Raw genomic sequence first — 57,671 nt, 5'->3', positions numbered from 1 at the left:
GAAGCCCCACGCCGGTTGCCACAGCTATAATCATCATCATGACCCCAATGGCAATGGCAATGATTGCAATTTTTATTATCGGGGCAGATATACTACTTTTATGCTGTTTTGAACTAACCAGCCTTCGGGCTATAAAATATTCTAAATTCAACGGTATGGTGTTTTCTTTGTCCAAAAATACAGTTTTATTCTCATTTGTGCTGATTGCTGCGTGCGGAAAAACAGCTTCGGTCGAAAAGTCGAAAGTCGAAAGTCAAAAGACAAGCAGTGGGCAGATGGCAGATGGCAGGCAGCAGGTTGAGGAAATAAAAACCGGCGCAGAAAATTATGAGAAATACCTTCCCATGCTTAACGGGAAAGCCGTTGGCATTGTAACCAACCAGACCGGAATTGTTACTACTGATGGAAAAACCGAAAACCTGGTTGACTTTTTTATATCGAAAAAGGTTGGCCTTAAAAAAATCTTCGCCCCTGAGCACGGCTTCCGTGGTACAGCAGATGCGGGGGAACTTATTAAAGACGGTAAAGATACCAGAACCGGGCTGCCTATTATTTCCCTTTACGGGGATAATAAAAAGCCAAAGCCGGAACAGCTGGCGGGGATTGATGTTTTAGTATTTGACCTGCAGGATGTGGGTGCACGCTTTTATACCTATATATCATCACTACATTATATAATGGAGGCTTGCGCAGAGCAGAATATCCCACTCATTATATTAGACCGCCCCAACCCCAACGGCGGCATTGTGGACGGGCCTACGCTTGAAAAAGAAAACAGCAGCTTTGTGGGCATGCACCAAATACCCGTGCTGCACGGCATGACCATAGGCGAATACGGCCAGATGATTAATGGTGAAAAGTGGCTGAAAAACGGCGTGCAGTGTAAACTGACTGTTATACCCTGTTTGAATTACAAACGCGACATGCCTTACCACCTTCCGATTAAGCCCTCGCCCAACCTTCCGAACGACCAGGCCATAAACCTGTATGCCAGCCTGTGCTTTTTTGAAGGTACTAATGTGAGCCTGGGCCGCGGCACCAGCAAGCAGTTCCAGCTATACGGTTCGCCTGATTTGCCCAACACGGGTTTTAGCTTTACGCCAATGCCAAACGAGGGCGCCAAAGAACCACCGCTTAAGGACAAGGTGTGCTATGGCGAAGACCTGAGCGAAGCGCCTAAAGTAAAACAGCTGGAACTGAAATGGCTGATTAAAGCATATAGCGAAACAAAAGACAAATCGAAATTCTTTATTCCGTTTTTTACAAAGCTGGCGGGAACCAAAACACTACAGCAGCAAATTGAGGCCGGGAAGAGTGAGGCGGAGATTCGCGCATCATGGAAACCGGGGCTTGATAGTTTTAAGAAGATGCGGAAGAAGTATCTTATATATGAGTAGGAGCTGCTGAATTATTCGGCACTTTCTTCACGCGCAGTCATGCTGAGCCTGTCGAAGCATAATTCTAAATAAAAAAACAGTCGCCCTTCGACAAGCTCAGGGTGACTGTTTTTTTTATTGCTTTTTAACCCACCCCGCCTTCGGCACCCCTCCGGAGGAGGGGAATAGCTACACTCATACGCAGTCAGTCATGCTGAGCCTGTCGAAGCATAATTCTAAATAAAGAACTCAGCAGCTCTTTCGTTAACATTTGCACAAAGTGTTTGCCTTAGCCCCAGGGGTTTTGTAATTTGGATGTAATAATCTAAAAAATCACATTGCCATGAACATACAGGAAACCATAGAAAATGTATTTCAGTACATTTTAAAGCTTATAGAAAAAGCAAAAGGCTATATAGACGATATTATTGAATTTTTCAGTAACCTGCGCGACCGCATTGAGGGGTTCCTGGATTATATAGAAGATAAGCTACAAAGCATAGGCAGTGTAGTAGAAGAGCTTAAGCAACACGAAGCTGCCGCCTAAACCTAAACAATTACACTTTTGGGCTTCCGTTTTGCGGGGGCCTTTTTTTAGTTATGGCTGTTGTGGTTTTTACTACGGTTTTTGCAATAATATAAATTATAAGCAGCACTATAAATATAAAAATGGCAACGGTTGCAATTTCCATAAGCTTTGCCTGCCAGGTGGCTACCACAGTACCGGCGGTGAGGTAATAAAACAGGCCCGACAGTACAAACGCCAGGACTACAAACAATAATACGGTGCGGAGGGATTTCATATCAGTCTATTATGGGTTGGCCAAACTGTAAAATGTAGTTGTTGTTATCATAAATGGCAAACTCGCGCATGCCATAGTCAAAATTGTCTATCTCATAGCAAATGGTGCATTTGTCTTTGTAGAGTTCCCAAAGCACATCTACCTCAGTAGTATTAATGTAAAACGAACCGGTAAACGCAGGTTCGGTAAAAGGGATGTGGGCATTGGGGTATGCCAGCATAATTTCAATTTCGTCTTTAAGCAATACGGCCCAGCCTTCTTCGAGCACGCCACATTCAAAACCCAGAACTTCGGTATAGAACGCTACCGTTTCAGGAATTTGTGCTGTCCAGAGCATGGGGGTAAGGGCGTTAAAGTGTGGCATGGCTGAATATTTATGTAAAACTATAAAATTTTACAATTATTTGGCTGGCAGCTTCTGCCTAAACCGGGATTTTCTTTTTCATTTCCTCTACAATATTGTAGGCGGCGGGGCAAATGGCTACGTTTTTAAGCGTGAGGTTGCTTATCTGCTGGAACTTTTTACGGTCGGTATGCGGAAACTCGCGGCAGGCTTTGGGGCGCACATCGTAAATCATGCAATAGTTTTCATGATCCAAAAACGTACAGGGCACGCTTTTCAGCACATAGTCGTTATCTTCATCAATACGCAGGTATTGGTCTATAAACTGCTGTGGCTTTTGGCGGAAATGTTTGGCAATACGCTCTATGTCGGCCAGGGTAAACAGCGGGCCGGTGGTTTTGCAGCAGTTGGCACAGGTAAGGCAGTCGGTTTTTTTAAACTCCCGGTCGTGCAGGTCCTGCATTATGTAGTCCATATTTTTAGGCGCTTTCTTTTTAAGCTTATCAAAAAACTTTTTGTTTTCGTTATGCTTATCTTTGGCCAGCCGGGGCAGTTGTTTTAAAAAATCGTCCATCGCAGTATCATTTCCGGCACAAATGTATAAAAAATGGCACAAGCGAAACGACTGCACACCTTAAATGCGATAAATTACACCCATGAAAGACCTTTTCGGAAAAGCCATACTGGATTACCAAACGCGCAACAACCCGCAAAACCTCATGACCGAGACTTCCATTAGTGAAGAAGACGAAATGGAGGTGGCCTACCTGTTCCGTGATTTTAAGCACATGCCAAAGATTGAACAAAAAGCGCTGCAAATGGCCAAGGGCAACATACTTGATGTGGGGTGCGGCGCCGGAAGCCACAGCCTGTACCTTAAAAACGTGCGCAACAAACGCGTGCAGCCTATTGATATTTCGGCATCTGCCATAGAAGCGTGTAAACTCCGCGGGCTTGATAACGCACAGGTGGCTGACATACTTACCTACAATGGCGGCACGTTTGATACCATTTTACTACTGATGAACGGCACGGGGATTTTCGGGAAGCTGGAGAATGTTACGCAGTATCTTACAAAATTAAAATCGTTACTGGATGAGGGCGGACAGATACTGATTGACAGCAGCGACCTGATTTATATGTTTGATGAAGATGAAGACGGCGGCAAGTGGATTCCGGCAGAGGGGTATTATGGCGAAATTACTTTTACTGTAAGCTATAAAGGCGAAACCGAAGAGCCGTTTGACTGGCTGTACCTGGATTATAACACCCTGCAAAACGCCGCACATGCCAACGGGCTTAACTGCGAACTGGTTATGGAAGGTGAGCATTATGATTATTTGGCGAGGTTAACGCTTTAGTATTCAGTCGCAGTCGCAGTTTTCAGGTTGTAAACTGAGTTTGAAGGCTTATAAAACAAAATAGCCAGATTCGATGTGAATCTGGCTATTTTGTTATTTGTTAAGATTGCTTCGTCGTTCCTCCTCGCAATGACGAAGTCTGAAAAACGAAATTCAAATTAATTTACCTGGTGTTTTTTTACGATTTCTTTTAGCTCAAGGTTCCATTCCATGGCAAATTTTTGTGAGCGCTCGTAGATAAGGCCGCTTTTTTCGGCAAACTTTTTACCGGCGGGGCTTTGGTAGTAGGCTATTATGGCTTTTATCTCATCATGCGTAAATTCTTCCATGTACAGGGTAGCCAGCTTTTCCTGCATGTGCCTTATGGATTCCAGCAAATCTTTGCGGATTGCGGCATGCTTTTCTTCGGGCACATTTTTAAGCATCGATTCTATAGCCGCATTATACTGGCCTGGAGCACCGCCCAAATCCATCATTTTAAGGCAATCTGCTTTAAAGGCTTCTTTTTCGGTATCCTGGGCCAGGGCAAACTGCGCTGCGAGGGCAAAAGTAAAAATCAGGAATATCTTTTTCATGGCTACAATTTTTAAGCAATTTACGGAATATTTAAATACTTATGCGTTTGCAGCGAAACCCTCCACTTGGGGTTAGCCATAACATAATTAACAATAAGCGGGGTAACCTCTTCGCGCCTGCTCCACTCGGGCTGCAGGAACAATATGGCATTGCCGTTTACTTTGGCGGCCTGCTCTTCGGCAAAAATAAAGTCGTGCTTATTGTGTATAATACATTTCAGTTCGTGCGCATGGGCATATACATCGTCTACCGGAAGTTTTGTTTTCTTTGGCGAAAGGCAAATCCAGTCCCACGTGCCGCTTAATGGATAAGCGCCACTGGTTTCAATATGCACGCGCATGCCCTTATCTTTAAGCGCGCCGGTAAGCGGGCCCATATCCCAGGTTAGGGGTTCGCCGCCTGTAATAACTATGGTTTTAGCCTGCTGTGTAGCGTGTTGTACAATAGTATCAATATGCGTTGGCGGATGCAAATCGGCATTCCAGCTTTCTTTAACATCGCACCAGTGGCAGCCCACGTCGCAGCCGCCCACACGTATAAAATAGGCCGCGGTACCGGTATGGTAACCCTCACCCTGAATGGTGTAAAACTCCTCCATAAGGGGCAGCATTACCCCTTTTTCCACGTCAACCTGCACTTCTTTCCTAAGCATCTTATTCTTAATAGGCTGCAAAGATAAGCATTTAATTGCTTTGTGCCTAAAAACAACAAAGGCACACCGTGTGGTGTGCCTTTGCATTATAAATATTTCAAACTGTTATTTTAGTTTGTCAAGCTCCTGCTTGGCATATTCGTTAGCAGGGTCAAGCTCAAGCGATTTTGTAAAGTATTCTTTAGCCTTAACCTTGTCTTTGGCTACATAGTAAGCACCGGCATTGTCGTAAGCTTCAAGAAGGTTTTTCTTGTTCTTTTCAACATCAGCAGGGCCTTTAGCCACGATAAGTGCAATATAACTATCGTAAGCAGATGCCATTTTAGCATAAGCTTCATCTGTTTTTACAAGCTGGTTAACTTTAGCCTTGTAGATAAACGCCTCAGGGAACTCTGGGTTAAGCTCGTTTACTTTTGCAAAAGCAGAATCAGCCTTAACAAGAGACTCAGCATAAGTAGCTTTTTGGTCGTCCGGCTTGGTTACATAATCAGCATATAGTGCAAAACCATAGTAGAAGTTGTCTACAAACAGGTTCCTGCCTTCAGGGTTTTCGGTAGCGGCACCAAGCACTACAGCAGCAGGGCCGTATAGCTTTTGCTTGAACAGCTTCTGGCCGATAGCACCAAACTCATTCGTGATTTCAATATCTGTAGCAGCTGCTTTTTTGATATCGGCAATAGCCTCGTCAAATTTAGCCTGGTCTACCACGGTAGTGTTACCTTCTTCGTCAGTAGCTACGTTAAGTGCAAGCTGCGCAAGTCCACGGTACAGGTAGTCACGGGCAATGATACGCTTAGGCTCTACGCTGGCAATAAATTTGTTCATTGCATCTAAACTTTCCTGGTAGTTACCGTTTTCATAAGCTGAGTATGAAAGGTAACGCAGTATACGAGGGTTAACCTTGTCAAGTTTCTGCATTTCTTTAGCTTCAGCTTCAAGGGCTTTATAGTCACCAGCCAGTACAAGGAAGTCAGCATGCCTCATCCTTGAGTTTAGCGAGTAATCTGTATTTTGCATATACTTTTCGTAAAATGCAATAGCCTGCTTGGTGTTTTCGGCATATTTAGCCCTGTCCATGCTACCCCACAGGTAGTAGGTCTCGGCAAGTTCACGGTAAGCCGGGCCATAGTTAGGGTTTGTTGCAAGAAGTGCGTTAAAGTCGGCTACCGCTTCAGGGAAAGCCGCTTTAGTGTTCTTTTTAAGCACGCCCAGTTTTAGCTTGGCCTTAAGCAGGGTGTTGTCAAGGTTAAAGGCATTACGGTAGTCGCTAAAGGCAGCGTTACTGTCTTTGTTCCTGTAGTTAGCCTCGCCACGGTAAAAGAACGCCTCTGCCGACTTCTCATCTTTAGCAAGTGCCTTGTTTAGGTACTCAATAGCTTTTACATAGTTAGGGTTGTCTGAATAGATATAGGCCTTACCCATGTATATAAGCTGTTCTACATCCCTTTTTCTAAGGTCTTTTTCTACAGCGGCAAATTTAGCCTGTGCACCGGCAGCATCGCCTTTGTTAAGGGCAATGTGTGCAAGGCCTATCTGGTTGTACTCAGGGTTGTCTTTAACGGCAACACCTTTGTTAAAGTAGTATGCTGCAGAATCGGTTTCAGTTTGCGTAAGGTAAATATCGCCGATAAGGAAGTAGTTTTTACCTTCCTGCGGTTCTGAAGCAATAAGCGTTTTTAGCGTGTTCTTAGCTTTTTGGTATTGCTCAGCATCAATGGCCTTTTTAGCATCCTTGGCGTCCTGTGCATGTGCAGCTCCGACAAATACCAATGATAAACCGAGCAATTTAAATTCTTTCATGTTAATCATTTTAATTTCTCCTTTTATTTAGTGTTTATAAGTCATTCTTTAATAATCTGGATTTCCCTTGTGGGGATGTCCTGTGGCAGCAGTCCGCTTTTGAGAATTATCCTCTGGCCTACCTCTGCTCTTGTATAATTTGCAAAACCTATGCCTAACCCTTTATAGCCCTGGTAATTTAACACATATATCTTACGGGTAAATGGGTAGAAACCCGCGCCAATGTTGCTTTGGCTGGGTTTAAAGAAGGTTGCTCCCTCACTTTTGGCTTTAACATTATCAACTGCCAAAACTGTAAGATTTTCCACAACTTTCTGCAATTGGGGTGTGGGTTCGTTTACCCAGTCTACACCCACAATGCCTATACTACCGGGGTTGTTATTTACAAATGTAATAAGTTCAGCCGAATTTTTTTGGTATATTATGTTATTAACAGGTAATTTCTGCACACCGGCCTGCTCCATAAGGTAGCGCACCGTGCCCGAATTTGGGTTATCGAGCACCAGCTTGCTTATGCGCGCCGATGGCTCCCCCTTTAATACCTTAAAGATTTCTGCCGTGGTTATGGTAGTATCGGCAGGCTTGCCGGCAGTTATTACAGCAAGCGCATCGGTAGCTACAAATGTAACCTCGGGCGTCATGCCGTGTTTTGTAAAGTGGTTTTCTTCTTTTTTAGAAAGCGGGCGGGTCATGACTACGGTAGTAACCGAATCGCCCAGCATGGCATTTACAATTTCGTTCTCGGTAGTATTAACCTGGTTGATGTGGGCATTAGGGTATACGCTATGGAAAACATCAACCACGCTTTCTATAACCGGCTGTACCGATTCGTCTACCAATACCGTTATTTTACCAGCCGTCATGCTTTCGGGCACCACAACGTTGCCGTTAGCATCGGTTTTATGGCAGCTTAACAGCACCACGCCGCTAAGGGCCAGGGTTACAAAACCTGCCAAGAGGTATTTTTTATTTTTTGAAGCAAACATCATTGTTTATTCTTTTGGTGTTAACGGTTTAAACCTAACCTCGTCTACAGGCTTAGCCGGTAGGCTGTCTTTTTGGCCCGTACCCATACCTTCAACTTTAATGGAAATAGGCAACAGGTAAGACGCCCTTACAACGTTACCGTCTTTAATACCGGGAGTCCATTTCTTTGGGCAGGCTTTTACAACCCTTACCGCTTCCTGGGCAAAACCATAACCGGGGTCTTTAAGGGCCTCAACCATACTAACTGAACCGTCTTTTTCTATTACAAACTTTACAACTACCTTAAGCACAGTATCTTTTTCTACTTCAGGTGTTTTTATTGCCTCCGAAACATAGCTGTAAAAGGCTTTCATGCCGTCAATATATTCCGGTTTCTGGTCAAGTTCATTAAAATCAGATACACCTGTATCCTGCGCATTGACATTTATAAACGCAAGAAAAGCAAAAAGCATATAAACGTGTTTCATTTTATTGAGGAGTTTAGTTTTATTATTCCTGAACAAGTTATTGTTTTGATCGACTTTTCTTTTTCTTCGAAGCTTTTACGTTCATTTCAATAGGCAACACATAATCTGCCCTTATTGTTTCCCCGTTTTTTACGCCGGGTTTCCATTTTTCACTACCTTTTATAATCTTTACAATTTCTTCCGCAAGGCCATAGCCCGGATCTTTTACCACCTCTACCTGTTGAATACTACCATCAGTTTCTATAAAAATGCGAAAAGCACCGCTTATACGGGTATCTACATCTACAACCGGTTTTTTAATATTTTCACTAAGGTATTCATAAAAAACCTTAAGCCCTCCCGGATATTCCGGATAGCTATCCTGAACTGTAGATTTATCCTGCGCACTAACGGTTGCAACAACCATAAAAGCAAAAAGCATATAAACGTGTTTCATGTTATTGAGGAGTTTAGTCTTTTTTAGCGGGTACTTTTTCTTCGGGAAGGTTACTGCCCGGCAGGTTTACCATTACAGGCAATACATAGTTTGCCATAAGGGGCTTGCCGTTGCGGGTGGCAGGTTTCCATTTCACCTTGTTGTCTGTTAACACCTTAACCACTTCATAAGCCAGGCCATAACCGGGGTCTTTAAGCACCTTAAAACTATCCATGCGCCCAAGGGTATCTACCCAGAACGACACCGAACACCTTATAAGCGTATCGTGCTTTGGCACTTCAAGCTGCTCCATACGGATGTGGCTGGCTACATATTGCCGCAGTGCCTGGTTGCCGCCGGGATACTCCGGAGAGGTTTCTCCCTTTGCAGCCTGCGCCATTACCATAAGCGGCACCAATACCAGTAATGCTAAAAGAACTGACTTAATTTTCATCTTCGTCGTCAAATTCAAAACGTTTCTTTTCTTTTTTAGGCATGTTGATGAGCAGCCTGTATGCGGCATACACAATCATGAGCACACCCATTGCAATGCGGTAGTTGCGGGGCATATTAAGGTCGTAATGGCGGCTCATGGGTAGCTGGTACCAAAAGATAATACCGAGGCCAAAAACCACAAACGCCAGGAATATGAGCACCCTTAAAACGAACAGAAATCGCCAGTCCGGCGATTTCTGTGTCCTGTATCGGTTAGTCCTGTGTGAACCCATTCCGTACTGTATGTTAATTAGGTTGAATCTTCATGGTGATAGGAAGAATGTAGTTTGCCCTTACAGGCTTACCATTCTGTATACCCGGATTCCACTTGGTTTTAAGGCTTTTCAACACACGTTCTGCTTCTTTACCTGCGCCATAGCCCGGGTCTTTAAGCACTTTAATGTTAGAAAGCGAACCATCTCTTTCTACCACGAAAGAAACCGTGATTTTAAGGTTAGTTTCCCTGTCTACGTCAGGGTTCCTGAAGTTCTTCCTTACAAACTCATAAAACTTATCCATACCACCAGGGAACTCAGGCTTAACCTGTAGTGCCGCATAGTTGATAGGCTCATCGCTTGGGGTAGCCGGCTCTACACCTTTATCAAGGTCGCCCGCATACACATCGATGTTAATATCACCTGCACTAAGGTCTGCCGCTTTTGTCTGGTTAGACGGTGTAGCATCCTTAAGGTCTTCCTGGCTAATGATAGGCTCAACAATTTTCTTTTTGTCTTCAGCTTCAAGAGGCTTAAACTTAACCTCGTCTACCACTGATTTAGGAGCCTGTACAATTTTAACCTCTGGTGGTGGCGGTGGAAGCTCTTCAACTTCTACCGGTTCATCGGGTATTTCTACCAGCTCAATTTTTTCGTCTACAACCGGGCCGTCATTCTTGGCAAGGCTTTCCTTAAGCTCACTGTAAATAAGCGGGGCAGCCACCATAGCCGAGAACAGGAAAGCTCCGCAGGCAAGCGCTATAACTGTAGTTTTAGGATTTTCTGACCTAAGCTTGTAAGCACCGTAGCTTTTGTTACGGCCTTCAAACACAAGGTCTATCCATCCTTTATCAAATAAACTCATAATCTTATTGTTTTAAAGGTGAGGATTAATAAACGCCTGTTTGTTTCAATAGGTCAATCTCGCCCAGAGTTATATCGCCTATGGCATACAGCTGTGGGTGCGTTATAGCCATTTCATCCAGAATATCTACCACGTTTTTAAACGTAGCAGCATCGCTGGCCTTAATGTTTACTACAAGGCCCTGTTCAGGCTTACCTTCCCTTTTAGCATACTCTTTACCAAGGGCAACGTTTTTAAGAAGATCCTGCCTTATACCATCTTTACCAAATTTAGCTTCAGTAGGCGGTATAGTAGGAGCATCGAATTTACCCATGTACCAAAGGATACGGTTGTCTTTACCTATAAGGATGGTCATCATCCTTTCTTCAGGAATCTTAGTAGTACTGTCTGGCTGAGGATCTTTTTTATCCTTATCCGGCATAGCCAGCTCCATGGCCTGTTTTTTAGCAAGCGATGTGGTAAGCATGAAGAAGGTAATAAGAAGGAAAGCAAGGTCAACCATTGCAGTTAAGTCTACACCCGGGTTGCTTTTTTTACTTCTTACCTTTTTGCCTTTGCCACCGCCACCGTCGCCGGTATTTAATTCTGCCATTTTATATTATGTATTATAATATTAGAAATTTTCTCCGCGCAGGTTTGTTACCAGGTAGAACTTGTTCTTTTTCTGGTCCTGCAGTATGTCTATAACCTGTTGTACCGTAGTAAAGTTTTCTTTGGCATCGCCTTTAATGGCTATGTCAAGATCCCTGAACTTAACGTTCTCTTCGCCTGCGGCTATCCTTTCGTTAAGCCACTCCCTGTTAGCATACCTTGCCTGCTGAACCCAGTCACCAAGCTGGTTGCCTACTGAATCATACGGAATACCTTTTTGTAGGCCCGGTGTATTGCGCTCTGCGTTTTCAAGCTTAAGAAGTGCCTTAAGCTGGCTTAGCGGCACACCAAAGCCGTCCATACCTTCAAATTTCTTCTTTTCCTCAGCGGTAAAAGAAGTACCTTTTAGCGTAGCCATTTTTTCGAGTGTAAGTACCCTTATATCCCTTGGGATGGTGAAAAACACCTGTTTTTCTCCCACGGTAATAACGGCTACACCTTCTTCAGGCAGCTTTTCTATAACCGTAGAGGCAGGTACATCTACCGCCTTAGGTTCTGGCTGCTTGGCTGTGGCGCTCATGATAAAGAAAGACAGCAGAAGGAAGGCCACGTCGCACATGGCGGTCATGTCTATCCTGGTGCTTTTCTTTGATATTTTAACTTTAGCCATTTATTTCTTTATTTATAGCCGCAGTAAAGCGCTTTTATATATAAACGCACTTTACCGCCGCATTATTGTTAAAACCTACTACTGTACTTAATTAAGCGTTGTTGGCACGAGCCCTGAACCTCCTGTAGGTTTGGGTAATTGTAAAGCCAGCCTCGTCAATAGAGTAAGTAAGTTTGTCTATTTTAGAAGTAAATGAGTTGTAAGCAATAATTGCAAGAGTTGAAGTAGAGATACCTGTTGCAGTGTTGATAAGTGCTTCAGAGATACCGTTTGCAAGCTGTGCAGAGTCTGGAGTTGTACCGGCACCAAGAGCAGAGAACGCCTTGATCATACCTGTTACTGTACCCAGTAGACCCATTAGCGTACCAATTGATACAAGCGTAGAGATGATAACAAGGTTCTTTTCTAGCATTGGCATTTCAAGGGCAGTAGCCTCTTCAATTTCCTGCTGGATAGCAGCCTCAGCCCTTTCGCTGTCAAAGCCTTCGCGCTTAACTTCTTCATACTTAAGAAGACCGGCTTTAATTACGTTAGCTACAGTACCTTGTTGCTTGTCGCACTCAGCAAGAGCTTCGTTAATGTTACCGCCAGCTATTTGTTTTTGCACTTTAGCAACAAATTTCTCAACGCTACCTTTACCAGCAGCTTTACCTATAACAATAAAACGCTCTATAGAGAATACTACTGCCATAAGGAAAAGGCCCATAAGCACAGGTACCACGAAACCACCTTTGTATACCATTGCAAGGTAGTTACCTTCTTTTGGGTGACCGGCCTCAGCGCCGTCTCTAATCATTTCTGCCTCATTCTGGAAGTTTGCAGGAGCACCCATGATAAATTTCCATACAAGGAAACCTACAAAGATACATGCTACCATTGCTAATAGAGCGAATACGTTTGATCCTTTAGAAGCAGAAGCGTCTTTTTTCTCAACCTTTTGAACTGTTGCGTTTGCCATTTCGATTTAAAATTTAGTTTTTCTGATTTTTAATAATAGTTTCTTACTGTGTTGTTTTTTTAATAAGATGGGCAAATTTATATTATTAGGGGTTAAAAAAAACAAATTGGTTTTTTTTCTCAATTCTTAACAATAATTTATTCAACATTTAACCGAAAATACGTCCATTTATTGCAAAAAATATTTATGCATTTTTAATTTTTACAGAACCAAAACTACCTTTCATTATTAATTATTTCAATTTATTTTAAAATGCCTATAAATAACATAAAACGTTTTAGTTTATTGTGCACACCCTAAAAAAAGTTTAAAAACTACACTTTTACTTATGGTTTAGCGCACCATTATGGCTTTTACACCACCCAAACACCGTTTTACACCATTTACAGGCCGTAAATATAGGTAATTATAAAAGTTACATTTACTATCTAATTGTTAATTGTTTCTAACAGTAGTGTAAAAAACAAAGGGGCTTTTAGCCTGTTTTATGCTAAAAGCCCCTATATGAGTGCTATTATTGTATGTTTATGAAGCAATATCCTTCTAAACACTAATAACAATACCTATAGAACCACAATATTGTTGGAGAGCATTTAGATGCGGAAGATATCTAGGATTAGCCTCTTTAATTAATTCTTCAAATAATCTAGTAAAATTAAACTCACTAAAATTTGCATGGATCAATTCATCTTTCTTTTCAACTAATTCTTCAACATCTAACTCTTTTATAGTAGCAACTACAAATTCAATTCCATTTTCAGCCCTTGCGACGTTTCCAGCAGCATCATCAGCTAAAAATGTAGATATAGCATAAAAACAAGCATCAAATTTTCTACCTGCCTCTTCAGCTTTGACAGAAAGAATCGAATATAAATTGGCTTCTGCATTCCAATATGCACTTTCTGCCGTCTTTTTTAAATCTTCTATACCAGTTTCTAATTGTTGTTGAATATTTTTAGTTATATCTGAGAATGTATTATTTAACACCTGTAACTCCTCACTATTACTATTAGAAAGTTGATTAATTTGAGTTTCAAAACTATTGTTAAGTTCGTCAATTTTATTACTATGCTCCAGACCTAATTCTTGAACCCTTGTATTAAACTTTGCGGTAGCATTTCCAACAATTTCATCAGTCACTCTTTTAAAGCTACGTTGCTGCATCCACTGAATCACCAAGGGTAATGCAATCCCAACTAATGTGACAAATATACCCATAACCCAAAGCATTTTATTCCATGAAGAATCATAGAAAGCGTTAACTTTTTCTACGACATCCATTTTTTCTACAGCTTCATAATTAATTTTTTGAATAGTGTGAGAATTTTTCAAGCTATCAACCTGATGCTGTAATTGGTCAATGCGAATGAGAGCTTTTTGTAAAGTATCGTTCATCAGAATTAAAATTTCGATTGAATTTAACACTTTTAGCAATACGCATTTATACACTTTTAAAAAACAGGTAAAAATACCTAATGATAGGGATATGTTGGGATACAAAAAATCCCTCAAAGAGGGATTAGATATTTTTAAGTAGTAAGAGTATCCTGCTCCAGTAACCTTAATATATGTTGTTCTGTGACGGGCTTATCCCAGTTATCGGTTATGCCATCGAGCTTCATAACCTCGTCCATTATGGCTTTTTGCCTGTCGCCTATGGCAAGCGCCTCGGCATACGGGCGGTGGCTAAAGGTAACGCGGCTGTACAGCGGCAGCCACTTATCGGGGTGGCGCTCGCTAAACCATTTTTCTATCTTTTTGCGCAGGTGAAAATCAGGGTTTGCCGTATCTACGCTCATTTCCATAAAGTTGCGGTATGACAGCTCTGCAATGGCATCGGCATTTGGCTTGCGGCTCTTTTGGTATTCCGATAATATAGTAGCCCAGTCGTTGCCGTATTGCTCCATCATCTGGCTTAGTATGGTAATGTCTTCAAAACCGGCGTTCATGCCGTGGCCGTAAAACGGAACAATGGCGTGGCAGGCATCGCCTATAAGGGCTACCTTGTCTTCAAACACCCACGGGTAGCACTTCATGGTTACCAGCGAGCTGGTTGGGTTTTTAAAGAAGTCTTCTACTAAATTAGGTATAACATCCTGCGTTGAGGGGAAGTGCTGTGCAAAAAACGCTTCAAGCGTTTGCTTGTCTTTTAACGATTCGAAAGAGTTTTCGCCTTCAAAAGGCATAAACAGCGTGCAGGTAAAGCTGCCATCTACATTGGGCATGGCTATAAGCATAAATGCGCCGCGTGGCCAGATGTGGAAAGAGTTTGTATCGAGCTTGTGGGTACCATCGGCATTGGCCGGAATGTTAAGCTCTTTGTAGCCTGTATTGAGGAAGTTTTGCGAATAGTTAAACATATTCTGGCGTTGCATGCGGTGGCGTATGCGGCTAAATGCCCCATCGGCACCAAACACCATATCATATTGTAATTCGCTCCAGGCGCCGCGCTCGGTTTCTCCTGTATATAAGGTAGCGGTTTGCAGGTTTACATCCCAAATGCGGGTTTCAAAAAAGAACTCCACCCCTTCAGCTTCGGCCAGGCTTACCATTTTGCGGTTAAGCCCACCGCGCGACAGCGAATAAATACTCTCGCCATCTTTGCCATAATACTGGTAGTTAAGGCTGTTATCGGCCATGTGTATGGCACGCTTGTCCATGGGTATTGCAATGTTGCGGATTTCATCGCCCAGGCCTACCTCGTCAAGCGCACGCCAGCCACGCTGGCTAAGGGCAAGGTTTATAGAACGGCCTGAAAAATTTACGTTGCGGATATCTGGGCTGCGGTCAAACACATGAACGGTGTGGCCTGCGCGCTTTAGGTATATTGCCAGCAGGGAACCTACAAGTCCGGCGCCTGCCACTGCAATTTTTAGTGGTGCTTGCATAACAAATGAATTATACAAATGTAGTGAATTCTAAAAAGTATTGCTGATTTTTCAATGAATTTATTAAGAAAAGTTTGGCTATTAAAGGATTCTTAATATGTTAACACTCAGGCGCTGTTATGAGTAATTTTATACTACTAACTATTAAAAATATTACGTCATGAGAGATTTAATCTGGCTTATTGTTGTTATCCTCCTTATAGGATGGGCTGTAGGATATTTTGGTTTTGGTGAAGCAGTTGGCTCACTTATACACATTTTGCTTGTGCTTGCTATTATAGGTATTTTGTACAGGCTTGCAACGGGTAGAAGGCCGTAGGGGCGCTGCTTTTTCAATAACCGCCTTAACGTAAAAACATAAAAAGGGGCATTTCCGGTACACGGGAGTGCCCTTTTTTTATGAAGTATATTGCTGTTTTCTTGACACAATGGTCAGCAAGAGGTTGAGATTTTTTAAAACACAAAGACACCAAGGCCACAAAGGAAGAACACAAAGCATTGATTTTTAATAATTTAAAACCTCATATTTTTTTCTTTGTGTTCATTGTGTCTTTGTGCCCTTTGTGATAAAAAGTATTCGCAACACTATGATTATTTTTTAGACACAATGAACACAAAGGGTACAAAGGGAGAACACAAAACATTGATTTTTAGAATGCTGAAAACGCTGCACTGATTTTGTAAAAAGTGCACCTTAACATTAATTCTTTGTAATGTTAAGGTTATGGCAGCAAATACCTACACATGGGTATATAAAACCTGCAAAAAGTTTGGTAACATTGTACTGCAAAACCACACCATAACTTATTAGCTATTAACCACATGGAAAGCACAGCCGGTTTTATAAACAGCCTTAAAAATGAAGGCATTACCCATGAGCCCGATGAGCAGCTGGCCATGGCCAATACCGCAGCGCTGCTTAAAAAGGCCGATGAGGAATACACCAAAGCCATTGCGGGTGACCTGAAAGGCAAGCTGCTGCCCGGTGATACCATCATTGACCCTAAGTACATTAGCGAGGCGCGCCATACCGAAACCTTTAACGGTAAAGAATACAAGCGCCCTATTGTTGACCTGGTGCAACAGGGCGGCGGCATGTATGGCATTGCACTGGTGGGCTATACCTATATTATGGAAAAGGCCGGGGTGCGCTTTTACAGCCTGGGTGGTACCAGCGCCGGGGCTATTAACACCATACTACTGGGTGCAGTGCCCGATAAGGTATATAAAATGGAATCGGCTTTTGAGCCGGGCACGCAGGCTACCAAAAGCGAACTGCTGGCGCACATTATAGCCAACAGTCATTTTCATGAATTTATGGACAGGCCGGGTTTTGTAGGCCGCCTGCAGGAAACGCTTATCCGCAATTTTAAGGTGGTTAAATGGGGCTTCCTGCTTATATGGGCTGCAGTGTTTGTTACCTTATATATAGTATTGGGCAACATATTTAAAAACAACTGCTCTACCTGCGAGAGCCGTTTTTACGACTTTTTCGTGGGGCCTATGTCGCTTTTGGTGTTCCCGGTATTTGTGTACATACTGGCCATTGCCGTGCTGGGCAAAAATTTTGGCATTAACCCCGGCAAGGCGTTTTATGACTGGATTACCAAAATACTGCGCCACCCGTTTGTGGGCATACACACCACACACCAGCTGCAAAACCGCATGAAAACCGAAAACACGTTTGACGGCAGGGACAATACTAAAGAATCAGCAAGCATACTGTTTATTGCCAGCAACCTTACACACAACCGCATTGTGAAGTTTCCGCAGCGGGCAGTAGACTACTGGAACCCCAGCGAAAATGTAAACCCCGCGGCTTATGTAAGGGCCTCTATGTCTATACCGTTTGTGTTTGAAACCTTTATACCCGGAACAGGACACGTAGACAACTACCCGCAAAACCAGGCAAAAGTGGTTGATACCCGTTTTGTAGACGGCGGTATGCTGAGCAACTTCCCCATAAGGGAATTTCATAACCATACGGTAGAGCGCCCGCGTTTCCCCACGTTTGGGGTGCTGCTTAGCGAGCGCGATACGGTTTCTGACTTTAAGGGGGTTAACCTGTGGAACTACATTGTTTCGTTTCTTTCTACCTTCAGGAATTTTTATGATAACGACTTTTTAAACAGTACCGATGAGATAAAATCGCGCGTGGTGCTGGTTAACACAAAGGGTTTTAACTGGCTTGATTTCTGGATGGGGAAAGAAACCAAGGAGAAACTGTTTGTAAGCGGTGCCCTTGCCGCCATTGAGCAGCTTAAGAAGTTTAATTTTGAGGAATACCAAAAAATTCGCACCGATGAAATCCAGCAAAGTACTTAAACAGCTGTGGCTGGCCTGCTTTAGCGCAACGGCCCTAACGGCAACATGGTTTTTAGCCCCTTATTTTAAGGTAGAAAACATTTTGGCCCTACAGTTTAGCTGCACACCGGGCGACCTGTGCTTTATGATTAACGGCCAGGAAACAGCCCTGCGCCACAACCTGCTGCTTGATTTTGGGTTTATAGTGTGCTACACCCTGCTGTTTTACTATTCCATACAGCTTATGGGGCACCTGCTAAAGCTGAGCAAACTGCACTACACCTGGCTGTGCCTGCTGCCCGGCCTGCTTGATGTGGCCGAGAACATTATAACCCTAAACATAATTGACAGCAACAACTGCACCGCCATATTTACCCCCTTCTTTTATATTGTGAGGATAAAATGGCTAACGGTACTCCCTTTCGGGTTACTTGCACTAATGATGGGTGTATACCTTTTATTAGAATATTTAGATGAGCAAAGTTGCCGCAGGGAAAAACAAAAGTAGATCTTAGTTTCAGGTTTAAAGTTTAAAGTTTCAGGTTTTGGACCGGAGTGGTTCAACATACAATAACCTGAAACTTGAAACATGAAACGGCTTTAGCCAATATTGAACTCCAAAAGTGAAGAATTAGCGTTAAAATTATCTTAAATTGCAAGAATTTACTTTATCCAACAACTTCGTAGGCAACTACCGGTTTTGACTTGTTTTTGAGGTTGAATTCTCCTGCCGGAATGCATTGAAATGATTCCCTGGCTTTTTCGTAAACAGCCTCCGGTATAAGTATTTGCCCCGGCTTTGCGGCACTTTGCAGGCGCTGCGCCAGGTTTACGGCATCGCCAATTACCGTATAATCAAGCCTTTTGAGCGAAACCGAGCCTATATTGCCCGAAATCATCTCGCCACAGTTAACACCTATAGACACCTGGGGCTTGTAGTCTAACCCACCAAGGCTAAAAGACTCAACACCAGCAATATGCGACTTAACCGCAAGGGCTGCATCTATGGCACGGTCAAGGTTGTAATCGCCTCTAAATACGGCCATTACGGCATCGCCCATAAACTTATCTACGTGCCCACCCTGGGCTATAATTTCTTTTACTATGCTGTCAAACAGCGTATTAAGCAAGCTTACCACTTCATTAGCAGGTGCCTGTTCGGTTATAGAAGTAAAGCCGCAAACGTCAACAAAGAGCACTGACGCCTCAAGCAGCTCATTTCTCAATAAGCTGTTTTCCAGCTCCTTACCCGCCATAAAGTTGATAACATTCTCATCTACATACATTTTGAGGATGTTGTTTTCCTTGATTGCCTTAATGGTTTCCTGCAACTGGCGCACATGGTCTATGGTTTTTTGCATGGTAAGGTCAAGGTCGTCAAAATCAACGGGTTTCACCACAAAATCAAAGGCACCGCGGTTCATGGCAGCCCTAATGTTCTGTAAATCACCATATGCCGATACCACCACCGCCTTGAGGGTGGGGTTGGCTTCGGGCAGGTGCCCCAGCAGGGTAAGGCCGTCCATAACCGGCATGTTGATGTCACTCAGCACTATATCGAGGTCCGGGTGCTCTTTAACACGCTGTAGTGCCTCCTCGCCGTTTTGGGCAAACACAAACTCATAGATGTTCTCCCGTATCTTTTTACGGAACTTTTGCTTTACAAGTATCTCAAGATCAGCTTCATCGTCTACAACAAGTATCTTGGCCATTATTCTGTAATATGTTTTAGCTTGTCTTTAAGCACGTTAAAATCAAGTGGTTTGGTTAAAAAATCATCGGCTCCGCGCTCTATGGCCTGGCGGTGGTTTTCTTCATCGCCATATGCCGTAACCATCATAATTACAGGCGGTGGAACATCATATTCCTTCCTGATTTTGGTAAGCAGTTCCAGCCCGCTCATGCCGGGCATATTTATATCACTGAGTATCAGCACCACTTCGCTGGGATGGCCAAACAGGTACTCCAGCGCCTCTTCTCCCGAAAGGGCAAAACTAAAGTCAACTTCCTGATTTTTAATCTCTTTACGAAAGCGTTGCAGGAACAGCGGCTGTACATCAGCCTCATCATCTACTACCAGTATTTTCATGAGGATATGGCTTAAAAGTTGTTAAATATAGTAATTTCTGCTTATTAAAACGGGGTTAACCGTTTAAAGGCAGGTTAATTATAAAGGTTGCCCCCTGCCCTTCGGCACTTTCAATATCAATTGTACCGCCATGTGCCTTAACTACAATATCATAGCTCAGGCTAAGGCCCAGGCCGGTGCCCTCGCCAGTAGGCTTGGTGGTAAAGAACGGCTGTAATATCTTGTCCTGAATAGCATCAGGAATGCCGGTACCGTTATCTTTCACAATTATCTCAACCGAATCATCTTTAAGCGTGGTAGTTACCTCAACAGTAGGCTTGTAGGTTTCATCAGCCAGCTGCCTGCCCTTTTGCTGTGTGGCATAAAACGCATTGGTAAACAGGTTAAGCAGCACACGGCCTACATCTTGCGGAAGCACCTTAATCTTTGGCAAATCTTCAGCAAAATGCGTTACCAGGCTGGCATTAAAGCTTTTATCTTTGGCACGAAGTCCGTGGTAGGCCAGCCTTAAGTATTCATCTGCCAGGGCATTGATGTCTGTTGGCTCTTTTTGCCCGCTTGAAGCACGGCTGTGTTGCAGCATACCCTTAACAATACTATCGGCACGGCGGCCATGGTGGGCTATCTTTTCAAGGTTTTGCTTTATATCTCCTGCAATGGCTTTAACCTCTTCAGTATCACCGTTATCAAGCTCTTCCTGCATTTCATCGAGCAGTTCAATACTTACATCGCTAAAGTTATTTACAAAGTTAAGCGGGTTCTGAATTTCGTGGGCAATCCCTGCGGTGAGCTCACCCAGGCTTGCCATTTTCTCGCTCTGTATCAGCTGGTTCTGGGTTTGCTTAAGCTCCTCAAGCGAGTGCTCGAGTTCGGCAGTACGCTCAGCCACCTGGTGCTCAAGCAGTTCGTTTTGCTGGGCTATAAGGCGGTTGCGCTCTTCTTCTTTTTCAAGCGCCACACGGGCGTTTTCTATCTGCAGGTCTTTATAGCGGGCAAATAACCCCCATGAAAGTATAAGGATAGCCCATACTGTAGCGGCAGATGTTGTCCATTCCCAATCTACAAATATTGACACTATAAAACTTGCAAAAAATGGCACTACCGCTATGGTAAACAGGCGGGCTTCCTTGTCTTTTCGCCTTGCGAATATTATTAATACCCAGACTAATATAACTAAAAACCCTATAAAAAGCACACCTGCACTAAGGCCTGCAAATCCAAGCAATATAAGCAATGAAACGGTTAATACTTTTAAGTTTTCTACATCATTACACAGGTATAGCCCAAGCATTATCAGGAGGCAACCAAACAGAAAGTGCGGAAAATAAGTAAGTATCTTATCCAACCTGGGGAAGTAGTCTTTCATGTTAAAAAAGTACCTGAACGTGTAAATAAACATGATTACAAAGCCCAGGCCTTCAAACACTTCAAAAGGGCCGTACCATTGTGTGTGCTCTTTAAAATAGAGTTCCTGTATGGCACTGTCAGCAATGGTAAGGGCTGCAAAAAACAGCAGGAATGAGTAAACCAGGTAGAGCTTTTCCCTTGATACATAGTAAAATAACAGATTAAACACCATACCAAACAAGATAAAACCGGCAAGGCCAAACGACACTACGTGCTCTGAGGTAAATATAACCTTGTTTATATAAGTGTCCTGCACTATTTTAACAAAGTTGCCGATTTTTGGCGAAGAAAGGTATCCGCGTTCATTGATATATACCAGGATTTCATGCCCTGCCTCAATGGTATAGGGTATATAATTGTTATTCTTATCGCCGCTTTTCTCGCTCCACGGAATATTATCGCCTGTTTTATAATTATGCCACTTGCCATTATCAAGCACATATATATCGCTTGTGCCTGAATCTGAACACAATGCAGCGATGTAAGCATTTTTTGAGTCGTTTTTTAAACGGTACCACACCCAGTAGTTACGGTTGTTGGTAAGGTTCATTTCAAACAGCCTGGCATGTTGGCTGATTTCCTTATTACCGTTCTTAATTACCTGTTTAAGGGTAAACCGTTGCCTGTCCATTTCAAGATAATGGTAGCAGCTATCGGGCAGCCTAAGATACTTAGCCTCATCTTTACTTACTAAATAGGGTTTTAGCGGAGGATCGGCAGCAAAGGCTTTACCAAGAAATAAGAAAAACAGGATGATAGTAAATATTCTTTTCATGTGTTGAATGTATGCTGTTTAAACGGGCAGTGTAATAATAAATTCGGCGCCCAGGCCCTCTGAGCTAACAATAGTAATGGTTCCGCCATGTGCTTTCACTACAATATCATAGCTAAGGCTTAGCCCCAGGCCGGTACCCTCGCCGGTTGGTTTCGTGGTAAAGAATGGTTGCAATATCTTATCTTTAATGGCATCAGGAATGCCAATGCCGTTATCTTTTACAACAATCCGGGCGGTGTTACCCACAAGCTGTGTGCTTACCTCAACTGTTGGCTTGTAACTGCCTGAAAACTGAGACTGAGACTGTTTGCTTTTCTCCTGTGTGGCATAAAACGCATTGGTAAACAGGTTAAGCAGCACACGGCCAATATCCTGCGGCATGGCGTTTATTTTAGGGATGCCTTCGGCAAAATTAGTAATAAGTTCGGCATTAAAGCTTTTATCTTTTGCCCTTAACCCATGATAAGCGAGCCTCAGGTATTCATCGGCAAGGATGTTAATATCGGTTGGCTCCTTTTGCCCTGATGATGTGCGGCTGTGTTGCAGCATACCTTTTACAATACCATCTGCACGGCGGCCATGATGGGCTATTTTCTCAAGGTTTTGGGCTACGTCGTCGGCTATGGCGTTAGCCTCTTCAATATCGCCTTTTTCAAGTTCTTCTTTAAGTTCCTGCACCAGCTCTACACTTACATCACTAAAATTATTTACAAAGTTAAGCGGGTTTTGTATTTCATGGGCAATACCGGCAGTAAGTTCGCCCAGGCTGGCCATTTTTTCACTTTGTATCAGCTGGTTTTGGGTTTGTTTAAGCTCTGCCAATGATTGTTCAAGCTCAGCAGTACGGGCGGCAACCTGCTGCTCCAGCATTTCGTTCTGGCGGGCAATAAGCTCATTGCGCTCCTCCTCCTTCTCACGGGCAAGGCGTTCTTTTTCAAGGGCTACACGCGCGTTTTCCTGCTGTAGGTATTTAAAGCGGTTAAACAACGTCCAGGACATTACCACTACAGCCCAGACTACCATGGCATTAACCCAAACCTGTGGTATTACGCCCCAGGGCTCACTCGTGCTGGTGTATACAAAAATGCACAAAAAAGGCAGTATGGCTATCATGAACAGCATGGCCATTGTGCGTTTTTTAATAAGGTCTAACACCAGTATAACTATTAACCCTAACAAGAGTATCAGCCTGAATGTAACCGAAATTATAAACAGTACCTCACTGGTATGCCCTTCAAAGTAAAAGCGGTAAATACTTAGCGCTATATAAGCAGTATTAACCACAAGCATTATTTTATTGAGTAACGGATGGTATTTTGCCGTGCGAAGGAACCGCAGCACCGTGAAAATAAAAATCTGCAACAGGAACGACCCGTTTAAAAACCATACAAACTCTATCAATCCCGGGGTTTCTTTTAAGACTAAAAGCCTTAACGGCAGATGGAAATAAGCTATGGCAGCCAGGAGCAGGGTTATGCCATACATTAGGTACACCCTTTCGCGCACCACATAATAAAAGAAGGCGTTGAATAAAAAGGCAATTATAAAAATGCCAAACAGTACCGACCCCATAACCAGCTGAAAGAGGTAGTAATCGTCCTGAACGTAATCACGCAATATATTATATTCAATGCCTATGCTTACCTGCTCTATAAAACCCTGCAATCCTTCAGAATGTTCGTAGACGGTTATGGTAGCACCTGCCGGCAGCGTATACGGAATTTCAAGCAGGCGTTTGTAGCCATCGCGCTTGCTGTAGGGTACTAAGGAGCCGGTTTCAAACTGCTGTACCTTACCCAGGCTATCGGCTACGTATAAATGGCAATGGTAATTATATTCCTGAAACGTAATGGTAAGCGGCTTGCTAAGGCCGTTTTTAATTTTAAAGCGCAGCCACAGGTTTTGTTTTTCAGGCATGGCAAGCCCTTTTTGTGGTGCATGTTTAAACCCGGCATCATATTTACCCAATGCTACATCTTTATATGTAAAAACCTCATCAGTAAGCAAATATTGCCAGTTACTTACCGGCAGGGGTATGTAACTGGCTGTATCAGATTTTATTTCAAACGTATCAGGAAAATGCTTTTGTGCAACAGCCGGCAACAGGGCCAGCAGCGCCAAAATGAGTAAAAGTTTTTTCATTTTTACCTTTTATATACACTATTGTTGCAATGTGTTAAATATATAAAAAGTATTTTAACAGATTTTCGAAAAGTTTACGGGTTATTGGGCGGCAAGGTTCTTTATGTCGGCAACTTCAAGCACCTGTTTATCATAGCCTTTTGTAACGCTGTTTATCATGGCCTGCCCCACCTGAGCCACTGTGCCCGATATTTTAGGGAACAGCAGTTTCATCAGTCCAGACATGGCACCCATTATCCTGTAGAATGTTTTTACATTTTGCTGTCCTGCGGTAGGCTTCATAAACCCGGGGCGGAAGTTATACACCTTTTTAAACGGCAACTTAGCCAGCTCATTCTCTGCCCTGCCTTTTACGCGTGCCCACATTACCTTGCCTTTTTCAGAAGCATCTGTACCCAGGCCTGAAACATGGCAAAACACCATATCAGGGTTAACCTCAAGCAGTTTGTGCGCAAATGCAAGTGGGGTATCTACAGTAATTTTAGTGTATTCAGCCTCTTGCATCCCTACCGAGCTTATTCCTGCGCAATAAAATACGGCATCATAGCCCTTAAGCTGTTCTTCAAAACCATGCAGGCTAAAGAAGTTGGGCACAACAAGCTCCTGTATTTTGCTATCGGTTAGCCCGGTGCCTTTGCGGCCTATAACAAGTATTTTATCTACATTATTGTTATTAAGGCATTCCAGCAGCACGCCTTCGCCCACAAAGCCTGTTGCCCCGGTAAGTATTATTTTGAGTCCCATTTATATTTTGCTTTACAGCAAATGTCAGGAATTATTTAATACAACAGGTTTGTTTAACGGTTCAAAAATGTTTTGTTGTAAAGGTCAGAATTGAATGGCAAGGCTAAGCCCACCCTGCTCTCCATTGTAAAAAGGCAGTGCCATAACACTGGTGGTAGATTTAGATTCTTTCTCTCCAAAAAGCTGGCGTTGCATCCAGGGGTAAATCCAGTAGGCCACCTTGGTGCTTAAAATGCCTATACCTGCCCCGGCAGCCACATCGGTAAGCCAGTGGCGGTCGTTATAAATGCGGCACAGGCCGGTTCCGGCAGCTACCACATAGCCTGCCACACCATACCATGGGCTTACATCTTTATATTCCTGCCATAAAAACTCGGCTCCGGCAAAAGCTATAGATGTATGCCCGCTGGGGAAAGAATTGTTTGTACTGCCATCAGGGCGTTCTATGGCACACGCTTTTTTTAGCGCCATAGTGGTGCCTACAGCTAAAAGGTTAGCCGTAAGCATAATAACCGTCCTGTCCCTGAAATTGTTTTTACCCTTTATACCCGCAAGATTTAATGCATAAACCGAAAGCACGGGTGCATAGCGTGTATAGTCATCAATTGTAGTGCCTTCATCGCCATTCATAACCGTGCGCACGCTTCTGTTAAAGCCCTTTATGCCATCGCTGGTAAGTGCCAGCGAACCAAAGCCCATTAATATGGTGGGGGCTATAAGCTGCCTGTAAACCGAATTTTTATGGGTGGCCTGGCTGTTGTTGATTAGGGTATCGCCGGCAATAATAATTTTTTCCTGAGCAGTAGCGGCTGTAATAGTAAGGCTGCACAGCCACAAACACATTTTTTTCTTCATCCAGTCTATCTCCATTCTCCCTGAGTGGGTTTTCTAAAACGCAGATAAAGAAGCACATATTGTGCCAGGAGTTGTTAAATGAAAATTATTGCGGATTAAACCTTGTAAATATAACCTCATCGCTGCCATCTACATCTTGCGGCAGGTACATACGGCTGTTAAGCCTTAACGTTTGCGCATTGACTTCTAAAATGGCCGAAGTGCGAATGGTATCGGTATTGATATCTACAAAAATACTGTCGTTCTGAAAAAAGTAGCTACCGTTTGCCACTGAGTCTATTGCGCATGAACCGGTTGCATTGCCATAATTGAGCTGTGCATAAGCCCCTGATTCTTTAAACTCAACTGTATTCTGGCCTTCGCACTGACCGAGGCCGTAAGGCGAACCATTGCGTATTATGCTTTGCAACTGCCATTTGCCACGCAGGTTTTGCTCATTTTCGCTTATAGTGGTATAGGTTTCGTCTGACCCGCATGCCGCAAAAATGATACATATCGGCAGTAGTAATTTTTTCATAGGTATTATTTTAGGCTAATATAAAGCATTGCCGCTTTTTTAGCTAACGGGTATCGGTTATTTTTATTTCGCAGAAAAACCCGCTTTAAACCCTTTAGCTTACTTTTGCACAAAATTTGAGCACATTACAATGGCAGACAGGGTTATATATTTTACCGATGATGAACGTACAGGCATAGCCCTGCCGGAAAAGTTTACCTTTCCGTTTTACTACGAGCCGCACCCGCTAAGCGTTGTTGCAGCCGGTAAGCTGAAACATTACCTGGAAACCCAAACCGGCTTTGACCATAATTTTGGCCTTGATAAAGATGCCGAAGGACTGGCCATAGGCAAGATGTTTGGTGTATTAATAGTACAGGATAACCAGGGTAAAACGGGCTACCTGTGTGCCTTTTCGGGCAAGCTGGCCGATTCTAACCATCACCCTATGTTTGTGCCGCCGGTGTTTGATATGCTGGTGGAAGACAGCTTTTTCCTAAAGGAACAGTACATACTTAACGACATTAACCAACAGGTTAAGGATATAGAGTCAGACGACAAATACATCGCCTTAAAGGCAGAATATGAGCAGTTAGCCAAACAGTCGGAAAAAGAGATAAACGACTTTAAGAAATACCTGAAAACCAACAAGCAGGACCGTAAAAAACAACGCCAGGAACAAAAAGAAATACTCTCAGAAGCTGATTATGCCACTTTTGAGGCCCTGATGATTAAGCACAGCCTGCACGACAAACACCGCTTTAACGTACTATACAAAGACTGGGAAGATAAACTAAACACCCTGCATACTAATATGGCGCATTTTGATAATAGGGTTGAGCAGCTAAAACAGGAACGCAAAGAAAAATCTAACGCATTGCAGCAGCAGTTGTTTGAGCAGTATTCGTTCCTGAACCAATCCGGGCAAACCAAAAGCCTGCACGCTATTTTTAGCGAAACGGTGTTTGGCCGCCCGCCTTCTGCTGCCGGCGAATGTGCTACACCCAAACTGTTGCAGTATGCTTTCCTGAACAACCTTATCCCCCTTGCTATGGCTGAGTTTTGGTGGGGTGCCTCGCCAAAATCTGAAATTCGCCTGCACGGGCAGTTTTACCCGGCCTGTACCGGAAAATGCAAGCCCATACTGGCACACATGCTGCAAGGTATTACACTTGATGACGACCCACTACTTATAAACCCGGGCGAAGGCAAAGAGCTTGATATTATTTATGAAGACGATTACTTTGTAGTGGTAAACAAGCCAAACGACCTGCTATCGGTACCCGGTATTAATATATCAGACTCGGTTTATACACGCCTTAAATTTGCGTTTAAAGATATTGAACCGCTTATCATTCACCGGCTTGACATGGCTACTTCGGGGCTGTTAGTGGTGGCTAAAACCAAGGAAGCCCACAAAGACATACAGCGCCAGTTTTTGAAACGCGCCGTAACCAAACGCTACACGGCGCTATTAAGCAAAATTGTTGAGGGAGAAGGCGAAATAAACCTGCCCCTGCGCGTTGACCTTGACGACCGCCCCAGGCAGGTAGTATGCTTTGAATATGGCAAAAAAGCCCTTACTAAATGGAAAGCCATTGAACATATTAATGGCACAACCAAAATACACTTTTGGCCGCTTACCGGGCGCACACACCAATTGCGTATGCACGCTGCACACGAAATGGGGTTAAACGCCCCCATAGTAGGAGACGACCTGTATGGCACTTCTGCCGAAAGGCTGTACCTGCACGCTGCCTATCTGGAGTTTGTACACCCCATTACAAAACAGCTAATGCAGTTTGAGGTTAAAGAAGGTTTCTAACTTTTTACCATAAAAAAAACCTGCCGGGCCCAACCGGCAGGTTTTGCGTAAAAAAACCCAAATCTCTAACTTTATGAAGTTATTGTAACTGTATTTTTACCTGTGTTGGCTCAAGCCATGGGCTGGTAAAGCTTATAGTTGCCTCGCCTGCTTCTCCATTTGCCTGAACGTATGCAAGTATTTTACCATGGTGTGCGCGGTGCACATTATCAGTATAATCGGTCATGTCTTCGTTATTACCGGCTTCAAGGCCTAAAAGCGTAGCCGGGCCTGATACTTTACAGGTAACCTCGTTATCTGAAATCATTACAGGAACACCATTTTCATCCTGAACCTCAAGCCTGATTTCCACAACACCTTTATCTTTATTTATTGCAGATGCAGATGCCTTAGCTACCAGTTTGTATGGACGGGCAGATGATGTAATAGTGTAACGTGCCGTTTCTTTGCCTTTGTCAAAACCGGCTACTTCAAGCTTACCGGCTTCATAAGGCACATCCCAGTATACAATACCGGTTTTATTGTCATACTGCTTCTCCTCGCCTACCTGCTTGCCGTTAAGGTACAGCTTAGCCGAAGGCGTATTCATATAAGCCACAACCCTTACCGTTTGGCCTTTTTCATAATTCCATACCGGCCATGCATCCATGCTTAGCTCGTTGCGGCGGCCATAGTTTATATAAGTACCTGCATAAATGGTAGGCTTGTCATCCCAAAGCGCCTTGCGGAAATACCCCCTTGGCTTAATATTGCCTGAGAAATCTACAAGGCCGGAATAAAAGCCCCTTGACGGCCAGCGGCCTGATTCGCCAAGGTAGTCAATACCTGTCCACAGGAACTGACCAAAAATGTGTTCATTATTTTTAACAGCAAGCCAGGCTTCTATATCATGGCGGTTTTCGCTACCGTAAATAACACGTTTAGGATACTTGGCGTGGTCTGTACCATACTTGCTTTCGGTATAGTTATAACCCGCAATATCAAGCGCTCCCGGATAACCGGTTTCGTTACTCATGGCTACACCGGCAAGGCCGGCTGTAACAGGGCGTGATTTATCAAAACGCTTTACAGTAGCTGCAAGCCTTTCGGCAATAGCGCCAAGCCTTTCGGCATTAGGAGCATCTTTTTTATAGCCGCCATACTGCGCCTGAGAGAAGCCGTCTTTACTGCCGTCAAGCACCGGGTGCGAATAAGGGTCGTTAGGATAATCAACCTCATTACCTATACTCCATGCAAAAACCGATGTATGGTTCCTGTCGCGGCGCACCATGTCTTCAAGGTCTTTTTCGCTCCAGTCGGCAAAAATATCAAATGAACCCTGAAAACCCGGTGTACCCACGTTCCAGCCTTCAATCCATTTACGCTTAGGATATTCCCACTCGTCATATGCCTCATTAAGCACCAGTAAACCCAGTTCGTCACACAGTTCATAAAAAACCGGGGCCTGAGGATTATGGCTGGTCCTTACAGCATTAACACCTATACTCTTAAGGGTTAAAAGCCTGTCTTTCCACACCTCGCGCGGTACTACCGAACCCAGCACACCTGCATCATGGTGCAGGCATACACCCTTCATTTTCGTCCACTTACCGTTAAGGGCAAAACCCTTGTTGGCATCAAACGTAAATGTACGGAAACCCGTTTTAAAGCTGCTTTGGTCTATGGTTTTGCCGTTTTGGCTTACCGTAACCTTAAGTGTATACAGGTGCGGATTGTTTGTATCCCAAAGCAGGGCATTTTTAACCGATAGCTTTGCCTTGGCTGTAGCTTTGCTGTTAGCCGAAACTTTAAGGCTTTGGGTGTTTTTAGCCACCACTTTACCATTAGCATCTACCAGTTCCTGCAATACGCTAAGTGTGGCGTTCTGGCTCAGGGTGTTTTCTACCTCAACCTCGGTATTAAGGTTGCCTGTTGAACCTTTAACTTCCGGATAGGCATACGTGCCCCATTGTGCAATATGCACGGGGTTCGCATACACCACATACACATCGCGGTAAATGCCCGAACCGGTATACCAGCGGGAGTCGGCACTCTGGCTGTGGTCTACACGCACAGCTATGGTATTATTGCCACCATAGTTTATGTACTGTGTGGCATCATAAGCAAATGATACATACCCGTTAGGCCTTTTACCCAGCGAATGCCCGTTGATAAACACTTCGCTGCGGTTGTAAACGCCTTCAAAGTACAGGTACACTTTTTCTCCTTTTTTATCGGCAGGAACATTAAGCTGCTTGCGGTACCAGCCGATACCACCCGGCAGGTAGCCCGTGGCACTGGCAAGTGTAGGGCTCAACTGGCCTTTCACGCTCCAGTCGTGCGGCAGGTTTACGGTTTTCCATTTGGCATCGCTTACAGATGGCACCTGGTAGCCCACACTGTCTTTTAGCGTAAACTTCCAGCCATCGTTAATTTTTCCTGCCTGGCCAAAGCCGGTCTGAGCCTGGCCGGGTGTTGCGTAAAGTGCTGTAAGGGCACTTAGTACAAACAAAACTTTCTTCATTTTCTTTATGTAAGGGAATTTGTATTTATGTTTATGGCGCGGCAATAATCCATTGCTGGTTGTTGCCGTTGTTCCAGTACCACTGTATAATGTCGCCGCCATTCCAGGTAGCGCCACCGTTAACATCAAGCGACTGGCTGCTGTTTTTGTTTATGATTGTGTAATAACCAAAACCAACACTTTCTACCTGCCATTGCTGGTTGTTGCCACCTGAATAATCCCACTGGATAATAGGAGCGCCACCATCGTTAGAAGCGCCATTTACGTCAAGGGCTTTGCTACTATTTCTGTTAATTACAGCATAATAGCCACTACCCTGGCTGTTAAACGCCCACTGCTGGTTGTTACCACCTGAGTAATCCCATTGAATGATGTTGCCGCCGTTATCGGTAGAGCCACCACTCACATCTACAGCTTTACCGCTGTTGCGGTTTACTATTTTGTAGAAGTCTCCGGTAAATGCACCATAAAAGTGCACATCTGTACCTTCGCCCCAGCCATATTTAAGGCGCTCAAGGCCTGATGTGTTATTAACCGTAACAGCACCGTTAGACAGGTTAAACATACTGTAAGTATCGTCTGTACGGATACCCGGCCAGTACACACTACCTATACCCCTTTCACGAAGCTGCGCTGTAATACCCTGAAGATAATTCTCTTCCATATCATAGCCCGGGGCATCGGTAAAGTTTTTACCATTTGTCATAGGGCAGCCAAACTCGGTCATTACAGTACGCTCCGGGTAGGCCAGGTTAAGCACCGGGCGTTCCCAGTCGGCAGTGGTTTCATGCCCTCCTGTAAACCAGGTGTAGTAGTGAAACGACAGCAGGCAGCCATCAAAACGGGCGTCATCGCCTATTTCATTTACACCGGTTGCATAACCGGTACCGTCAAGCAATATGCGGTGTTTAGGCACTTCCGGGTAATGCTCCAGCCACTCCTGGTACAGGTTTTTAAGGTCGGTACCACTGTAACCGTGTGGCTCGTTGAATATTTCAAAATACACATTCTGGTTGCCAATGTACTTGGCCACAACCCTGTCCCACATCATCCAGAAGGCGGTTTCGTTATCTACCTTACCATCTTTAGATGAAGCGCCTTCCCAGTATGCCACAATGGTTTTCATGCCCTTAGCGGCAGATTTACTGATGGCCAATGAATGTTTTGGCCACCAGTTTTGTAATACCGTTGCAGGGTTTATAGGCAAACGCACCGTGTTGATGCCGTTTGCATGGAAAGCGTTCAGTATGTTATCTGTTTTAGATTCAACAGCTACTTCATCATCAGTAACTTCAAGGCCCGATAGTATAATCCAGGTATCTACAAAGTTATCCCTTTGGTCTGCCCAGTTAACCCCTTTAAAGTTTGAGGTAACACCGGTAAGGTTATCTGTTGCCGCAAGCATTTCAGGTACGTCTACATAAGCATCCTTAGTATCTGCATCATCATCGCAGGCACACAGCAGGGTTAGTGAAAAAAGGCTTATAAAAATCTTCTTCATACCTGATTAGTAATTAGGATTTTGCTGAAGCTGGTTGTTAGATGCCTGTATCTCTGTCCTTGGTATTGGCAGCCAGTAGTGTTTTTCCTGGAAGCTTTTACCGGCAAGGGCAGTTATAATAGTGTAAGTAAGGCTGCCATCGGCATTTTTAAGGATGTTAATACCCTCTGCTGCCTGGTTTTCAACATCATTTGCAATCATCCAGCGGCGCACATCATAAAAGCGGTGCTCTTCAAAAGCAAGCTCAATCCTGCGCTCATGACGAATGCGGTCGCGCATCTGGCTTTGCGATAATCCTGCCGGAAGGACAGGCATACCGGCACGCTCCCTTATGGCGTTAATTGCATCATATACGGTTTGGTCTGGGCCCGCTGCTTCGTTTTGCGCTTCGGCATAGTTTAGCAGTACTTCGCCATAGCGGAAGTAGATCCAGTTTTGTACACCGGCCACATCCCATGGGTTAATGATAGGCAGGTCTTCGCGCATAAACTTGCGCAGGTAGTAACCCGTCTTGCTGCTGTTCCAGTTATCAGGGCCCTGTGGGCTGTCAAGGCCACCCGGCATTTCGGTTGTGTTGTACGACCTGAAGGTTTGTACTTCCCTGTCGCGGTATGGTGCACCGTTATAAAGCACAGTGGCATAAAAACGCGGGTCGCGGCCTGTATAAGGCGCTGCTGCCTGCGCAGGGTTGTTCCAGCTGAACTCAGAACCATCGGCCATTTCATAATCGTCTACCAGGTTTTGAAGCGGCACGTTGCCACCCCATCCGCCATAGCCGTTAGGGCCGTGTGCAATTTCAAGCGCATAGTGCCTTGCACCAAGGTTGTAGAACCTTGCAAAAATATACTCTGAGTTACTGCCTTGTGTAATAAATGTTTCGGCATAATCAGGGTGCAGCTGGTATGTTCCCATATCCATTACGGCTTTTGCAGCAGCAGCAGCCTGTGCCCATTTCTGGGTGTCGTTACTGCCGCCGTTATATAGCGGACTTGCTGCATATAGCAATAGCCTTGCTTTTAGCGCCAGTGCAGCACCTTTAGTGGCACGGCCTTCGCCATAGCCGTTAATTGCACCTGTAGGCAATACGGCAGCGGCAGCATCAAGCTCGCTTACTACATATTCCATAGCTTCGGCAATAGGCCTGCGGTCAAAGAAAGACGGGTCTGTAAAATCTTCCCCCAGTTGCGGCACGCGGTCGCCCATAAGCACTACCTCTCCATAGTTACGGATAAGGTCATGGTAACGGAAAGCACGTATAAACCTCAGCTCTGCAATAAGGCGGTTGGTGCGGCTTTGGCTCATACCAACCTGCTCTATGTTTGCCAGTGCATAGTTTATTTCGCGGATGCTGCGGTAGCTGCGCGCCCAAAACGTTCCGGCTATACCCAGGTTTTCCGGCGAAAGGCCACCCTGCTGTATAATCCATGTATTATCATCATTGTTATAAATAGACTCATCGGTTAGCGATGCCCAAAGGCCGTACTCAAAACCACGGCCAAAGCCCGGCTGGTTAGAGTCGCCCTCTTTATTGGTAAGGCGTACCCCCATGTAACGGTTGGTTACATAAGCTTCAAACAAAATTGAATCTGAAAGTATAGCTGCATCCGAAACACGGTCAGTAGGTGTTATATCAAGATAATCATCGTTACAGCTTGTAAGCATCGAGCTGCCTGCAAGGGCCAATGCCATATAAGTTAGTATAACTGGTTTTTTCATTGCGTTTTTTTTAGAATTGAACATTAAAGCCAAGGTTGATAATCTTTTGCTGCGGATAGAACTGGGCGCTCTCATTGTTGCCCTCCGGATCATAATCTTTTACCTTGCTTATGGTAAACAGGTTAAAGGCACTGGCATATACCCTAAAGTTGCTTATGCCATACTCTTCAAGGAAGCTTGACGGAACCGTGTAGCCAACCTGTATGTTTTTAAGCCTTACAAAAGACGCATCGTTTAACCAGAAGTTGTTCCTGTACTGGCCACCGCTTATTGCAGACGATGAACGGTCGCTTACTTTCGGGTAGCTTGCATCCGGGTTAGAAGGTGTCCAGCGGTTATCTGCCCAGCTGCTGTAATAGTTACCTACCGTGCCTGATTCCGGCAATACATACTGGCTTACCTGCGCCTGGCCTGAAAGCACAACTGAAAGGTCGAAGTTTTTGTAGCTAACATCGGCCACAAGGCCAAAAGTCATTTGCGGTATGTTGCCATACTTGCTGCGCACCATGTCATCAGCCGTTATCTGGCCGTCGTTGTTATAGTCTTCATAAATAAGGTCGCCCACGGTTGCACCTGTTACATGCGGATAAGCGGCAAGGTCTGCCTCGCTACGGAAAATACCAATTGCGTTATACAGCAGGTAGGTATTCATAGGGTGGCCGGTCTGGCTTTGGTAATCAAGTAAGCCCGGTGCCTCATCAATAAATATAACTTTGTTTTTAGCATAGGTAAAGTTACCCGATACACCCCAGCTAAACTCTTCGCCCTGGTGGTCATAACCTAAAGTTACTTCATAACCATGGCTTTTTACCTTACCAATGTTTTCTGCCGGAACAAGCGGATCTGAACCATAAGGGTTAACAATACCGGTACTGCCCGGTACTGATGCATTTCTTGGCGCAAGGATGTCACTCCTGTTCTGCTGGAAATAAATACCTTCAAAAGTAAATCCTTTCAGGAATTTAGCGTTAATAGCAAGGTCTGTCTTTTTTGAAACCTCCCATGTAATGTTAGGGTTTGCAAGTTTTATAAGGTCTATACCCGATGTAACAGTGTTGCCTATTACATAACGGTTGTTAAACGAGTAGTTATCAAAATACTGGAAGTTACCAATGTTGTCATTACCCAGTTCACCATAAGAAGCGCGGAATTTAAGGTCGTCAAAAAAGCCTACGCTGTTTTTAAACCATTCTTCTTCTGAAATCCTGTAACCACCTGATACCGAAGTAAAGAAACCAAAACGGTTACCACTTGGGAAGTTAGAAGAGCCGTCTACCCTGGCCTGGAATTCTAACAGGTATTTTTGTGCATAGTCATACGCTATACGGCTTATGTAACTCTGCCTTGTAAAGTTTGAAGAGTAACCACCGTTTGTAGCATCGGTTGCAGCTGCACCACCCTGGCCAAGTTCCGGTGTTGTTGTGGTAGGGAAGTTTATCTTTCTTGCATTAAAAGTGTGGTATTTGTTCTCGCTTTGCTCATAGCCAATAAACGCATCAATGTTATGGGCACCAAACTTTTCTTTAAAGTTAAGCTTAATGTTAGATACTTCCAGAGACTGGCTGGTTTGCGACTCGTTAAGGTCGCCTTTTTGGTTAGCACCACCACCCACCACACGAGGGTCATAATTTTGTGTAGTTTGGTTGTAAGTATATACCGTGTAAGGTGTGCTAAAGCTTTTAGAACGTGCCTCACTGATATCGGCTGAAAAGAAACCGTCTACAGAGAAGCCTGCACCGATATCAAAACTACCCCTTAGGATTCCGTTAACCACATAAGCAGGGTTTTCGTTAGTACCGCCTATGCTGGTAGCAAGCAACGCAGGGTTACCGTTTTCAATACCGCTTGTAGGCAATCCGTTAGGATAAAATGCCGCAACGGTAGGATAAGCACGGTATATAGCCCTGAAAATGCCACCTGCACCGGTTACCGGAAACATCCTGTCTTCTTTACGGCCGTTAAGGCTTATACCTACTTTTAGCCTGCTGCCTATGTTAGCATCAAAGTTTGTCCTTACGTTATACTGGTCATAGCTGGCAGCGCTGTTTTTGTAAAGCCCTTCCTGAGATACTTTACCAAGCGAAAGGAAGTAATTTGTGTTTTCGCTACCGCCCTGAAGGCTCAGGTTGTGCTGAGACTGTAGCGAGTAATCGCGTAGTGTAGCCTTAGCCCAGTCGGTATTAGGGTGCATAATAGGGTCTGTACCATTGCGGAACAGTTCTATATCCTGTGCAGTATACGTGCCCGGGTTAATCTCGTTTGTAATTTCTGCATAAGTTGCAGCATCGGCCATATCAGGCAGCCTTGTAGGCGATGAAAAGCCCTGATCAAACGAGTAGTTTACCGTTAGCCTTTCGCCTTTTTTACCTTTCTTGGTGGTTACAAGTATAACACCGTTTGCAGCACGGCTACCATAAATAGCTGCCGAAGCATCTTTAAGCACGGTTATACTTTCAATTTCGCGGGGGTTAAGCCTGTTAAGGCCACCAATTTGCCCCGGAACACCGTCTACCACTATAAGCACGTCATTATTACCTGTAGTGGCAAGGCCCCTGATAGATATGCTCGAATCGTCATAACCCGGCTCACCGGCCCTGTTACTGGCTATTACACCACTTACGCGGCCCGCAAAGCCGTTAGACACGTTTACGGCAGGGCTTTTTACAATTGCCTTACCGTCAATTTCAGATATCGAACCTGTAACGGTTGCTTTCTTCTTGGTACCGTAGCCCACTACCACTACCTCTTCAAGGCTCTCGGCGTCTGCGGCAAGGGTAACATCTATGGTAGACTGGCTGCCCACCACAATTTCCTGTGTGGCAAAGCCAATACCTGTAAATACTAATACTGCATCAGGCCCGTCTACATTTATCTGGTATGAACCATCTATATCTGTAACGGCAACGGTATTAGTACCTTTTATCATTACGGTAATTCCCGGTACCGGCATGTTATCTTCTGCCGATTTTACAGTACCCATTACAATTGTTTGCACAGGTGTAACTGTACTTGTAGCTGTAACTAATGGTGCTGCAAATGCACCCCCGCCGCTAAACAAAAGGCTGGTGCACAATAGCAGCCGCCACCTGCCACCGTTTTTAGAAGTAATGTTTCTCATAAATTAAGGGTTAAGTTTTGCCTCATAAGAGGTTTGTTCGGTTTGGTTAATTAATACTAAAATCTTTTACACAAATGTTAAAGCCTGTTTGCTAAAAACGCTTTCTAAAACGTTATAGTAACCGGATTATGAATGCAAAATAACGGGGTAAAAAGCAAACTGAAGGGGGTTGAAGTTGAAAAATAAGGTGGGTAAATTTGTAAAACCGGCTAAATGTGTAATTTTTACACCTAAAAATTTTGAATATGATTATTTAGACATCCATTCAAATCACTAAGATTATATGTTAAAAAAAATCCTGCCGCAGCAGGATAATGTTATGCATCTTTTATCACGTTGAGTTCTTTATTGAAATTGTTCTTGTAGCGCTTAATGTATTCTGACGGTGTCATGCCAAAAAGCTTTACAAACTGCTCCCTGAAATAGCGCTGGTCTTCAAACCCCACCTGAGAGCTTATCTGTGCAATATTCTTGTTTTCGGTAAGCATAAGCAGTGCCGCCCTTCGCAATTTAACCGAACGTATAAAGGCATTAAGCGTTTGCCCTGATATTTGTTTTATCTTGTCATAAAGGCTGCGGTGGCTCATACCCATCTCAAGCGCAAAAAACTTAAGGCTGAAATCAGGGTTGCCAAAGTTAGCCTCTATAATTTCTATGCACTTATTTAAAAACTCTTTATACTCTGCCGGCACTTTGCTGCCGTTATCTTTAAGGGTAATATTATCAAGAAAGTAATTTTTAAGGTTGCTACGGCTTTTAAGCAGCCTCTCTACCTTAGCAATAAGTATATCGCTGTTAAAGGGTTTGGTTATAAAATCGTCTGCTCCTTCGCTAATACCCCTAAGCTGTATTTCCTGGTTAGAGGTAGCAGTAAGTAATATTACCGGCAGGTGGCCCAACTCTTTACTGGTTTTAATCTTTTTACAAAGCTCAAGCCCGTCCATACCATCCATAGAAATATCGCTGATGATAATATCCGGATTGTGCTTTTGGGCAAGGGCAAAACCATCTATACCATTATCTGCCGTGTATACAATGCTCGATGCTGCAAAAAGCCCATGCAGGTAATCGCGCATTTCGGCATTATCCTCCACAATCAATACCGATTTCTTTTCGGTAAGTATTTCTTTTTCAATAACTGCCTTGTCTTCTGCCGTTTCAGCGTCAAAGTTATCTTCGCCAATAAGCTCTTCAACAAGCTCTGACTTTTTAGGCGTAATGGCGTTTACCGGAAGGTGTGCAAAATGCGCATGCCCTTTCAGGAAGCTGAGTGTAAAGTTTGTGCCTTTACCTTTTTCGCTCTCGCAATCAATACTTGCCTGATGTTTCTCAACAAAATAACGGGTTATAAACAGGCCTACGCCAAAACCACTCTTACCCCCTATCTTGCTGCCTGCACGCCTGAATTTACTGAATATATGCGGCTGGTCTTCTTTTGAAATGCCAGAGCCGTTATCGCTTATGCTTATGGTAACATTAGTAGGTTCATCGCTCACTTTTAATACAATCCTGCCTTTTGGAGGTGTGTATTTAAATGCATTCGACGCAATATTAAACAGTGCTATTTCTATCTTCTCATAATCGCCGAAAATTTCAACCGGGCTTTCGGGCATATCTAAAACAAAATCAATACCCTGCTGTGCTGCCAGGTTTACAAAACATTCGTACACCTCTTTGCACAGGTGCTTAACGTCAATTGGGGTTACAGCAAGCTCGTCGGCATCGCTCTCTGCCTTGCGGAACAGCAACAGCTGGTCTACCAGGCTCAGCAGCCTGCGGGCATTGCGGTGCGCCACACCAAGTTCTTTGTTTAGCCCTTCGTCTTCGGTACGTATTTTTTTACTCGCCTGGCGTAACGGATTTATAATTAGCGACAGCGGCGTGCGGAACTCATGGGTTATGTAGGTAAACATTTCTACCTGGCGCTCGGCCATTTGCTTTTCCTGCCTGCGCTCAAGCTGTGCCAGCTCTACTTTGTGGGCCATTTCTATCTTGTAGCGGTTGTAGCGCACCCAGCCAATTATTATCCCAATAACCGAAAGCCCATACAGCACATAAGCCCACCAGGCACGGTACCACGGCGGCGAAACGGTTACGGTTGCCAGCGTTACCGGGGCATCCCACGTGCCATCGGCATTCAGGGTTTTAACCTTAAAGGTGTAATCGCCTTCGGCTATGTGGTTGTAGTTTGCCTTGCGCTGGTTATCGGTATACACCCAGTGGTCGTCCCATCCTTCAAGCATGTAGGCATATTTAATTTTATCGGGGTGCAGGTAATCCAGCGATACAAAATCAAACGACAGTGCTGTTTGCCCATACGGCAGCTTTAAATGACTTATGGTTTTATTTTGCGAATCAGCATCTACAAACGGGCTTGTACCATTCAACGGTCTGCTGTTAAGCCACATACCGCTAAGGCGCACATTTTCTATATGGCTTGAGTTTACTATGGCTTCCGGCCTGAAGATGTTAAACCCGTTAATACCGCCAAAAAGCATTTCGCCCGATGACAGTAACAAAGCCGCATTAAAGCTAAACTGGTTGCTTTGCAGCCCGTCTGACAATGAAAAATTCCTGAACGCTTTTTTCTTGTCAAACCTTGAAAGGCCGTTGTACGTGCTTATCCAGAGGTTGCCTTTCTTATCTTCAAGTATTCTAAGCACTGCATTTCCGGGGAGGCCGTCTACCGTGGTGTAACGCTTATACTTGCCGGTTTGGGTATCAAACTGCAATAACCCGCCCTCCTGTGTGCCCACCCAAAGCTGGCCACTGCTATCCTGTTTTACTGCCCTAACAGGGTAACCCAGCTCATATTTTTGGAATGTTTTCTTATTAATATCAATGCTGTAGAGCGCGCTGTAGTTGCCTCCCCAAAGTTTGCCGTCTTTTGTTTGTGTAAGGCTCTGCAGGTTACGGATGTCTTTATTAAAAACCTCGAAGGCCTGTTTATCTTCGTTAAAAAGATACAAAGTCCCCTCATTTGTGGCGCTAACCCATATATTATTATCCTTATCTTTAAAAACAAGCCATGTGTTTTTTTCAAGCTGTTTTGTGTAAGGATTATAGCAGTCATAATGCCTTATAGTGCCGGTTTTTACATCAAGGCGGTTAACATCGCCATACCAGGTAGATATCCATAAATCATTATCGTTACCGCGCGCTATACCGGTTATAAAATTGCCGGAAAGCCCACTGTTTTTATCGGTATACTCTTTAAACGTGTTGTTAACCCTGTCCCAGTATTTAAGCCCGGCCCCATCTGTACCTACCCAAACCCCATAATCATCTCCCTCGCAAAATGAAAGAATAAAATTTTCCGGCGATGGGGTTTCGGGGTCGCCATCGGGCTGTATGTGTGTAAAGCGTTGCGGGTCGTGCCCCAAAAGATTAATACCCGCCCTTAGTGTACCAAACCACAGGTTATCCTGCTGGTCTTCATAAATACATACAAATGAGTTGCTCTTGCTTAAAAACTTCTGTCCTGACTGTATATAGGGGGTTGCCTTGTTATTGCCTTTAGGCAGCGTGTACAGGCCGTGCCCATCGGTAGCCATCCAGATAACACCACGCTCATCGCGAAGGATGCTGAGCACCGTGTGCCTGCCCTCCATTTTATTATCGCTAAGGCTACGGTTTTTAAAATCAAGCTCATAAGCACCTGAACCTGTACCCAGCCACAATGTATTCTTTGTTTTATCGTACAGCAGGCTGTAAATGCGCTGGTCTAAAGGATAATGCAGCGTAAGGCTCATATTAGCCAGGTCTAACCTGCACACGCCGTGGTTGCGCACTGCCACCCAACATATATTTTGCTGCGGCATATACTCTACCGCAACGGCATCATAGTCATATATTTTAGCGCCGTTTAGTAATAACGGAACCTGTTTTGCAACAACTTCGGCACCTTTGTAATACAGAATACCTAAATCTTTGGTTGCCATAACCACACCGCCTTTAACGGTTTTTAGCTGGTGTACCTCATTACTAACCGTCAGTTTTTGGGAAGGTTTGTTATATGGTGTGTAAAATACCCTTTCAAAGGCATCGGTAGCACGATTAAGGCGGCAGGCACCCCTTGCACCACCATTCCACAGGTAGTTGTTGCTGTCTTCGGTAATTGCATAGACGGCATTAGATACCAAAGATGTGCTGTCGCCAATGGTATTGCGGTATACTTTAAAATTATAGCCGTCAAAACGGTTAAGGCCGTCATAAGTACCAAACCATAAAAAGCCCTCTTTATCCTGAAGGATACTTACCACAGAGCTGTTAGAAAGCCCGTTATTTATGTCAAAATGCTTTAACTGAAAATCCTGTGCAGCAGCCTTAAAAAATAAAGCCTGCACCAATACTAAAAATAAAAAGCCCCTAAGTTTCATAATAAAGCATTCTGCCTACAAACATAACATAAACTCAAAAATACCAGAGTATTTTTTCACACTATTTATTTACTCCCTGCTTTAAATACGAACTGTTTATTTTTTAACTACAGGCGCTATACCTTTTAGCGTGGACACTACGGTTATAATATTGCCGTTTTTATCAAATTGCAGCCTGTCTATACACACCTCACGATGGAAGCCGGCGGCATCGCCCATATCCTGCCCATTAGGGTATGGAAAGCGGTGGTACACAATATACCACTCGTCTTTTCCGGGTACCTGCACTACCGAATTATGGCCTGTAGCATAAATACCCAGCTCTTTGTTAGCCTGTATTACAATATTGTCTTTCGGGATGCTGATAGGCCCAAGTGGCGACTTAGCCGTGCCATACCTTACTTTGTAATTAGGGCTGCGGGTATCGTCTTCGCTCCATAAAAAGTAGTAGGTGCCGTTGCGGTAAATAATATACGTCCCCTCGCGGAAGGTATCGTCAACCGCAATAACTTTTGTAGTATTAGCCTTTAACGAAACCATATCTTCGTTCAGCTCGGCTACCGCCATATAGCCGTTGCCCCAGTACAGGTAGCTTTTGCCTGTTTTAGGGTCGGTAAACACATCGGGGTCAATTTCCTGGCCACCGTTTACGCCCTGCGGCCTTTCGGCAACAAGCGCTTTGCCGCTGTCTTTAAACGGCCCTGCCGGGTCATCGGCCACAGCCACGCCTATTTTTTGTGCCGCCGTAAAGTAGTAGAAATACTTGTACTTACCCTTTATTTTCTTCTCAACAATACACGGTGCCCAGGCATTGCGGTTGGCCCAGGTAACGTCTTTCTTCAGGTCGATAATGATGCCCTCATCCTTCCAGTCTACAAGGTTATCTGATGAAAACGTTTTGAAATAATAGCCGCTCCACCCGTCAAAACCATCGCTTGTTGGGTAAATGTAGTACTTGCCTGTTTTGTTGCTGTACAAAATTTCGGGGTCGGCATAAAAACCTTCAAGCGCGGGGTTGTTGTTCAGTTCCGGGTAGTTTGCCGGCCTTCCCCACTTGGCAAATAATGCTTTCAGCTCGCCTCGGGTAATGGGCAATACCGTACCGTGGCGCGGATGGAAGTCCATTGTAACCTCGTTGTCAATGGCCTTAAAATGCTCCAGGCAGGTACTCTTAGTAAACTGGTAGCGGCCTTTGGTGTATACATCATACATAAGGATATAGTCTTCGGTATGGTTCAGTTTAAACACGCCTGCGCCCTCTACTGCATCGGTGGTTTGCTGCAAATACTCCGGAAACTCCTTCCACTTACCCGAAGTTAAATCCTGTGTGGTGGCCACTTTTATACCGGGAGTTTCGGTTTCAGTCTTATAGAACAGGTGGTATAAACCATCTTTTTCAATGATATCGCCGTCTATACAGGCCTTTCCGTTTTTAGGGAAGAACAGTTGCTTAGGTGCGCTTTCAAGGGCTGTGAAGTCTTTATTGGCATAGGCGTAATAAATCTTATCGGGTTCGTTACCATGTTGCAGGCTAAAGTAAACCATGTACTTACCGGCCTTTGCGTCATAAATGGTCTGGGGAGCCCATACGCGTTTCAGGTTTTCGTTATTTGGGAAAGCCGTTTGTATGTTCACTACGCTGCTGGTCCAGTTTACCAGGTCGGTACTTTTAAGCAGCACCATGGCGCGGTTGCTGTCCCACCCTTTTGAGGAAGTCATATCGGTACACACCATGTAAAACGTTTTGCCGTCCTGCCCTCGCAAAATATGCGGGTCGCGCACGCCGCCGGTTGAGGCAATCTTCTTGCTGTCCAGCACCGGCTGGTTGTTATTAAGTGCATAGTAGTTGTACCCATTAGCACTAACACCATAATGCACGGTTTCATCTTTCACGTCGTTACCGGTAAAGTATACAAACAGGTAGGCGTTAAGGTCTTTTTCGGGCACGGCCTCCGGGGCTTGTTGCGCAAAGGCACATTGTGCCGCTACAAATGTGGCAGCATATTTAAAAATCTTCATGGATATTAGTTAAGGCTTAACGTATAAGTGTAGGTATAAACAGGAGCCGTAAGTCTGTAAGGCTCGTGTGGCAGTGCACCCCAACTGTTATCGCCACCCACGCCGCGCTGCGCCATGTCTATCATAAGGTACACCCTATCTTCAGGATGCACATCGTTTGTGTGGCGCTGGTTTTTCTTAAGGCCCGGGTCAAGGCTTTCGGTACTCACGTTAAGTGCACTGAAACTCAAAGGCTGTGCACCGCTAACAGTAAGTTTGCTACTACCGTTGCTTAGTTTTATCCAGCGGGCATCGGTCTTGTTACCATTTTCCTGCGGGCGGATGTACGTCCAGGTAAACTGGTTGGCTACCTTGTCTTTATAAATACCCATGAATGATGAGTGGTTACGGTCTGAATAGTTTTCCCACGGGCCACGGCCGTAGTATTCCAAATCTCCATAAGCGCCCGGCAGTGTTACACGCATACCAAAACGCGGCAGTTCAGGCAGTTCTTTGCCGGTTTTGTCTATAGAAGCCGTTATAGCAATATCGCCATTGTTTTGTATAAGGTACGTAACTGTATATGGCACATTGGCCTCTTTAAGCATGTATTTCACTTCAACCGGAAGCCCTGCATCGGTCTTTTTGCCCACATTTACGCTTTGTACGGTTGGGTTAAGGTGCGCGTTTTTCCAAACGGCCAGCTTTTCCTGGTCTTTGGCACCAAAATCATTATCGGTTGGGGCACGCCAAAAGTATGGCGTTGGGAAACCGGTAAGTGTTTCCTGCGTATCGCCTTTCTTTTTATAGCTTGTCAGTTCGCCTTTGGCAAGGTCAAAGCTTCCGGTAACGCCGTTAGCTTCAAACGTAAGGGTGTTGCCTTTTTTCTTGTAGTTTAGCTTTCCTTTTTCAGCTTCCGGAAGGTTGGCAAAATAGTTACCACCTACTTTAAACTCTTCACGCGCCTGCTCAAAACCGGCCGGTACCAGGTCGGTAGCCGTTTTGGTAAGGGCATATACACTTAGGTAATATTCGGCATCATCTGTAATATCAAGCGTTAACGGCACTTTGGTTTCCCTGCCGGGAACCGTGTTAGCGGTAAACTCGCCCTCGCGGTATTTCTCACCATTGCGGATAAGTACCCATTTGAATTTGAACGCATCAAGCCCGGTGTCATGGTACAGGTTCTTCACTGTAAGGGTATTATTATCAAACCCGAAAGCAATATCCTGGTACACTTTTTTAACCTCAAACAACCCCGGATGCGGAATCCTGTTGGCGTTAATCAACCCGTTTGCACAGAAGTTTTCATCGTTTTGCAGGTTTTCACCACCAAGGTCGCCGCCATAGGCCAGGTATTCTACCCCATTTTTATCGTGGGTGGTCATGCCCTGGTCTACCCAGTCCCAAATGCAGCCGCCCTGCATTTTGGGGCTTGTGGCCATAATATCATAATACTCCTGAAAGTTGCCATTACTATTGCCCATAGCATGGCTGTATTCGCACATAATAAACGGCCTTGTTTTGTTGCTGGCGGCATATTCTTTCATGTACTGAATGCTTGGGTACATGGGCGCTACAATATCAGTATTTACATCTTCGCCCGCCTGCTCAAACATAACAGGGCGTAGTGGCTGTACTTTTTTAAGCCAGTTGTAAGCATCGTGAAACACCTGCCCGTTGCCGCACTCATTACCCATACTCCATATAATGATGCTCGGGTGGTTTTTATTAATGGCTACCATGCGCTCTATGCGATCCATGTGTGCAGGCGCCCATTCAGGAAGGTAAGCCGGGTGCTTGCTTTTATCAAGGTCATGGTTGTATGACACGCCCATGCCGTGGGTTTCTATATTGGCCTCATCTACCACAAGGAAGCCGTATTTATCGCACAGGTCATAAAAATAAGGGTCGTGAGGGTAGTGGCACATCCTTATGGTGTTGATGTTGTTTTGCTTCATCAGGGCAAGGTCTTTCATCATCAGCTCGCGGTTGGGTACATGGCCGTTTATAGGGTCGTGCTCGTGTATGTTAACCCCGCTAACCATAACGGGCTTGCCGTTTACCATAAGTTGCGCATCTTTAATCTCTACACGCCTGAAGCCTGTATAGCCTGATATGAAATCCGTTTCGTTCTTTTCGCCTTTCCAGGAAATGGTATAACGGTACAGGTTGGGCATTTCAGGGCTCCATTTTTGTACTGAAGTAAACGTAGTGGCAAACTCCAGTTTTTCATCTTTAGGATTGATGGTTTTAGTTTCAGTATATACCTGTTTTCCTGACGGGTCGAACAAGGTAAACGTAAGTGGTGTGGTGCCTTTTACACTCAAATTGTTATAACGGATAAGGTCTACCTTGGCATTAAAAAGCCCGGTAGCATAATTATCGGCAAGGTTAGATGTAATTTCATAATCCCATACGGCAAGGCCGGGCAGTGCCTGTAACCAAACATCGCGCTCTATGCCGCTAAGGCGCCAAAAGTCCTGGTCTTCCATATAGCTGCCGTCGTGCCAGCGGGTTACCTGAACTGCAAGCAGGTTGTTGCCCTTTTGCAGGAATTTTGTAACATCAAACTCAGCGGCGGTTTTGCTGGCCTTTGTCATACCCACTTCTTTCCCGTTAAGAAAAATGCGGGCATAACCGGTTATCGACCCAAAGTGCAGTATTACCTCCCTGCCCTGCCAGTTATTGGGCACGGTAAAGGTTTTGCGGTAGCTGCCCACTGGGTTGTAATCGCCATCTATAAATGGCGGGTTTTTAGGGTGCGGATAGGTTATATTGGTATAAATAGGAATATCAAAGCCCTGCATTTCCCAGTTTGAGGGCACGGGAATGTCTTTCCACTGTGTATCGTTAATGTTAGCCGAGTAAAAATCATGCGGCCTTTGAGACGGGTGTTTTACAATGTTGAATTTCCATTGGCCGTTTAGGCTCTTGTAATATTGCGATGCCTCCGGTTTTTGTGCAGTAGCAGCCTCGACTGAATTGTAGATTATAAACTCTGCATGGCCGTCAAGCTTATTGCGGTCAAGAATGGTTGGGTTTTCCCATTCGTTTTGCTGTGCAAACATTCCGTGCACGGCAAGCAGTGTAAAACAGATTTTTTTTAGCATAATAATTGATTATAGAGGCCTCTTAAACGTTGTAGTGAAATGAGCCAATTGCAAATTAACATATTTTTAGCCGTATTTAAGGGGGGACATTTTTGAAATATTAGAGGGGTATTTGTGTTTTACCATCTAATAACAATGCCTTAAAATGAGGAATAACAGGCTTGTGCTGATTTTTAGTTATTATCCAAAACGTATGCGGCAACGTTTTTACCGCTGGTAAGCGCCGCCTCAACAGTGCCCATAGCAGGCCCGTTATAAAGATATTCACCTGCAAAATATAGTGTTTCAATAGGCTGTTGTAATACATTTCGGGCCTCGGCACTCTCTACTTTATCATAAGCATACGAGCCAAGGGTAAAGGGTTCGGCAGTCCAGTTTGTTATATTCCATGCCACGAGCTTATTTCTTAAAACAGGCACATCCATTTTAAAAATAGTGCTTAGCGAGGTAAGCGTTATCTCTAAAACAGCTTCAGGAGAGGCGTCTTTCTGCTCATAAGCAGGCGGGCCGCCCAGCCAACCGGTAAGCAACGGGCTGCGGTTGGGTACCTGTGTCCAGAATGTGGGTATAGCTTCATCAGCAAATAAAAAACCCATTGTACCAAGCCCCTTACCGGTAAGCCCGGTTATGGCATTATCTTCCCAAAAAGGGGTATCAAACTCTAAAAGGATTTTTATTATTGAGCCAAAGCCTATTCCATTAAACGCCTTTGTGTAATGAGGAATTGGCGGGTTAAATGTTATAGCACCAGCCTGTAAAACGCCTAACGGCAGGGCAATAATTACTTTTGCAGCTTCATAAATCAATCCATCTGCTGTGCTAACCTTTACAACATTCTTAGACCAGGTAATAGCTGTAACCGCTTTATCGGTTAATATATTGTTCCCGGCTGAGATAATGGCTTTCGCCAGATAGTCAACCAGCTTTCCATAGCCTCCTGTAATACGGTGCTGGGCATCTTCATCTTCATGGTTCCATTCATTACGCAGGGCAAAGGCCGAAACATCATGAATATCTGCCGTATCATATCCTGCGACATAGTTTTCAATCTGGTTACGCATTTTGGCGTACTTTTCATCTGAAAAATGTTGGTCAATAAATACCTGCATGGGCATATCTTCCTCCAGGCGGTTAAGCTTATCCAAAAACTCACCAAATCCTTCTATAAACTCATTGCTTTTCTCAAAAGTACCATTGTGGTGCTGCCACATTTCAAAATCAACCCCTGTAGTAGCTATCCCGGCTTCTTTAAGCAGGCCGAGGGTTACCGGCAGGTTGCCGTGTACAAACTCGGCTCCAAGCTCAACGGGGTTGGTAAAACCATTTGTAACGGTGTGTATGCGCCCGCCAATGCGGTTTCGGGCTTCAAGAACGGTTACAGATTTCCCTGATTTAACAAGGGTGTAAGCAGCCATGAGGCCTGCTGCCCCTGCACCTACTACAATAATGTCTGGTTTTTTCATGCTGTGGAGAGATGCAGCAAGTTAGCAATTTTATGCAATTGCCCTCTTACCCAAAACAAACAAAAGTTTTACTTGTGCTTGTTATTTTTGACAATTATATTAATTTTGTATCGCTCAATACAAAAAAATATGAAACACAGAGGCCGCCCCACAGTACACGCAGAAACTACCATAATTAACCGTGCACAAAAGGTATTTTGGGAAAAGGGATACACAGCAACTTCATTATCTGATTTACTTGAAGCGTCGGGCAGTGGCAGTGGCAGTTTTTATAATACTTTTCGCGGAGGCAAAAAAGAAGTGTTCAGCAAATCCATACAACAACGCAGGGATGCCTTTGCGGCATTTAAAAAACAAACAGAAGAAACCGAAAGGCCGGTTGAGCTGATAAAAAACTTCTTTAGGGGCATAGCTAATGAGCCCGAAACAGAACATAAAAAAGGGTGTATTATTGCCAACACCCTTGTAGAAATGACCTTTATAGATGCTGAACTTGAAGCTGAGGCATCCAAAATTTTAAAGGAAGTTGAGCAAATGTTTGTGACTTGTATTGCATATGAGCAGGAAAACCGAACATTAAAAACCAATATTTCTGCACTGTTATTGGGCAGGCAGCTGATAACTTTTTGGTGTGGGCTAAACAGCCTGAGAAGAATGTATCCTGACAAAAATATCTTATCAGAACAAATAGAACTACAATTAGCTATTCTTAGCTAATTTTTTTAATTAATTATGGATTAATCATTACAAAAATGAATTTGAATTTAGAACACAAAAAAGCTTTCATAAGCGGGTCAACACAAGGAATAGGTTATGCAATTGCACAGCAACTGCTGGCAGAAGGTGCTGAAGTAACTATAAATGGGCGCGATATATATAAAACCGGCACCGCCGTTGATGCCTTGAAAAAACAATTTCCGGAGTCAGTTGTAAAAGGAATTGCAGCGGACTTTAGCAACATTGATGAAGTAAACAACCTTTTATCTCAAATTGATGATATAGACATCCTGATAAATAATGTAGGGATATTTGAACTAAAAGACTTTGAAGCTATTAACGATGATGACTGGTACAAAATATTTGATATTAATGTAATGAGCAGCGTTAGGCTTAGCCGTCATATTATGGCAGGTTTGCTTAAGAAGAAGTGGGGACGCATACTATTTATCAGCAGCGAATCAGGCGTTAATGTACCCGGTAACATGATACATTACGGTATGACCAAAGCAGCAATGATGGCACTTAGCAACGGACTTTCTAAATTAACCCGAGGAACACAGGTTACTGTAAACACAATTTTAGGCGGCCCTACATACTCAACAGGGGTTGCTGCTACCATAAAGGCATTAGCAACAGCACAGGGTATTGATGTTGAACAAATGAAACAAGGTATTATTACACATACAAACCCTGACTCGCTGTTACAGCGTTTTATCAATCCGGAAGAAATTGCCCATCTTGTAACATACCTCGCCAGCCCCTTATCAAGCGCAACTAACGGAGCTTGTTTAAGGGCAGACGGCGGAGTACTAAGGACTGTTTAACGATTTTTTAGCTGAACATAATTAACCTTTTATAACCACTTAAAAGGTTAATTATGTTTTGATTGTAATTGACCATAGCTAACTTTACTAAAAAACCAGCGCTATGATTTTACAATCGCTCATTCAGGAATTTGAACAGGAGACAGAAAATACCCGAAAACTACTACAATCAGTACCCGAAAAAGACCTGGGCTATAAGCCTTCGGCTATTTCATGGACTATGGGCGAACTTGCCCAGCATATAGCCACTATTTATTACTGGTATGTGGGCGTGTTAACGCAGGATGTTTATGATATGGCTGCCGATAGCCTGGAACGAGGCTCAACCAACGATATTAAGGCCACCCTGGCGCTTTTGAAAGCAATGTTGAGAAAGCCCGTGCCGCGTTGCAATCTGCCACAGAAACACAGCTAAACGATAATTGGACCATGAAAGTGGCCGACAAGGTGGTACTTGGCCCTATGCCAAGGGATATTGTAGTGCGCAGTACACTCTTTAATCATATTTACCACCACCGTGGCGAAATGATTGTTTACCTGCGTGCTACCGGCAATAAAGTACCCGGATTATATGGCCCTACTTATGAAGACCAAAATAAGAACTAAATGAAAGATTTTGGAAACGGTTTTACCCTTGTAGACAAGAGCATCTATCGTTATGACTCAGAAACGTTTACATCTCTTAAAAAAGTAATTGATTATGACTCTTTTGAGCTTGTAGAAGCCTATAAAGACAAAACCTTTTATTTTAAAGACAGGAACAGGGTGTATGTTACCAGCTACATGTGTACCCCATCGGTAATTGAAGGCGCCAATCCCAAAACTTTTAAAGTAATTGATACTGAAGAAGGTATTGGCTTTGACGGCAATAACTATTATTGGTATCAGGAAACGTTGCCTTATGATTACAGCAAGGCTGAGAAGTATAACGAATACTATGTAAGGGTTGGTCAGCAGGTATTCTTTTTTACCATATTTGTTGATGGCGCAGATGCAGATACCTTTAGCATTATATGGCAAAATATTGCCCGCGATAAAGACAGCCTGTTTTTTAAAGGGGTAAAAGAACCTTTGGTAGACATTGATACTTTTAAAATGGTACCGGGCTGCTTTGATGATTTCCACCTTGACCAAAGCCATACGTATTATGCTGCCAATAAGGATAATGTATACTTTATAAACACTATTAGCAGAGGGCTAAAAAAGCTGAGCGGTGTGAAGCCTGCTGAGTTTTCGGTAAAAATTGTGGACGAAAGGCTCTATGGCCTCACCCCAAAAGGATATTATTATTTCGGGATTAAGAAGAAAGGCGACATTCCACAATAAATAAGGGCAAATGACTTAATCATTTGCCCTTTTGTGACCCCATCGGGATTCGAACCCAAATCGTCAGAACCGGAATCTGATATTCTATCCATTGAACTATGGAGCCGGAATTTTTGTTTCAGGTTTAAAGTTTCAGGTTTGTTTTACCGTTTTGAGTGGTAACCTGGAACCGAAACCTGAAACCTGAAACAAAACTACGCTAAGCTCTTCTTAACCACAGTGCTTATGGTTTTGCCATCGGCCTGGCCTGCAAGTTCTTTGCTGGCTATGCCCATAACTTTGCCCATATCGGCCATGCCGCTAAAGTTGTTTTCGGCAATAATGCGGCGCACTATTACTTCTACCTCTTCTTCACCCAGCTGCGCCGGAAGGAATTTTTCAATTACGGCAACCTGTGCAAGTTCAGGGTCAGCAAGGTCCTGGCGGTTTTGCTCAATGTATATGTTAGCACTGTCTTTGCGCTGTTTTACCAGCCTTTGCAGCAGCTTTATCTCTTCTTCGGCGCTGATTTCCTCTTTAGCACCGCTTTCGGTCTGGGCTAAAAGAATAGCCGATTTAATAGCCCTGAGCGACTCAAGCGCTACGGTGTCTTTTTCTTTCATGGCCGTTTTCATGGCATCCATGATTTGTGATTGCAAACTCATAGTACGGGTATTAAAATGTGTGTGCGAAGATAAAAAAATAACCCGAAAACATAGTAATGTTTTCGGGTTAAGGTTCACATTCGGGTCAGTTAACTCTTAGTCTACATTATCGTGTAAAAACGAGTTGTTAGAGCGCAGTGTAAGGTCGTCATTGCTGTCGAAACCCAATGACAGGCGCGACTTGCCGCTGTCTGTCCTTGGTGCGCTTATGTCTACACCCATCCTTTTATAGGCGGGCTCTTTTTCAAACTCTTCAATACGCGTGGTATTGTTGTGGAACTTATGGTTAAAGTCCTTCATTTTCCTGCGGCGCTCCTCTGCCCTAAGGCGAAGTGTTTCATCAATAGTCATTTCCATTGGCGAAACCTCTACAGGTGCAGCTGGCGCTACCGGCTGTTGCTGTACAGGCTGTACTTGTTGTACAGGCTCAAAATGCTGTACGGGCTGCACAGGTTGCTGTTGTACCGGCGGCTGTGGCGTAGCAGGCACTTCAGGCTGTATGCTTGTATCCCTAAAGGTAAAGTTAAGCTCAGGCGCTATGGTTTCTTCAACCTTTGCAGCAGGCTTGCTGTTTAACAGCTCGTTTTCTTTTTCAAGGTAATCCTCAAGCGAGAAACGGATGATGCCGTTTTCATTCAGTTCAGTCATCGGCACAACTTCTACCGGCTCCTGTACTTTTATGTTGCGCACCTCGTCGTTAAGGCTAAACATTAGCTTTTCCTCACTCTTAGCGTTGTCTTCTACAAGGTCGAAGGTAAAGGTAAACTGCTCTTCTTTCTTCTCAACAATTACAAACTCAGGCTCAAACACCTCTATGTCCATAATATTTTTAACCGGTGCAGGCTGATAAACAGGTGCTGCGGCTACAGGCTGTACCGGAGCTTGTTGTGCCACAGGCTGAACCTGGAATACAGGCTCTGGCTGAAATACAGGTGCTGCTGGTGCCTGTGCAACCGGTGCAGCTTGTGCTACGGGCTGTGCCACTACAGGCTGCCCGCTAACCGGCTTAACTATTTCAAAGAAAACATCAAGGTTTTTTATGTATTCTGAAGTTGCATACTCGTCAACTTCAGCTACGAACTTTTTTTCTACAACCTCTTCCTCCTCCTCAAGTGAAAAAACTATTTTTTCTTCCACAACAGGCTCTTCAGCTACAGCTTTAGGCTCAGAAGCAGGAGTTACAGGCGCTGCAAAGTCAAATCCCTGTACAATGGGCTTTTGGGTAAGGTCGTGCACCATGCTCTGGCCTTCCTCAAGGGCGTGTACAATTTTCTTTGGCTCTGTATTTACAATTTCGTTTTGTTGCTCAATATTAAAACCGGTTGCAATAATGGTTACTGCAACGGCTTCGCCCAGGCTTTCGTCTTCGCCCACACCCATAATGATGTTGGCATTATAGCCGGCCTCGCTTTGTATGTGGTCGTTGATTTCACCTATTTCATCAATAGTGATTTCAGTTGTACCCGATACTATTAGCAGCAGTACATTTTTTGCACCTGTAATTTTATTATCGTTAAGCAGTGGGGAATCAAGCGCACTAACAATAGCATCTTTTGCCCTGTTGTCTCCACTTGCCGTAGCCGACCCCATTATAGCGGTACCGCTGTTGCTAAGTACGGTCTTGGCATCTTTAAGGTCGATGTTTTGGGTATAGTGGTGCGTAATAACCTCTGCAATACCGCGTGATGCCGTTGCCAACACCTCGTCTGCCTTGCTAAAGCCCGCCTTAAAGCCCAGGTTACCGTAAACTTCCCTTAGCTTGTTGTTGTTAATAACAATAAGCGAGTCTACCTGTTTCCTTAGCCTTTCTACACCGGCAAGTGCCTGCTCGCTGCGCACCTTGCCTTCAAACTGAAACGGTATGGTAACAATGCCCACCGTAAGTATATCACGCTCTTTTGCAAGCTGTGCTATAACCGGGGCAGCACCTGTACCGGTACCGCCACCCATACCGGCTGTAATAAACAGCATTTTGGTATTGGTATCGAGCATTTTTTCTATTTCTTCAATGCTTTCCAGTGCGCTTTGCTGGCCCACATCTGGGTTGGCGCCGGCGCCAAGGCCTTCTGTAAGGTTTAAGCCCAGCTGTATTTTATTAGGCACGGGGCTGTTTTGCAATGCCTGAGAGTCAGTATTGCAAACCACAAAATCTACGCCTTTAATTCCCTGTTTAAACATGTGGTTTATAGCGTTGCTTCCGCCTCCGCCTACGCCCACGACCTTGATTACGTTTGACTGGTTTTTAGGCAGGTCAAACGAAATGCTTCCAAATTCTGCGTTCATCATAATCAACGGGTTTTTATTCTGCGTTATCTAAAAAATCTTTAATCTTATCTATATACTTGTCAAAAAACGACTTCTTCATTTTCTTTTCGGTCGTTTCTTCGGCCACATGGTGTGCCACCGGCTGGTGTACTGCCACCGGCTCCGGCTGTGCGGCAACAGGCTGCGGCGCTGCTACAGCTACCGGCTCAGCTACCACAGTATTAACTACAGGTTGTGGCTGTGGTATTACCCTGCGCACCGGTTCCGGTTTTTGTATTTCTACAAGCGGGGTTGCACTAAGGGTGTTGTTGCGCAGGCTGTTTATAACAAGGCCCACTGCCGTGGCATAAAGCGGGCTGCTCAGCTTTTCATCGCTGCTGCCTGCAAGGTGCTCGTTAGGGTAGCCTATGCGGGTATCCATACCGGTAATGTACTCTACCAGCTGTTTTATATGTTTCAGTTCAGAACCACCACCTGTAAGCACTATACCGGCTATCAGTTTTTTGCGTGGGTCTTCGTGGCCGTAGTTTTTAATTTCGGCAAATACCTGCTCTATGATTTCCACCACACGGGCGTGGATAATCTTGCTCAGGTTTTTAAGCGATATTTCTTTTGGCTCCCTGCCGCGAAGGCCCGGTATAGACACAATCTCGTTATCTTTATTTTCGCCAGGCCATGCAGAACCAAACTTCACTTTAAGAAGTTCAGCCTGCTTCTCGATTATCGAGCAGCCTTCTTTTATATCATCGGTAATTACGTTGCCACCAAATGGTATTACAGCCGTATGGCGAATGATACCGTCTTTAAAAATGGCAAGGTCTGTAGTACCGCCACCTATATCTATAAGCGCAACACCGGCTTCTTTTTCTTCCTGGCTTAATACGGCATCGGCACTGGCCAATGGCTCAAGGGTAAGGCCCGAAAGGTCTAAGCCCGAGCTCTTGATGCACCTGCCCACATTGCGTATAGATGAGGCCTGGCCCACCACCACGTGGAAGCTGCTTTCCAGCCTGCCGCCATACATGCCTATAGGCTCTTTAATTTCGCTCTGCCCGTCTATTTTAAACTCCTGTGGCAGCACGTGGATAATTTCCTCGCCCGGCAGCATGGCCAGTTTGTGCACCTGGTTTATAAGCAGGTCTATATCGGCATCGCCTATTACCTCTTCGGCATTAGGGCGGCTTATGTAATCGCTGTGCTGTATGCTGCGAATGTGCTGGCCGGCAATGCCCACCACCACATCGTTAATTTTATAACCGCTGTCCTGCTCGGCATCGGCTATAGCTTCCTGTATAGACTGTATGGTTTGGGTAATGTTGTTAACCACGCCGCGGGCCACGCCCAGGCTTTTTGATTTGCCAACGCCAACAATTTCCAGTTTACCATACTCATTTTTCCTGCCTATCATTGCCACAATTTTTGTGGTACCAATGTCTAAACCTACTGCAATGCTGTCTCTTTCCATAAGCCTACTTTTTAGTGCACACCACCTGGTGCAAAAACACAAGGTTTACCGTTTTGTAATTTTTAATCAATGTATCTTTTACCGCATCCTGAAGGAATGCCTTGTAATTCTTAAATTTTGCCTCAACATTATACGGGCTGCCAAAGTAAATATCATAATCATACCCCCTGGTGCTCATTATTACCGAACCGTTTTGCTGTATCGATAAACCCGTTATATTCTTTTTTAAAAAATCGTCGTCGTAAATAAAATCCAGTAGCCTGCCCAATCTTTTACCATCTATCTTTTGCACTTCGCCGGTAACTAAGGGCACCCTGGCCGTTTGCTTTTCGCTAAGCGGCATTTTGTTCCCTTCATAGTCCAGATAGTATGATTGCGTCCCCTCAAAAACGCGCGCAACAGGCTTTTTTTGTGTAACCTTAGCAACGAGTTTTCCATCTACCGTGGTGTAAACTTCTGCCTGTCCGACCATAGGGTTTTTAGCGATAGTTTTCTCCACCTTATGTAAATCTACCTCAACTTTTTCAACACCTGCGGCACCCCAAAAATTTTGTATCAACAATTTATTAACCATTTCTTTGGTTATAAAACTGTCTTTTGAAATGAACTCCACCACCGGTTTTTTTACCATGCGGGCATCATTTCTACGTGTGGCAAAGGCATACAGAAACACCAGTGTGCACAGCATTAAAACCAGCCTTATGTTGTTCCAGTTAAACCTTTTCATCTACTACTTTTTTAATATCGGGCACCATCTCGCCTATATCTCCGGCGCCTATGGTTACTACCACTGTGGCATCGGTTAATTTTACCACCTGAAGCAGGTCTGCCTTACTGACAAGCCTCTTATTATCATTCTCAATCTTATCCAGCAGCCACTGGCTTGTAACGCCCTCAATGGGCAGCTCGCGGGCCGGGTAAATATCTAACAGCACTATGTTTTCAAACTGCGAAAGGCTTTTGGCAAAACCATCGGCAAAATCGCGTGTGCGGCTAAACAAATGCGGCTGGAATATAGCGAGTACCTTTTCATTTGGGTACAGTTCTGTTACCGCCTGGTATACTGCATCAATTTCTGTAGGGTGGTGCGCATAATCATCTATATACACCAGCCCCGGTTTTTTTATCTGGTAGGAGAAACGCCTCCTGACACCCTTAAAGCTTTCAAGCGCTTTGGCAATATCACCACCTGCAACGCCGTATGTTTTGGCCATGGCCAATGCCAGCATGGCGTTAGTAAGGTTGTGCCTGCCCGGCAGCCCGAAGCGAATATCTTTTATAACTTCCGACGGCGTTTGTGCATCAAACACATACCAGCCGTTTTCTATCCTTACATTCACGGCCGAGAACGCCCCTGTGCCAACCCCAACCGTTACCCCTTCAATAGGCAGCCCGTTGGTTTTAAACAGGTGGTTTTTGTCTTCTACCTTATCGGCAAACTCACGGAACGATGCCTCGATAGAAGCCGTATCACCGTAAATATCCAGGTGGTCGGCATCCATACTTGTTACGCAGGCAATATCCGGGTGCAGGTGAAGGAATGAGCGGTCAAACTCATCGGCTTCAGCCACGGTAACGGTTTTGCCGCTGCCTATCAGGTTGCTGTCGTAATTTTCTACAATACCCCCAAGGAACGCTGTTACATCTACGCCGCTTTCATACAGTATGTGGCCCAGTATGCTGCTGGTTGTGGTTTTGCCGTGTGTACCGGCCACTGCAAAGCAAAACGTGCCTTTGGTTATAATGCCCAGTACTTCTGCACGCTTTTTAACCACAAATTCATTCTGCAAAAAGTAGTTCCACTCCAGGTGATCCTTTGGTACCGCGGGTGTTACCACCACAAGCGTATTTTCTTTATTGAGGTACGGCAGGGCTATAAGCGCCACGTTATCCTCAAAATGTATGTTTATGCCCTCTGCCTTAAGCTCATCGGTAAGGTGTGTGGGCGTTTTATCATAACCGGCTACATTTTTGCCTATAAACTTAAAGTAGCGCGCCAGGGCACTCATGCCTATGCCGCCAATACCTATAAAATAGACGTTATGTATGTTTTTTAATTCCATTTCTGAGCTGCTAAGCCGCAGAGCCGCTGAGCTTCTTAGCTTAGGCGCTAAGAGGCTAAGTAGCTAAGAAGCTTACTTTAATAGCTTTACAATCTCTTCAACTATATCTTGTGTGGCATTTATTTTTGCCAGCTTTTTAATATTTTCTCCCAGCTTTTGGCGTTTATCGTCGTTTGAAAGCAAATCTTCAAACAACGGCTGAAACTGCGTGTCGAGCTGAGCTTCTTTTAGCAATAACGCACCCTCTTTATCTACAATGGCCTGGGCGTTTTTGGTCTGGTGGTCCTCCGCCACGTTAGGCGAGGGAATAAACAGCACCGGCTTGCCCACTATGCAAAGCTCTGATACCGATGATGCCCCGCTGCGTGATATAACCACATCTGCCGCGGCATACACCAAATCCATCCTGTCAATAAAACTCAGCACCTGAACATCGTCTTTATCGCCATAGTGCCTGTATTCTTCAAAATAAAA

Annotated in this window: 51 protein-coding genes and 1 tRNA gene (2 of these 52 cut by a window edge); 12 read left to right on the top strand and 40 right to left on the bottom strand. The window is 44.4% G+C overall.

The annotated features are described in order from the left end of the window. Positions 1–151, bottom strand: the start of a protein-coding gene (locus AM279_RS17015) for an ABC transporter permease (RefSeq protein WP_054409242.1). Its footprint begins 1,085 nt before the window's first position; 151 of the gene's 1,236 nt are visible here — the first part of the coding sequence; the start codon lies at positions 149–151; the stop codon falls past the left edge of the window. Positions 152–275: 124 nt separating this feature from the next. Here AM279_RS17015 and AM279_RS17010 point away from each other — a divergent pair, with 124 nt between their 5' ends. Then, positions 276–1,397 (top strand): exo-beta-N-acetylmuramidase NamZ family protein, encoded by a 1,122-nt coding sequence (locus AM279_RS17010; RefSeq protein WP_236688526.1) that lies wholly within the window; start codon positions 276–278, stop codon positions 1,395–1,397. 322 nt (positions 1,398–1,719) lie between these two features. Continuing rightward, entirely contained in the window at positions 1,720–1,923 is a 204-nt protein-coding gene (locus AM279_RS17005; RefSeq protein ID WP_054409238.1) for a hypothetical protein, read from the top strand. A 10-nt stretch (positions 1,924–1,933) separates the two neighbouring features. Here the strand turns inward: AM279_RS17005 and AM279_RS17000 are convergent, their stop codons facing one another. From AM279_RS17000 to AM279_RS16990, 3 genes are read right to left on the bottom strand one after another with little or no spacing between them, the layout of a single operon-like run. Next, the gene (locus AM279_RS17000; protein WP_054409237.1) at positions 1,934–2,179 is read right to left on the bottom strand and encodes a hypothetical protein; all 246 of its coding nucleotides are present in this window, start codon (positions 2,177–2,179) and stop codon (positions 1,934–1,936) included. A 1-nt stretch (position 2,180) separates the two neighbouring features. Next, on the bottom strand, positions 2,181–2,543 hold the full coding sequence (locus AM279_RS16995) for a VOC family protein (RefSeq protein ID WP_054409235.1): 363 nt from the start codon (positions 2,541–2,543) through the stop codon (positions 2,181–2,183). A gap of 58 nt (positions 2,544–2,601) precedes the next feature. Continuing rightward, on the bottom strand, positions 2,602–3,096 hold the full coding sequence (locus AM279_RS16990; protein WP_054409234.1) for a YkgJ family cysteine cluster protein: 495 nt from the start codon (positions 3,094–3,096) through the stop codon (positions 2,602–2,604). A gap of 82 nt (positions 3,097–3,178) precedes the next feature. Here AM279_RS16990 and AM279_RS16985 point away from each other — a divergent pair, with 82 nt between their 5' ends. Beyond that, positions 3,179–3,883, top strand: a complete 705-nt coding sequence (locus AM279_RS16985; RefSeq protein ID WP_054409233.1) for a class I SAM-dependent methyltransferase — start codon at positions 3,179–3,181, stop codon at positions 3,881–3,883. Positions 3,884–4,041: 158 nt separating this feature from the next. Here the strand turns inward: AM279_RS16985 and AM279_RS16980 are convergent, their stop codons facing one another. The 14 genes from AM279_RS16980 to AM279_RS16915 form a co-directional block, all read right to left on the bottom strand. Beyond that, positions 4,042–4,458 carry a DUF2059 domain-containing protein gene (locus tag AM279_RS16980; protein WP_054409232.1) on the bottom strand — a complete coding sequence of 139 codons (417 nt, stop codon included), beginning with the start codon at positions 4,456–4,458 and terminating at the stop codon, positions 4,042–4,044. Positions 4,459–4,478: 20 nt separating this feature from the next. Beyond that, positions 4,479–5,111: a 7-carboxy-7-deazaguanine synthase QueE gene (locus AM279_RS16975; RefSeq protein WP_054409230.1), complete on the bottom strand. Its 633-nt coding sequence runs from the start codon at positions 5,109–5,111 to the stop codon at positions 4,479–4,481. 105 nt (positions 5,112–5,216) lie between these two features. After that, the gene (locus tag AM279_RS16970) at positions 5,217–6,911 is read right to left on the bottom strand and encodes a tetratricopeptide repeat protein (protein ID WP_054410388.1); all 1,695 of its coding nucleotides are present in this window, start codon (positions 6,909–6,911) and stop codon (positions 5,217–5,219) included. A gap of 41 nt (positions 6,912–6,952) precedes the next feature. After that, complete coding sequence (locus AM279_RS16965) at positions 6,953–7,900, bottom strand: PstS family phosphate ABC transporter substrate-binding protein (protein ID WP_054409228.1); 948 nt, start codon at positions 7,898–7,900, stop codon at positions 6,953–6,955. A 3-nt stretch (positions 7,901–7,903) separates the two neighbouring features. Next, positions 7,904–8,365 carry an energy transducer TonB gene (locus AM279_RS16960; RefSeq protein WP_054409226.1) on the bottom strand — a complete coding sequence of 154 codons (462 nt, stop codon included), beginning with the start codon at positions 8,363–8,365 and terminating at the stop codon, positions 7,904–7,906. A 37-nt stretch (positions 8,366–8,402) separates the two neighbouring features. Then, positions 8,403–8,801 (bottom strand): energy transducer TonB, encoded by a 399-nt coding sequence (locus AM279_RS16955; RefSeq protein WP_082344254.1) that lies wholly within the window; start codon positions 8,799–8,801, stop codon positions 8,403–8,405. 13 nt (positions 8,802–8,814) lie between these two features. Further along, positions 8,815–9,234: an energy transducer TonB gene (locus AM279_RS16950; protein ID WP_054409222.1), complete on the bottom strand. Its 420-nt coding sequence runs from the start codon at positions 9,232–9,234 to the stop codon at positions 8,815–8,817. Next, positions 9,224–9,508 carry a hypothetical protein gene (locus tag AM279_RS16945; protein ID WP_074961614.1) on the bottom strand — a complete coding sequence of 95 codons (285 nt, stop codon included), beginning with the start codon at positions 9,506–9,508 and terminating at the stop codon, positions 9,224–9,226. Before AM279_RS16945 ends, AM279_RS16950 begins: the two co-directional genes overlap by 11 nt. 13 nt (positions 9,509–9,521) lie before the next feature. Further along, entirely contained in the window at positions 9,522–10,355 is an 834-nt protein-coding gene (locus tag AM279_RS16940; RefSeq protein ID WP_054409221.1) for an energy transducer TonB, read from the bottom strand. Positions 10,356–10,380: 25 nt separating this feature from the next. Then, a complete protein-coding gene (locus tag AM279_RS16935; protein WP_054409219.1) occupies positions 10,381–10,947 on the bottom strand; it encodes an ExbD/TolR family protein in 567 nt (188 codons plus the stop codon). A gap of 21 nt (positions 10,948–10,968) precedes the next feature. Further along, positions 10,969–11,616 (bottom strand): ExbD/TolR family protein, encoded by a 648-nt coding sequence (locus tag AM279_RS16930; protein WP_054409218.1) that lies wholly within the window; start codon positions 11,614–11,616, stop codon positions 10,969–10,971. A 91-nt stretch (positions 11,617–11,707) separates the two neighbouring features. Continuing rightward, the gene (locus AM279_RS16925; protein WP_054409216.1) at positions 11,708–12,574 is read right to left on the bottom strand and encodes a MotA/TolQ/ExbB proton channel family protein; all 867 of its coding nucleotides are present in this window, start codon (positions 12,572–12,574) and stop codon (positions 11,708–11,710) included. Positions 12,575–13,117: 543 nt separating this feature from the next. Then, positions 13,118–13,969: a hypothetical protein gene (locus AM279_RS16920; RefSeq protein ID WP_143090409.1), complete on the bottom strand. Its 852-nt coding sequence runs from the start codon at positions 13,967–13,969 to the stop codon at positions 13,118–13,120. A gap of 134 nt (positions 13,970–14,103) precedes the next feature. Beyond that, complete coding sequence (locus AM279_RS16915; protein ID WP_054409213.1) at positions 14,104–15,462, bottom strand: FAD-dependent oxidoreductase; 1,359 nt, start codon at positions 15,460–15,462, stop codon at positions 14,104–14,106. A gap of 160 nt (positions 15,463–15,622) precedes the next feature. Here AM279_RS16915 and AM279_RS20535 point away from each other — a divergent pair, with 160 nt between their 5' ends. The 3 genes from AM279_RS20535 to AM279_RS16905 all read left to right on the top strand — a co-directional run bounded on the left by AM279_RS20535 (position 15,623) and on the right by AM279_RS16905 (position 18,274). Then, on the top strand, positions 15,623–15,781 hold the full coding sequence (locus tag AM279_RS20535; protein WP_054409211.1) for a lmo0937 family membrane protein: 159 nt from the start codon (positions 15,623–15,625) through the stop codon (positions 15,779–15,781). A 503-nt stretch (positions 15,782–16,284) separates the two neighbouring features. After that, positions 16,285–17,787: a patatin-like phospholipase family protein gene (locus tag AM279_RS16910; protein ID WP_054409209.1), complete on the top strand. Its 1,503-nt coding sequence runs from the start codon at positions 16,285–16,287 to the stop codon at positions 17,785–17,787. Further along, on the top strand, positions 17,765–18,274 hold the full coding sequence (locus AM279_RS16905; RefSeq protein ID WP_054409207.1) for a hypothetical protein: 510 nt from the start codon (positions 17,765–17,767) through the stop codon (positions 18,272–18,274). The genes AM279_RS16910 and AM279_RS16905 overlap by 23 nt, the downstream gene beginning before the upstream one ends. Before the next feature lie 160 nt (positions 18,275–18,434). Here AM279_RS16905 and AM279_RS16900 read toward each other — a convergent pair whose 3' ends face one another. From AM279_RS16900 to AM279_RS16870, 7 genes are all read right to left on the bottom strand, one after another. Further along, positions 18,435–19,478 carry an adenylate/guanylate cyclase domain-containing protein gene (locus AM279_RS16900; RefSeq protein ID WP_201782555.1) on the bottom strand — a complete coding sequence of 348 codons (1,044 nt, stop codon included), beginning with the start codon at positions 19,476–19,478 and terminating at the stop codon, positions 18,435–18,437. Continuing rightward, positions 19,478–19,855 (bottom strand): response regulator, encoded by a 378-nt coding sequence (locus AM279_RS16895; protein ID WP_054409203.1) that lies wholly within the window; start codon positions 19,853–19,855, stop codon positions 19,478–19,480. The genes AM279_RS16900 and AM279_RS16895 overlap by 1 nt, the downstream gene beginning before the upstream one ends. Before the next feature lie 55 nt (positions 19,856–19,910). Further along, positions 19,911–22,037: an ATP-binding protein gene (locus tag AM279_RS16890; protein WP_054409201.1), complete on the bottom strand. Its 2,127-nt coding sequence runs from the start codon at positions 22,035–22,037 to the stop codon at positions 19,911–19,913. A gap of 18 nt (positions 22,038–22,055) precedes the next feature. After that, a complete protein-coding gene (locus AM279_RS16885; protein WP_074961612.1) occupies positions 22,056–24,179 on the bottom strand; it encodes a sensor histidine kinase in 2,124 nt (707 codons plus the stop codon). Between the two features lie 81 nt (positions 24,180–24,260). After that, entirely contained in the window at positions 24,261–24,923 is a 663-nt protein-coding gene (locus tag AM279_RS16880; protein ID WP_054409199.1) for an NAD-dependent epimerase/dehydratase family protein, read from the bottom strand. An 84-nt stretch (positions 24,924–25,007) separates the two neighbouring features. Further along, complete coding sequence (locus AM279_RS16875; protein ID WP_236688525.1) at positions 25,008–25,793, bottom strand: phosphatase PAP2 family protein; 786 nt, start codon at positions 25,791–25,793, stop codon at positions 25,008–25,010. Positions 25,794–25,863: 70 nt separating this feature from the next. Beyond that, positions 25,864–26,295: a lipocalin-like domain-containing protein gene (locus tag AM279_RS16870; RefSeq protein WP_054409197.1), complete on the bottom strand. Its 432-nt coding sequence runs from the start codon at positions 26,293–26,295 to the stop codon at positions 25,864–25,866. 130 nt (positions 26,296–26,425) lie between these two features. Here AM279_RS16870 and AM279_RS16865 point away from each other — a divergent pair, with 130 nt between their 5' ends. Further along, the gene (locus tag AM279_RS16865) at positions 26,426–28,099 is read left to right on the top strand and encodes an RluA family pseudouridine synthase (protein ID WP_054409195.1); all 1,674 of its coding nucleotides are present in this window, start codon (positions 26,426–26,428) and stop codon (positions 28,097–28,099) included. Between the two features lie 79 nt (positions 28,100–28,178). Here the strand turns inward: AM279_RS16865 and AM279_RS16860 are convergent, their stop codons facing one another. The 8 genes from AM279_RS16860 to AM279_RS16825 all read right to left on the bottom strand — a co-directional run bounded on the left by AM279_RS16860 (position 28,179) and on the right by AM279_RS16825 (position 47,890). Beyond that, positions 28,179–30,602: a sugar-binding domain-containing protein gene (locus AM279_RS16860; RefSeq protein WP_054409193.1), complete on the bottom strand. Its 2,424-nt coding sequence runs from the start codon at positions 30,600–30,602 to the stop codon at positions 28,179–28,181. 31 nt (positions 30,603–30,633) lie between these two features. Continuing rightward, positions 30,634–32,103 carry an RICIN domain-containing protein gene (locus tag AM279_RS16855; protein ID WP_054409192.1) on the bottom strand — a complete coding sequence of 490 codons (1,470 nt, stop codon included), beginning with the start codon at positions 32,101–32,103 and terminating at the stop codon, positions 30,634–30,636. Between the two features lie 6 nt (positions 32,104–32,109). Then, entirely contained in the window at positions 32,110–33,819 is a 1,710-nt protein-coding gene (locus AM279_RS16850; RefSeq protein ID WP_054410382.1) for a RagB/SusD family nutrient uptake outer membrane protein, read from the bottom strand. Between the two features lie 10 nt (positions 33,820–33,829). Continuing rightward, positions 33,830–36,937 carry a SusC/RagA family TonB-linked outer membrane protein gene (locus tag AM279_RS16845; RefSeq protein WP_054409190.1) on the bottom strand — a complete coding sequence of 1,036 codons (3,108 nt, stop codon included), beginning with the start codon at positions 36,935–36,937 and terminating at the stop codon, positions 33,830–33,832. A gap of 317 nt (positions 36,938–37,254) precedes the next feature. Then, complete coding sequence (locus tag AM279_RS16840) at positions 37,255–41,316, bottom strand: hybrid sensor histidine kinase/response regulator transcription factor (protein ID WP_054409189.1); 4,062 nt, start codon at positions 41,314–41,316, stop codon at positions 37,255–37,257. Positions 41,317–41,412: 96 nt separating this feature from the next. Then, entirely contained in the window at positions 41,413–43,335 is a 1,923-nt protein-coding gene (locus AM279_RS16835; protein WP_054409187.1) for a family 43 glycosylhydrolase, read from the bottom strand. Positions 43,336–43,340: 5 nt separating this feature from the next. Beyond that, positions 43,341–46,427 (bottom strand): glycoside hydrolase family 2 TIM barrel-domain containing protein, encoded by a 3,087-nt coding sequence (locus AM279_RS16830; protein WP_054409186.1) that lies wholly within the window; start codon positions 46,425–46,427, stop codon positions 43,341–43,343. A gap of 173 nt (positions 46,428–46,600) precedes the next feature. After that, entirely contained in the window at positions 46,601–47,890 is a 1,290-nt protein-coding gene (locus AM279_RS16825; RefSeq protein WP_054409184.1) for a flavin monoamine oxidase family protein, read from the bottom strand. Between the two features lie 129 nt (positions 47,891–48,019). Here AM279_RS16825 and AM279_RS16820 point away from each other — a divergent pair, with 129 nt between their 5' ends. The 5 genes from AM279_RS16820 to AM279_RS16805 all read left to right on the top strand — a co-directional run bounded on the left by AM279_RS16820 (position 48,020) and on the right by AM279_RS16805 (position 50,760). Beyond that, positions 48,020–48,607 (top strand): TetR/AcrR family transcriptional regulator, encoded by a 588-nt coding sequence (locus AM279_RS16820; protein WP_054409182.1) that lies wholly within the window; start codon positions 48,020–48,022, stop codon positions 48,605–48,607. Between the two features lie 35 nt (positions 48,608–48,642). Then, positions 48,643–49,434 (top strand): SDR family NAD(P)-dependent oxidoreductase, encoded by a 792-nt coding sequence (locus tag AM279_RS16815; protein ID WP_054409180.1) that lies wholly within the window; start codon positions 48,643–48,645, stop codon positions 49,432–49,434. A gap of 103 nt (positions 49,435–49,537) precedes the next feature. Further along, positions 49,538–49,849, top strand: coding sequence for a DinB family protein (locus AM279_RS20985; RefSeq protein WP_201782554.1), 312 nt, complete (start codon positions 49,538–49,540; stop codon positions 49,847–49,849). A 14-nt stretch (positions 49,850–49,863) separates the two neighbouring features. Next, positions 49,864–50,040, top strand: coding sequence for a DinB family protein (locus AM279_RS20980; protein WP_262494136.1), 177 nt, complete (start codon positions 49,864–49,866; stop codon positions 50,038–50,040). After that, positions 50,041–50,760: a DKNYY domain-containing protein gene (locus AM279_RS16805; protein ID WP_054409179.1), complete on the top strand. Its 720-nt coding sequence runs from the start codon at positions 50,041–50,043 to the stop codon at positions 50,758–50,760. A gap of 34 nt (positions 50,761–50,794) precedes the next feature. Here AM279_RS16805 and AM279_RS16800 read toward each other — a convergent pair. From AM279_RS16800 to murG, 7 genes are all read right to left on the bottom strand, one after another. Beyond that, a tRNA-Arg gene (locus AM279_RS16800) sits at positions 50,795–50,866 on the bottom strand. Positions 50,867–50,954: 88 nt separating this feature from the next. Beyond that, positions 50,955–51,404: a GatB/YqeY domain-containing protein gene (locus AM279_RS16795; protein ID WP_054409178.1), complete on the bottom strand. Its 450-nt coding sequence runs from the start codon at positions 51,402–51,404 to the stop codon at positions 50,955–50,957. Positions 51,405–51,500: 96 nt separating this feature from the next. After that, a complete protein-coding gene (gene ftsZ / locus AM279_RS16790) occupies positions 51,501–53,690 on the bottom strand; it encodes a cell division protein FtsZ (protein WP_054409177.1) in 2,190 nt (729 codons plus the stop codon). A 13-nt stretch (positions 53,691–53,703) separates the two neighbouring features. Beyond that, complete coding sequence (gene ftsA / locus AM279_RS16785) at positions 53,704–55,134, bottom strand: cell division protein FtsA (RefSeq protein WP_054409176.1); 1,431 nt, start codon at positions 55,132–55,134, stop codon at positions 53,704–53,706. 4 nt (positions 55,135–55,138) lie between these two features. Continuing rightward, on the bottom strand, positions 55,139–55,861 hold the full coding sequence (locus tag AM279_RS16780; protein WP_054409175.1) for a cell division protein FtsQ/DivIB: 723 nt from the start codon (positions 55,859–55,861) through the stop codon (positions 55,139–55,141). Next, positions 55,848–57,197, bottom strand: coding sequence for a UDP-N-acetylmuramate--L-alanine ligase (gene murC / locus AM279_RS16775; protein ID WP_054409174.1), 1,350 nt, complete (start codon positions 57,195–57,197; stop codon positions 55,848–55,850). Before murC ends, AM279_RS16780 begins: the two co-directional genes overlap by 14 nt. Positions 57,198–57,269: 72 nt before the next feature. After that, on the bottom strand, positions 57,270–57,671 hold the 3' end of the coding sequence (gene murG / locus AM279_RS16770; RefSeq protein WP_054409173.1) for an undecaprenyldiphospho-muramoylpentapeptide beta-N-acetylglucosaminyltransferase. 690 nt of this gene lie beyond the right edge of the window; only the last 402 of its 1,092 coding nucleotides appear in the window; the start codon falls outside the window, past its right edge; it ends in the stop codon at positions 57,270–57,272.

This window comes from Flavobacterium akiainvivens, assembly GCF_001278115.1.
In the GTDB taxonomy this organism is placed as follows: Bacteria; Bacteroidota; Bacteroidia; order Flavobacteriales; family Flavobacteriaceae; genus Flavobacterium; species Flavobacterium akiainvivens.
Note: the sequence above shows the minus strand (reverse complement) of the source record. Positions and strands in the feature narration are given on the sequence as shown.

What these genes read in the sequence shown, in the direction of transcription:
- AM279_RS17010 (WP_236688526.1), top strand. Translation starts at nt 276, where the DNA reads ATGGCAGATGGCAGGCAGCAGGTTGAGGAAATAAAAACCGGCGCAGAA.
- AM279_RS17005 (WP_054409238.1), top strand. Translation starts at nt 1,720, where the DNA reads ATGAACATACAGGAAACCATAGAAAATGTATTTCAGTACATTTTAAAG.
- AM279_RS17000 (WP_054409237.1), bottom strand. Translation starts at nt 2,179, where the DNA reads ATGAAATCCCTCCGCACCGTATTATTGTTTGTAGTCCTGGCGTTTGTA.
- AM279_RS16995 (WP_054409235.1), bottom strand. Translation starts at nt 2,543, where the DNA reads ATGCCACACTTTAACGCCCTTACCCCCATGCTCTGGACAGCACAAATT.
- AM279_RS16990 (WP_054409234.1), bottom strand. Translation starts at nt 3,096, where the DNA reads ATGGACGATTTTTTAAAACAACTGCCCCGGCTGGCCAAAGATAAGCAT.
- AM279_RS16985 (WP_054409233.1), top strand. Translation starts at nt 3,179, where the DNA reads ATGAAAGACCTTTTCGGAAAAGCCATACTGGATTACCAAACGCGCAAC.
- AM279_RS16980 (WP_054409232.1), bottom strand. Translation starts at nt 4,458, where the DNA reads ATGAAAAAGATATTCCTGATTTTTACTTTTGCCCTCGCAGCGCAGTTT.
- AM279_RS16975 (WP_054409230.1), bottom strand. Translation starts at nt 5,111, where the DNA reads ATGCTTAGGAAAGAAGTGCAGGTTGACGTGGAAAAAGGGGTAATGCTG.
- AM279_RS16970 (WP_054410388.1), bottom strand. Translation starts at nt 6,911, where the DNA reads ATGAAAGAATTTAAATTGCTCGGTTTATCATTGGTATTTGTCGGAGCT.
- AM279_RS16965 (WP_054409228.1), bottom strand. Translation starts at nt 7,900, where the DNA reads ATGATGTTTGCTTCAAAAAATAAAAAATACCTCTTGGCAGGTTTTGTA.
- AM279_RS16960 (WP_054409226.1), bottom strand. Translation starts at nt 8,365, where the DNA reads ATGAAACACGTTTATATGCTTTTTGCTTTTCTTGCGTTTATAAATGTC.
- AM279_RS16955 (WP_082344254.1), bottom strand. Translation starts at nt 8,801, where the DNA reads ATGAAACACGTTTATATGCTTTTTGCTTTTATGGTTGTTGCAACCGTT.
- AM279_RS16950 (WP_054409222.1), bottom strand. Translation starts at nt 9,234, where the DNA reads ATGAAAATTAAGTCAGTTCTTTTAGCATTACTGGTATTGGTGCCGCTT.
- AM279_RS16945 (WP_074961614.1), bottom strand. Translation starts at nt 9,508, where the DNA reads ATGGGTTCACACAGGACTAACCGATACAGGACACAGAAATCGCCGGAC.
- AM279_RS16940 (WP_054409221.1), bottom strand. Translation starts at nt 10,355, where the DNA reads ATGAGTTTATTTGATAAAGGATGGATAGACCTTGTGTTTGAAGGCCGT.
- AM279_RS16935 (WP_054409219.1), bottom strand. Translation starts at nt 10,947, where the DNA reads ATGGCAGAATTAAATACCGGCGACGGTGGCGGTGGCAAAGGCAAAAAG.
- AM279_RS16930 (WP_054409218.1), bottom strand. Translation starts at nt 11,616, where the DNA reads ATGGCTAAAGTTAAAATATCAAAGAAAAGCACCAGGATAGACATGACC.
- AM279_RS16925 (WP_054409216.1), bottom strand. Translation starts at nt 12,574, where the DNA reads ATGGCAAACGCAACAGTTCAAAAGGTTGAGAAAAAAGACGCTTCTGCT.
- AM279_RS16920 (WP_143090409.1), bottom strand. Translation starts at nt 13,969, where the DNA reads ATGAACGATACTTTACAAAAAGCTCTCATTCGCATTGACCAATTACAG.
- AM279_RS16915 (WP_054409213.1), bottom strand. Translation starts at nt 15,462, where the DNA reads ATGCAAGCACCACTAAAAATTGCAGTGGCAGGCGCCGGACTTGTAGGT.
- AM279_RS20535 (WP_054409211.1), top strand. Translation starts at nt 15,623, where the DNA reads ATGAGAGATTTAATCTGGCTTATTGTTGTTATCCTCCTTATAGGATGG.
- AM279_RS16910 (WP_054409209.1), top strand. Translation starts at nt 16,285, where the DNA reads ATGGAAAGCACAGCCGGTTTTATAAACAGCCTTAAAAATGAAGGCATT.
- AM279_RS16905 (WP_054409207.1), top strand. Translation starts at nt 17,765, where the DNA reads ATGAAATCCAGCAAAGTACTTAAACAGCTGTGGCTGGCCTGCTTTAGC.
- AM279_RS16900 (WP_201782555.1), bottom strand. Translation starts at nt 19,478, where the DNA reads ATGGCCAAGATACTTGTTGTAGACGATGAAGCTGATCTTGAGATACTT.
- AM279_RS16895 (WP_054409203.1), bottom strand. Translation starts at nt 19,855, where the DNA reads ATGAAAATACTGGTAGTAGATGATGAGGCTGATGTACAGCCGCTGTTC.
- AM279_RS16890 (WP_054409201.1), bottom strand. Translation starts at nt 22,037, where the DNA reads ATGAAAAGAATATTTACTATCATCCTGTTTTTCTTATTTCTTGGTAAA.
- AM279_RS16885 (WP_074961612.1), bottom strand. Translation starts at nt 24,179, where the DNA reads ATGAAAAAACTTTTACTCATTTTGGCGCTGCTGGCCCTGTTGCCGGCT.
- AM279_RS16880 (WP_054409199.1), bottom strand. Translation starts at nt 24,923, where the DNA reads ATGGGACTCAAAATAATACTTACCGGGGCAACAGGCTTTGTGGGCGAA.
- AM279_RS16875 (WP_236688525.1), bottom strand. Translation starts at nt 25,793, where the DNA reads ATGGAGATAGACTGGATGAAGAAAAAAATGTGTTTGTGGCTGTGCAGC.
- AM279_RS16870 (WP_054409197.1), bottom strand. Translation starts at nt 26,295, where the DNA reads ATGAAAAAATTACTACTGCCGATATGTATCATTTTTGCGGCATGCGGG.
- AM279_RS16865 (WP_054409195.1), top strand. Translation starts at nt 26,426, where the DNA reads ATGGCAGACAGGGTTATATATTTTACCGATGATGAACGTACAGGCATA.
- AM279_RS16860 (WP_054409193.1), bottom strand. Translation starts at nt 30,602, where the DNA reads ATGAAGAAAGTTTTGTTTGTACTAAGTGCCCTTACAGCACTTTACGCA.
- AM279_RS16855 (WP_054409192.1), bottom strand. Translation starts at nt 32,103, where the DNA reads ATGAAGAAGATTTTTATAAGCCTTTTTTCACTAACCCTGCTGTGTGCC.
- AM279_RS16850 (WP_054410382.1), bottom strand. Translation starts at nt 33,819, where the DNA reads ATGAAAAAACCAGTTATACTAACTTATATGGCATTGGCCCTTGCAGGC.
- AM279_RS16845 (WP_054409190.1), bottom strand. Translation starts at nt 36,937, where the DNA reads ATGAGAAACATTACTTCTAAAAACGGTGGCAGGTGGCGGCTGCTATTG.
- AM279_RS16840 (WP_054409189.1), bottom strand. Translation starts at nt 41,316, where the DNA reads ATGAAACTTAGGGGCTTTTTATTTTTAGTATTGGTGCAGGCTTTATTT.
- AM279_RS16835 (WP_054409187.1), bottom strand. Translation starts at nt 43,335, where the DNA reads ATGAAGATTTTTAAATATGCTGCCACATTTGTAGCGGCACAATGTGCC.
- AM279_RS16830 (WP_054409186.1), bottom strand. Translation starts at nt 46,427, where the DNA reads ATGCTAAAAAAAATCTGTTTTACACTGCTTGCCGTGCACGGAATGTTT.
- AM279_RS16825 (WP_054409184.1), bottom strand. Translation starts at nt 47,890, where the DNA reads ATGAAAAAACCAGACATTATTGTAGTAGGTGCAGGGGCAGCAGGCCTC.
- AM279_RS16820 (WP_054409182.1), top strand. Translation starts at nt 48,020, where the DNA reads ATGAAACACAGAGGCCGCCCCACAGTACACGCAGAAACTACCATAATT.
- AM279_RS16815 (WP_054409180.1), top strand. Translation starts at nt 48,643, where the DNA reads ATGAATTTGAATTTAGAACACAAAAAAGCTTTCATAAGCGGGTCAACA.
- AM279_RS20985 (WP_201782554.1), top strand. Translation starts at nt 49,538, where the DNA reads ATGATTTTACAATCGCTCATTCAGGAATTTGAACAGGAGACAGAAAAT.
- AM279_RS20980 (WP_262494136.1), top strand. Translation starts at nt 49,864, where the DNA reads ATGAAAGTGGCCGACAAGGTGGTACTTGGCCCTATGCCAAGGGATATT.
- AM279_RS16805 (WP_054409179.1), top strand. Translation starts at nt 50,041, where the DNA reads ATGAAAGATTTTGGAAACGGTTTTACCCTTGTAGACAAGAGCATCTAT.
- AM279_RS16795 (WP_054409178.1), bottom strand. Translation starts at nt 51,404, where the DNA reads ATGAGTTTGCAATCACAAATCATGGATGCCATGAAAACGGCCATGAAA.
- ftsZ (WP_054409177.1), bottom strand. Translation starts at nt 53,690, where the DNA reads ATGATGAACGCAGAATTTGGAAGCATTTCGTTTGACCTGCCTAAAAAC.
- ftsA (WP_054409176.1), bottom strand. Translation starts at nt 55,134, where the DNA reads ATGGAAAGAGACAGCATTGCAGTAGGTTTAGACATTGGTACCACAAAA.
- AM279_RS16780 (WP_054409175.1), bottom strand. Translation starts at nt 55,861, where the DNA reads ATGAAAAGGTTTAACTGGAACAACATAAGGCTGGTTTTAATGCTGTGC.
- murC (WP_054409174.1), bottom strand. Translation starts at nt 57,197, where the DNA reads ATGGAATTAAAAAACATACATAACGTCTATTTTATAGGTATTGGCGGC.